Source organism: Micromonospora sp. CA-248212 (genome assembly GCF_050948405.1).
Classification (GTDB): domain Bacteria; phylum Actinomycetota; class Actinomycetes; order Mycobacteriales; family Micromonosporaceae; genus Micromonospora.
Map to the genome: position 1 here is coordinate 6,921,177 of NZ_CP192023.1, position 56,836 is coordinate 6,978,012.

The 56,836-nt window shown below is 72.0% G+C and carries 52 protein-coding genes and 1 tRNA gene (2 of these 53 only partly in view); 24 read left to right on the plus strand and 29 right to left on the minus strand.

Translation table 11 applies throughout. The annotated features are described in order from the left end of the window. The 5 genes in view from ACQP03_RS32575 to ACQP03_RS32595 are tightly spaced (at most 56 nt apart) and all read right to left on the minus strand, a layout consistent with a single transcriptional unit that may run on beyond the window. On the minus strand, positions 1-23 hold the beginning of the coding sequence (locus tag ACQP03_RS32575) for an NUDIX hydrolase (protein WP_355052513.1). It extends 670 nt beyond the left edge of the window; 23 of the gene's 693 nt are visible here — the first part of the coding sequence; its start codon is at positions 21-23; its stop codon lies off the left edge, out of view. Beyond that, positions 20-667 (minus strand): TlpA family protein disulfide reductase, encoded by a 648-nt coding sequence (locus ACQP03_RS32580; protein ID WP_357392956.1) that lies wholly within the window; start codon positions 665-667, stop codon positions 20-22. The genes ACQP03_RS32575 and ACQP03_RS32580 overlap by 4 nt, the downstream gene beginning before the upstream one ends. Before the next feature lie 5 nt (positions 668-672). Continuing rightward, positions 673-1,461 (minus strand): endonuclease III, encoded by a 789-nt coding sequence (gene nth / locus ACQP03_RS32585; RefSeq protein WP_357132816.1) that lies wholly within the window; start codon positions 1,459-1,461, stop codon positions 673-675. A 40-nt stretch (positions 1,462-1,501) separates the two neighbouring features. After that, the gene (locus tag ACQP03_RS32590) at positions 1,502-2,680 is read right to left on the minus strand and encodes a CapA family protein (protein WP_363660815.1); all 1,179 of its coding nucleotides are present in this window, start codon (positions 2,678-2,680) and stop codon (positions 1,502-1,504) included. 56 nt (positions 2,681-2,736) lie between these two features. After that, complete coding sequence (locus ACQP03_RS32595; protein WP_357392921.1) at positions 2,737-3,399, minus strand: adenosylcobinamide amidohydrolase; 663 nt, start codon at positions 3,397-3,399, stop codon at positions 2,737-2,739. Between the two features lie 143 nt (positions 3,400-3,542). Here ACQP03_RS32595 and ACQP03_RS32600 point away from each other — a divergent pair, with 143 nt between their 5' ends. The 9 genes from ACQP03_RS32600 to ACQP03_RS32640 all read left to right on the plus strand — a co-directional run bounded on the left by ACQP03_RS32600 (position 3,543) and on the right by ACQP03_RS32640 (position 14,619). Next, positions 3,543-4,220: a Crp/Fnr family transcriptional regulator gene (locus ACQP03_RS32600; protein WP_007466162.1), complete on the plus strand. Its 678-nt coding sequence runs from the start codon at positions 3,543-3,545 to the stop codon at positions 4,218-4,220. Between the two features lie 122 nt (positions 4,221-4,342). Beyond that, entirely contained in the window at positions 4,343-5,086 is a 744-nt protein-coding gene (locus ACQP03_RS32605; RefSeq protein WP_357172645.1) for a metallophosphoesterase family protein, read from the plus strand. Positions 5,087-5,509: 423 nt separating this feature from the next. Beyond that, positions 5,510-6,115 (plus strand): TetR/AcrR family transcriptional regulator, encoded by a 606-nt coding sequence (locus ACQP03_RS32610; RefSeq protein ID WP_357172648.1) that lies wholly within the window; start codon positions 5,510-5,512, stop codon positions 6,113-6,115. A 36-nt stretch (positions 6,116-6,151) separates the two neighbouring features. Further along, complete coding sequence (locus ACQP03_RS32615; RefSeq protein WP_357172651.1) at positions 6,152-6,949, plus strand: TIGR03084 family metal-binding protein; 798 nt, start codon at positions 6,152-6,154, stop codon at positions 6,947-6,949. Positions 6,950-7,005: 56 nt separating this feature from the next. Continuing rightward, positions 7,006-8,610, plus strand: a complete 1,605-nt coding sequence (locus tag ACQP03_RS32620) for an acyclic terpene utilization AtuA family protein (RefSeq protein ID WP_396832506.1) — start codon at positions 7,006-7,008, stop codon at positions 8,608-8,610. After that, the gene (locus tag ACQP03_RS32625) at positions 8,607-9,803 is read left to right on the plus strand and encodes an acyl-CoA dehydrogenase family protein (protein WP_357392917.1); all 1,197 of its coding nucleotides are present in this window, start codon (positions 8,607-8,609) and stop codon (positions 9,801-9,803) included. The genes ACQP03_RS32620 and ACQP03_RS32625 overlap by 4 nt, the downstream gene beginning before the upstream one ends. Further along, a complete protein-coding gene (locus ACQP03_RS32630) occupies positions 9,800-11,401 on the plus strand; it encodes an acyl-CoA carboxylase subunit beta (protein ID WP_357392915.1) in 1,602 nt (533 codons plus the stop codon). Before ACQP03_RS32625 ends, ACQP03_RS32630 begins: the two co-directional genes overlap by 4 nt. 12 nt (positions 11,402-11,413) lie before the next feature. Then, a complete protein-coding gene (locus tag ACQP03_RS32635; protein WP_357392913.1) occupies positions 11,414-13,456 on the plus strand; it encodes a biotin carboxylase N-terminal domain-containing protein in 2,043 nt (680 codons plus the stop codon). Beyond that, positions 13,456-14,619 carry an acyl-CoA dehydrogenase family protein gene (locus ACQP03_RS32640; RefSeq protein WP_357132837.1) on the plus strand — a complete coding sequence of 388 codons (1,164 nt, stop codon included), beginning with the start codon at positions 13,456-13,458 and terminating at the stop codon, positions 14,617-14,619. The genes ACQP03_RS32635 and ACQP03_RS32640 overlap by 1 nt, the downstream gene beginning before the upstream one ends. Here the strand turns inward: ACQP03_RS32640 and ACQP03_RS32645 are convergent. Next, positions 14,613-15,710 (minus strand): hypothetical protein, encoded by a 1,098-nt coding sequence (locus ACQP03_RS32645; RefSeq protein ID WP_357392912.1) that lies wholly within the window; start codon positions 15,708-15,710, stop codon positions 14,613-14,615. The two genes, ACQP03_RS32640 and ACQP03_RS32645, sit on opposite strands and share 7 nt — an antisense overlap. Next, on the minus strand, positions 15,707-16,648 hold the full coding sequence (locus ACQP03_RS32650) for a transporter substrate-binding domain-containing protein (RefSeq protein WP_357132841.1): 942 nt from the start codon (positions 16,646-16,648) through the stop codon (positions 15,707-15,709). The genes ACQP03_RS32645 and ACQP03_RS32650 overlap by 4 nt, the downstream gene beginning before the upstream one ends. Positions 16,649-16,817: 169 nt before the next feature. On the opposite strand from ACQP03_RS32650, the gene ACQP03_RS32655 reads away from it, so the two are divergent. Then, positions 16,818-17,159 carry a hypothetical protein gene (locus ACQP03_RS32655; protein ID WP_357132843.1) on the plus strand — a complete coding sequence of 114 codons (342 nt, stop codon included), beginning with the start codon at positions 16,818-16,820 and terminating at the stop codon, positions 17,157-17,159. Here the strand turns inward: ACQP03_RS32655 and ACQP03_RS32660 are convergent. The 7 genes from ACQP03_RS32660 to ACQP03_RS32690 all read right to left on the minus strand — a co-directional run bounded on the left by ACQP03_RS32660 (position 17,146) and on the right by ACQP03_RS32690 (position 25,056). Next, complete coding sequence (locus ACQP03_RS32660) at positions 17,146-18,654, minus strand: serine/threonine-protein kinase (protein ID WP_357132845.1); 1,509 nt, start codon at positions 18,652-18,654, stop codon at positions 17,146-17,148. The genes ACQP03_RS32655 and ACQP03_RS32660 overlap by 14 nt on opposite strands. Before the next feature lie 30 nt (positions 18,655-18,684). After that, complete coding sequence (locus tag ACQP03_RS32665) at positions 18,685-19,140, minus strand: hypothetical protein (protein WP_357392910.1); 456 nt, start codon at positions 19,138-19,140, stop codon at positions 18,685-18,687. A gap of 146 nt (positions 19,141-19,286) precedes the next feature. Then, a complete protein-coding gene (locus ACQP03_RS32670) occupies positions 19,287-22,916 on the minus strand; it encodes an adenylate/guanylate cyclase domain-containing protein (protein ID WP_433459584.1) in 3,630 nt (1,209 codons plus the stop codon). Beyond that, entirely contained in the window at positions 22,913-23,740 is an 828-nt protein-coding gene (locus ACQP03_RS32675) for an MBL fold metallo-hydrolase (protein ID WP_433459585.1), read from the minus strand. The genes ACQP03_RS32670 and ACQP03_RS32675 overlap by 4 nt, the downstream gene beginning before the upstream one ends. A gap of 113 nt (positions 23,741-23,853) precedes the next feature. Then, complete coding sequence (locus ACQP03_RS32680) at positions 23,854-24,315, minus strand: RidA family protein (protein ID WP_355052533.1); 462 nt, start codon at positions 24,313-24,315, stop codon at positions 23,854-23,856. A gap of 55 nt (positions 24,316-24,370) precedes the next feature. Continuing rightward, entirely contained in the window at positions 24,371-24,526 is a 156-nt protein-coding gene (locus ACQP03_RS32685) for a DUF4177 domain-containing protein (RefSeq protein ID WP_007466198.1), read from the minus strand. 44 nt (positions 24,527-24,570) lie between these two features. Beyond that, complete coding sequence (locus tag ACQP03_RS32690) at positions 24,571-25,056, minus strand: hypothetical protein (protein ID WP_357132853.1); 486 nt, start codon at positions 25,054-25,056, stop codon at positions 24,571-24,573. Between the two features lie 885 nt (positions 25,057-25,941). On the opposite strand from ACQP03_RS32690, the gene ACQP03_RS32695 reads away from it, so the two are divergent. From ACQP03_RS32695 to ACQP03_RS32705, 3 genes are read left to right on the plus strand one after another with little or no spacing between them, the layout of a single operon-like run. Next, a complete protein-coding gene (locus ACQP03_RS32695) occupies positions 25,942-26,457 on the plus strand; it encodes an Rv0361 family membrane protein (RefSeq protein ID WP_396832507.1) in 516 nt (171 codons plus the stop codon). A gap of 26 nt (positions 26,458-26,483) precedes the next feature. Then, positions 26,484-27,461: an ArsA-related P-loop ATPase gene (locus tag ACQP03_RS32700; protein ID WP_357132855.1), complete on the plus strand. Its 978-nt coding sequence runs from the start codon at positions 26,484-26,486 to the stop codon at positions 27,459-27,461. Positions 27,462-27,518: 57 nt separating this feature from the next. Then, a complete protein-coding gene (locus tag ACQP03_RS32705; RefSeq protein WP_357132857.1) occupies positions 27,519-28,667 on the plus strand; it encodes an ArsA family ATPase in 1,149 nt (382 codons plus the stop codon). 6 nt (positions 28,668-28,673) lie between these two features. On the opposite strand, the gene ACQP03_RS32710 is transcribed toward ACQP03_RS32705, so the two are convergent. Then, complete coding sequence (locus ACQP03_RS32710; RefSeq protein WP_355052537.1) at positions 28,674-28,994, minus strand: WhiB family transcriptional regulator; 321 nt, start codon at positions 28,992-28,994, stop codon at positions 28,674-28,676. Between the two features lie 403 nt (positions 28,995-29,397). Here ACQP03_RS32710 and ACQP03_RS32715 point away from each other — a divergent pair, with 403 nt between their 5' ends. Further along, entirely contained in the window at positions 29,398-31,836 is a 2,439-nt protein-coding gene (locus ACQP03_RS32715) for a penicillin-binding protein (RefSeq protein WP_357132859.1), read from the plus strand. An 87-nt stretch (positions 31,837-31,923) separates the two neighbouring features. Here ACQP03_RS32715 and ACQP03_RS32720 read toward each other — a convergent pair whose 3' ends face one another. Then, positions 31,924-32,379 carry a GatB/YqeY domain-containing protein gene (locus ACQP03_RS32720; RefSeq protein WP_355052539.1) on the minus strand — a complete coding sequence of 152 codons (456 nt, stop codon included), beginning with the start codon at positions 32,377-32,379 and terminating at the stop codon, positions 31,924-31,926. 25 nt (positions 32,380-32,404) lie between these two features. Between ACQP03_RS32720 and ACQP03_RS32725 the strand changes: the two genes are divergently transcribed. Both ACQP03_RS32725 and ACQP03_RS32730 read left to right on the plus strand, forming a co-directional pair. Further along, positions 32,405-33,298: a metallophosphoesterase gene (locus ACQP03_RS32725; protein WP_357132861.1), complete on the plus strand. Its 894-nt coding sequence runs from the start codon at positions 32,405-32,407 to the stop codon at positions 33,296-33,298. A 159-nt stretch (positions 33,299-33,457) separates the two neighbouring features. Continuing rightward, positions 33,458-33,534, plus strand: a tRNA-Pro gene (locus ACQP03_RS32730). Between the two features lie 61 nt (positions 33,535-33,595). Here the strand turns inward: ACQP03_RS32730 and ACQP03_RS32735 are convergent. Both ACQP03_RS32735 and ACQP03_RS32740 read right to left on the minus strand, forming a co-directional pair. Beyond that, complete coding sequence (locus ACQP03_RS32735) at positions 33,596-34,447, minus strand: hypothetical protein (protein ID WP_357132863.1); 852 nt, start codon at positions 34,445-34,447, stop codon at positions 33,596-33,598. Between the two features lie 93 nt (positions 34,448-34,540). After that, entirely contained in the window at positions 34,541-35,014 is a 474-nt protein-coding gene (locus tag ACQP03_RS32740) for a hypothetical protein (protein ID WP_357132865.1), read from the minus strand. A 127-nt stretch (positions 35,015-35,141) separates the two neighbouring features. On the opposite strand from ACQP03_RS32740, the gene ACQP03_RS32745 reads away from it, so the two are divergent. Then, positions 35,142-36,425 carry an MFS transporter gene (locus ACQP03_RS32745; RefSeq protein ID WP_357132867.1) on the plus strand — a complete coding sequence of 428 codons (1,284 nt, stop codon included), beginning with the start codon at positions 35,142-35,144 and terminating at the stop codon, positions 36,423-36,425. 388 nt (positions 36,426-36,813) lie between these two features. Here the strand turns inward: ACQP03_RS32745 and ACQP03_RS32750 are convergent, their stop codons facing one another. The 3 genes from ACQP03_RS32750 to ACQP03_RS32760 form a co-directional block, all read right to left on the minus strand. Continuing rightward, positions 36,814-38,520: a bifunctional metallophosphatase/5'-nucleotidase gene (locus tag ACQP03_RS32750; RefSeq protein ID WP_357132869.1), complete on the minus strand. Its 1,707-nt coding sequence runs from the start codon at positions 38,518-38,520 to the stop codon at positions 36,814-36,816. 283 nt (positions 38,521-38,803) lie between these two features. Continuing rightward, positions 38,804-39,457 (minus strand): histone deacetylase, encoded by a 654-nt coding sequence (locus ACQP03_RS32755; RefSeq protein ID WP_357172679.1) that lies wholly within the window; start codon positions 39,455-39,457, stop codon positions 38,804-38,806. A 10-nt stretch (positions 39,458-39,467) separates the two neighbouring features. Then, complete coding sequence (locus tag ACQP03_RS32760; protein WP_357392902.1) at positions 39,468-40,247, minus strand: phosphodiesterase; 780 nt, start codon at positions 40,245-40,247, stop codon at positions 39,468-39,470. 163 nt (positions 40,248-40,410) lie between these two features. Between ACQP03_RS32760 and ACQP03_RS32765 the strand changes: the two genes are divergently transcribed. Next, positions 40,411-41,820: a diguanylate cyclase gene (locus tag ACQP03_RS32765; RefSeq protein ID WP_396832488.1), complete on the plus strand. Its 1,410-nt coding sequence runs from the start codon at positions 40,411-40,413 to the stop codon at positions 41,818-41,820. Positions 41,821-41,963: 143 nt separating this feature from the next. Here the strand turns inward: ACQP03_RS32765 and ACQP03_RS32770 are convergent, their stop codons facing one another. Further along, complete coding sequence (locus ACQP03_RS32770; RefSeq protein ID WP_357132877.1) at positions 41,964-43,025, minus strand: aspartate-semialdehyde dehydrogenase; 1,062 nt, start codon at positions 43,023-43,025, stop codon at positions 41,964-41,966. Positions 43,026-43,030: 5 nt separating this feature from the next. Then, the gene (locus ACQP03_RS32775) at positions 43,031-44,296 is read right to left on the minus strand and encodes an aspartate kinase (RefSeq protein WP_357132879.1); all 1,266 of its coding nucleotides are present in this window, start codon (positions 44,294-44,296) and stop codon (positions 43,031-43,033) included. A 268-nt stretch (positions 44,297-44,564) separates the two neighbouring features. On the opposite strand from ACQP03_RS32775, the gene ACQP03_RS32780 reads away from it, so the two are divergent. Both ACQP03_RS32780 and ACQP03_RS32785 read left to right on the plus strand, forming a co-directional pair. Then, a complete protein-coding gene (locus ACQP03_RS32780; protein WP_357132881.1) occupies positions 44,565-45,350 on the plus strand; it encodes a hypothetical protein in 786 nt (261 codons plus the stop codon). An 84-nt stretch (positions 45,351-45,434) separates the two neighbouring features. Beyond that, a complete protein-coding gene (locus tag ACQP03_RS32785; protein WP_357132883.1) occupies positions 45,435-45,965 on the plus strand; it encodes a nitroreductase family protein in 531 nt (176 codons plus the stop codon). A gap of 46 nt (positions 45,966-46,011) precedes the next feature. On the opposite strand, the gene ACQP03_RS32790 is transcribed toward ACQP03_RS32785, so the two are convergent. Next, complete coding sequence (locus ACQP03_RS32790; protein ID WP_357132885.1) at positions 46,012-46,998, minus strand: ArsR/SmtB family transcription factor; 987 nt, start codon at positions 46,996-46,998, stop codon at positions 46,012-46,014. A gap of 80 nt (positions 46,999-47,078) precedes the next feature. Here ACQP03_RS32790 and ACQP03_RS32795 point away from each other — a divergent pair, with 80 nt between their 5' ends. Both ACQP03_RS32795 and leuA read left to right on the plus strand, forming a co-directional pair. Further along, complete coding sequence (locus tag ACQP03_RS32795) at positions 47,079-48,350, plus strand: MFS transporter (RefSeq protein ID WP_357132887.1); 1,272 nt, start codon at positions 47,079-47,081, stop codon at positions 48,348-48,350. Between the two features lie 238 nt (positions 48,351-48,588). Then, positions 48,589-50,340 (plus strand): 2-isopropylmalate synthase, encoded by a 1,752-nt coding sequence (gene leuA, locus ACQP03_RS32800; protein WP_357132889.1) that lies wholly within the window; start codon positions 48,589-48,591, stop codon positions 50,338-50,340. A gap of 70 nt (positions 50,341-50,410) precedes the next feature. On the opposite strand, the gene ACQP03_RS32805 is transcribed toward leuA, so the two are convergent. Then, positions 50,411-51,904 carry an MFS transporter gene (locus ACQP03_RS32805; protein ID WP_357132891.1) on the minus strand — a complete coding sequence of 498 codons (1,494 nt, stop codon included), beginning with the start codon at positions 51,902-51,904 and terminating at the stop codon, positions 50,411-50,413. A gap of 137 nt (positions 51,905-52,041) precedes the next feature. Between ACQP03_RS32805 and ACQP03_RS32810 the strand changes: the two genes are divergently transcribed. After that, complete coding sequence (locus ACQP03_RS32810) at positions 52,042-52,653, plus strand: HNH endonuclease family protein (RefSeq protein ID WP_357132971.1); 612 nt, start codon at positions 52,042-52,044, stop codon at positions 52,651-52,653. Further along, positions 52,653-53,045 (plus strand): hypothetical protein, encoded by a 393-nt coding sequence (locus ACQP03_RS32815; RefSeq protein WP_357172694.1) that lies wholly within the window; start codon positions 52,653-52,655, stop codon positions 53,043-53,045. The genes ACQP03_RS32810 and ACQP03_RS32815 overlap by 1 nt, the downstream gene beginning before the upstream one ends. A gap of 51 nt (positions 53,046-53,096) precedes the next feature. On the opposite strand, the gene ACQP03_RS32820 is transcribed toward ACQP03_RS32815, so the two are convergent. The 4 genes in view from ACQP03_RS32820 to ACQP03_RS32835 are tightly spaced (at most 49 nt apart) and all read right to left on the minus strand, a layout consistent with a single transcriptional unit that may run on beyond the window. Continuing rightward, the gene (locus ACQP03_RS32820) at positions 53,097-54,197 is read right to left on the minus strand and encodes an ABC transporter ATP-binding protein (protein WP_357172696.1); all 1,101 of its coding nucleotides are present in this window, start codon (positions 54,195-54,197) and stop codon (positions 53,097-53,099) included. Next, positions 54,194-55,180 carry an ABC transporter ATP-binding protein gene (locus tag ACQP03_RS32825; protein ID WP_357132897.1) on the minus strand — a complete coding sequence of 329 codons (987 nt, stop codon included), beginning with the start codon at positions 55,178-55,180 and terminating at the stop codon, positions 54,194-54,196. The genes ACQP03_RS32820 and ACQP03_RS32825 overlap by 4 nt, the downstream gene beginning before the upstream one ends. 49 nt (positions 55,181-55,229) lie before the next feature. Then, positions 55,230-56,243, minus strand: a complete 1,014-nt coding sequence (locus ACQP03_RS32830) for an ABC transporter permease (protein ID WP_363661497.1) — start codon at positions 56,241-56,243, stop codon at positions 55,230-55,232. Beyond that, on the minus strand, positions 56,240-56,836 hold the 3' portion of the coding sequence (locus ACQP03_RS32835) for an ABC transporter permease (RefSeq protein ID WP_357132901.1). 411 nt of this gene lie beyond the right edge of the window; only the last 597 of its 1,008 coding nucleotides appear in the window; its start codon lies off the right edge, out of view; it ends in the stop codon at positions 56,240-56,242. The genes ACQP03_RS32830 and ACQP03_RS32835 overlap by 4 nt, the downstream gene beginning before the upstream one ends.

Sequence of the window (56,836 nt, forward strand, 5' to 3'; positions counted from 1 at the left end):
CAGCCGGGCGGTCGACGGGTCACGCCGCCACGCCCAGGTGCTGGCGTACCAGCGTGGTGAGCGAGGCGTCGTCGAGGGCTCCGGTGGCGTCGATGTGCCGGATCCGACCCCCCGCGTCGACGAAGAGGGTCAGCGGGAAGGCGTTGCGCCTCAGTTCCCGTTGCAGCGCGTCACCCTGGTCGACGAGGATCGGAAACCGTACGCCGAAGTCCTCGCCGATGGACTGGGCGCCGCTCCGGCTGTCGCGGGTGTTGACCCCGACGACCTGGAGCCGACCGGCGGTCCGCTCGCTGAGCCGCTGGAAGGCCGGCAGTTCCTTGCGGCACGGCCCGCACCAGGAGGCCCACACGTTGATCACGGCTGGCCCGGCCACGTCCCGCAGCGCGACCGGCGCGCCGCCGGTGAAGCAGGCCAGGGTCAGCGCCGGCAACTCCTGCCCGTCCGCAGCCGCAGTGGTCGCGGCCGGCGGGGTGGAGACAGCCCCGGGGCTGGGTGTCGGTGCCGCATTCAACGTGCCGCAGTCCCGGAAGGGCGACGGTCGTTCGGCGGCGGCGGCGGCCGACTTGGGTGCGGGGTCGTCGGCCGGGCTGGCGGTGCAACCGCCGACGAACAGCGCGAGCGGCACGGCGAGCAGCGCGAGCCGCCGGGTGGCCGCGCCCGTGAGCAGGCGGTTCACGGCACCTCCGCGGCGACCGCCTGCGGCGGCACCAGATCCGGGTCGACCCCGGCCGCCACGGCCAGGTCACGCGCCCGGGGGCCCTTGAGCAGCTTGGCGGCGGCGGCCGGCTCGGTCGGGCCGGTGCCGTACGAGGGGCAGAGCTTCGCGAGCGTGCACGCCCCGCAGGCCGGTTTGCGGGCGTGGCAGACCCGCCGCCCGTGGAAGATGATCCGGTGCGACAGCATCGTCCAGTCGCGCTTGGGGTACAGCGCGCCGATCGCGTGCTCGATCTTGACCGGGTCGGTCTCGGTGGTCAGTCGCCACCGATGCACCAGCCGCTGGAAGTGCGTGTCGACGGTGATACCGGGCACGTCGAAGGCGTTGCCGAGGATGACGTTGGCGGTCTTGCGGCCGATCCCGGGGAGCGTCACCAGGTCGGCGAGCCGGCCGGGAACCTGGCCGTCGTACCTGTCGACGAGGGCCTGCCCGAGTTTGAGCAGCGAGTCCGTCTTGTTGCGGTAGAACCCGGTGGGCCGGATCAGCTCCTCCATCTCGCCCCGGTCGGCGCCGGCGTACGCGGCGGCGTCCGGGTAGCGGGCGAAGAGCTTCGGGGTGACCTCGTTGACCTTCTTGTCGGTGCACTGGGCGGACAGGATGGTGGCGACGGACAGCTCCAGCGCGTTGGAGTGGTCCAGCTCGCAGTGCGCGTCGGGGTGCGTCTCGGTCAGCACCCGGCCGATCTTGCGGGCGCGGCGGGTGCGCCCGAGGTCGGTCTCGCTGGCGCCGGGAGGGCTACTGGTCACGACGGTCAGCCTACGTCGCGCCCCGGACGTTCCTCCCGGGTCAACCGCCGGTCGGCGCGGTGATCCTGCCCTGCCCGTCGAGCCGGGCCCCGCTCCTGGGGAAGTCGGTTCGGCTCAGCTCGGTGACGAGCCCCAGGCCCCGGTCGTCCGGGTCCATCGTCGGCTTGCCGGCCGAGTTCATGTACGTGGAGGTGAACGAGCCGCCGCTCCAGCTCCCGTCGGGTTTGAGCGACACCTTCAGCACACCGCCCCAGCCCAGCCGGCCGGCGTTGCTCAGCGAGTTGCCGCCGCCGGCGAAGTTGCCCAGGCTGTACGCGATCAGCCGCCCCTGGTAGAACTCCATGCCCCGCAGCACGTGCGGCCCGTGCCCGACGATCAGGTCCGCGCCCGCGTCGATCATGGCGTGGGAGAATTTGACCGGATCGCCCCGGTTCTCGCCCAGGAACAGCTCGGTGCCCGGCTTGACCCGGGTCTTGTCCGCTCCCTCGCCACCCATGTGCACCTGCACCACGACCAGATCGGCGAGGGTGGCCGCCTTCGCGACCACCGTCTTGGCCTTGGCGATGTCGACCAGGCTGTTGGACCAGACGTACGAGGAGAAGCCGGCCACGGCGACCTTGACGCCCTTGACGTCGACCACGGTGATCTCGTCCGGCGCGCCGGTGTGCTCCAGGTCGTACTTCTCCAGCGCCTGCTGCGTGTTCTGGTAGCCCTTCGGCCCGTAGTCGTAACCGTGGTTGTTGGCCTGGTTGAGCACCCGGAACCCGGCGTCACGCAGGTGCGCCGCGTACTCGGGCGGCGCACGGAACTGGAAGCAGCGGGTGGAGTTGGCCCCGCACTTGCCGGCGCCGGTGTCCACCGTCAGCGGCTCCTCCAGGTTGCCCATGACCAGGTCGGCCTTGAGCGCCCCGGTGACCGAGTCGAAGAATCCCTTGCCACCGGCGGCGGGCAGCCGACCGGGCGCGTTGCCCATGATGATGTCGCCGGTCGCGGAGAGCGAGATGACGCCGCCCCCGTTGGCGGCCGTCGCGCCGCCGCTGGCCTTCGGGCCGGCCGTGTTCAGCGGCGCGCCCGTGCCACCGCCACCGGCGCCGGGCTGCCACACCGGGGCGTCCCCGCTGTCGGCGCAGCCGGCGACGAGCAGGGCGGCCAGCAGCGCCGCGAGGCCGGCGGTGACGCGGCGGAACGGGCGGGACGCGAAAGGGGCGGTAGCGTACATCGCCCGCGACCCTACCGACCTCGGAACGCGCCGACGAGGGCCGATCGGTCGGAAGTTCAGCCGGTCAGCCGGTCTGACCAGGGCACGACCGGCCGTTCGCCGCCCGCGCGCACGGCGGCGTGGACGGCTCGGGCCAACGGGGCGCCCCACGTCGAACGTGGCCCCCCGTACGCGGCCTCCGGCCCGTCCACCGGGCAGAGCACGGTGACCGCGTCGGTGGGGGTACCCGTCCCGGGCAGTCCCAGCTCCCCGATCGCCTGGGTCTTCGCCTCGGTGGCGGTGGCGACGGCGTTGACCAGCGCCGAGTCGGCGAGCCGGGCCGGCACGTACACCACGATGTTGACCGTGCCCACCCGCTGGCTGAGCGCTCCCGTGGCCGGCGCGGCGGCGGGCACCGGTGTGCCGAGCCCGACGGTCGCCCACGCCCGCACCCCGGTGTCCGTCCGGGTCACCACCTCGGTCACGTCGACGCCGGTCAGCAGACCCACCCCGGGCCCGTCCAGGGCCAGGTCCGCGGCGAGTGCGGCCAGGTGCGCGGCGGGGTCTTCCCGGTCGTACGACATGGGCACGGTCGCGTTCAGCACCCACCGCCGGATGCCGACGCCACCACCCAGCGGGCCGCTGCTGACCGCCCGCAGGGGCCCGTCGGCCCGCCAGACGAGCAGCGGTACGTTTCGCCCGCCCTCGACGCGGCTGGTCAGAATCGGGTCCCTCAGCACGTCGGGCAGGTTACGCCCACCGATCAAGATTCCAGGGGCGACCTCTGATTCGTGCTCACGTGCGCCTAGACTTGGCGGCGCGCGAGGGGATCAGCGGACGGCGGCCCCGGCCGACGGACGGCACGCGCAACCGGAGGTGCGCAATGGACGAGGTACTGGCCCGCAGCGGGATCTTCCAGGGTGTCGACCCGGAAGCTGCCGAGGCGCTCGCCAAGGAGATGGAGACGATCGAGGTCCGCAAGGGCGAGATCGTCTTCAATGAGGGCGAGCCCGGTGACAGCCTCTACATCCTGCTGTCCGGGAAGATCAAGGTCGGCCGCCGGGCGGCGGACGGCCGGCAGAACCTGATCGCGGTGATGGGCCCGTCGGACATGGTCGGCGAGCTGTCGCTCTTCGACCCGGGTCCGCGTACGGCGACCGCCACCGCGGTGACCGACACCCGGCTGGTACGGCTGCGCAAGCAGGCGCTGCGGCCGTGGCTCAACAACCGCCCGGAGATCGCCGAGCAGCTGCTCCGGGTGCTCGCCCGGCGGCTGCGCCGGACCAACGACTCGCTCGCCGACCTGATCTTTACGGACGTGCCGGGCCGGGTGGCGAAGAACCTGCTCCAGATGGCCGGCCGCTTCGGCACCCGCGACGGCGGCGTCCTGCGCGTGACCCACGACCTCACCCAGGAGGAGATCGCCCAGCTCGTCGGCGCCTCCCGGGAGACGGTCAACAAGGCGCTGGCCGACTTCGCCTCGCGCGGCTGGCTGCGGCTGGACGGCAAGAGCATCATCATCCTGGACCCGGAGCGTCTGGCCCGCCGCGCCCGCGTCTGAGACATCGGTACGTCCCCGCCTTCCGTCCCCGACGGCAAGGCGGGGACGTATCTGTCTGCCCGTTTGTCTGCCCGGCGCAGAATCGCTGGGTCGGGACGGCTGGCGGGGTGAAGTGTGGGGCCATGCTGAACCGGGTCGCCGTGCTCTCCGACATCCATGGTGTGCTGCCCGCGCTGGAGGCGGTGCTGGCCGAGCCGGACGTCGCCGCCGCCGACCTCATCGTGCTGACCGGCGACATCGCGGCCGGTCCGCAGCCGGTCGAGGTGCTGGACGTGCTCGCCGGGCTCGGTGACCGGGCCTGCTGGGTGGGCGGCAACTGCGAACGTGAGCTGGTCGAGGCGCGTGCGGGCCGCCCCGCCTCGATAGAGGTGTCGAACTGGGCCGCCGGCCAGCTTCGGGACGATCAGGTAGCCCGGCTGGCCGCGCTGCCCGCGACCGTGACGCTGGAGGTCGACGGCCTGGGCCCGACGCTGTTCTGCCACGCGACGCCCCGCGACGACGAGGAGATGGTGCTCGTCGACTCCCGGATGGCGCGCTGGGCGGAGGTGTTCGCCGGTCTGCCGGCCGAGGTCTCCACGGTCGTCTGCGGTCACACCCACATGCCCTTCACCCGGCTGGTCGACCGACGGCTGGTCGTCAACGCGGGCAGCGTCGGCATGCCGTACGGGGGCGCGGGCGCGTGGTGGGCCCTGCTCGGGCCGGGCGTCCAGCTCCGCCGTACCGCGTTCGACGTGGACGCGGCCTGCGCCCGGGTGACGACGGAGTCGGGCTATCCGGACGCCGCCGCGTGGGCCGACGAGTACCTGCGCTCCCGCCACAGCGACGCCGACGCGCTCGCCGTCTTCGGCCCCCGCGACGGCCGCTGAACCGCACGGATCCGCCCGACGCGTACACGTTCGACCAGCCAGCCCTCGCCCCGGCACGGCCGGGTGATCGGTGGCGAGCAGGACCGCGGAGTAGGTGGTTGGGCCCTGTCGAGCTGCCCCGAATCTGGGGCAGGCGATTCGGGAGGCGACGCGACCCGCCTGCCCCATTCCTGGGGCAGCTCGACAGGGCCCAAGGAGAGCGGTGGGGCCGCCCGACAGACCGCGAGAACACCAGGTGAGAGCCGCCCGACAGGGCCCAAGGAGAGCGGTGGGGCCACTCGACAGACCGCAAGAACACCAGGTGAGAGCCGCCCGACAGAGCCCGCAGACACCCGGTGGGAGCCGCCCCGGGCCACCGCTCGTCGCCTGGCGCCACAAAAAGTCAGTCTTGACTGTTTGTTTCCCAGGCCACAGGCTGTTCGCATGCCTCCCGCATCGACACGTGTTCCCCAGCAGGAGCGCAGTCGCGCCACCCGGGCCCGCCTGCTGGAGGCCACAGTCGACTGCCTCATCGAGCACGGCTGGTCCGGCACCACGACCACCGTCGTGGCCGCCCGGGCCGGCGTCTCGCGGGGTGCCCAGTTGCACCACTACCCCACGAAGGCCGCGCTGGTCACGGCCGCCGTGGCGCACCTGGCCGAACGCCGCGCCGACGAGCTGCGCACCGAGGCCGAGGCGTTGCCGGCCGGCCCGCAGCGACTGGACCGGGTGATCGATCTGCTCGGGGTGGCCTTCACCGGGCCGCTCTTCGTCGCCGCGCTCGAACTGTGGGTGGCGGCCCGCACCGACCGCGAGCTTCGCGACGCCCTCGTGCCGCTGGAGGCGACGGTCGGCCGGGAGATGCACCGGCTCACCGTCGCGCTGCTCGGGGTCGACGAGCGCCGACCTGGCGTCCGCGAGGCGGTGCAGGCCACCCTCGACCTGATGCGCGGGCTCGGAGTGGCCAACCTGCTCAGCGACGACTCGGCCCGTCGTACCGCCCTGCTCGTCACCTGGAAACGTCAGCTCGCCACCCTGCTCACGCCCTGACCCCGGCCATCGGGGCCCGCACCGACCGGAGGCACCATGGTCGACCTCAGTGACCTGCTCACGGATCTGACCGACGAGTGCGCCGACCTGGACGCGCTGGTCGCGCCGCTGTCCGTGGCCGGCTGGGCCCGCCCGACCCCGGCGGCAGGCTGGACCATCTCGCACCAGATCGCCCACCTGGCCTGGACCGACCACGTGGCGCTGCTGGCCGCCACCGACGCCGAGGCGTTCTACGCGACGGTGACCGGAGCGCCGGACGTGACCCGGCTGGTGGACGCCGGGGTCGACGAGTTCCTGGCACCCCCCGCCGACCTGCTGGCCCGCTGGCGGGCCGGCCGGGCCGCGCTCGTCGACGCACTGGCCGCCGTTCCGGCCGGCGACAAACTGCCCTGGTACGGCACCCGGATGTCGGCCACCTCGATGGCGACCGCGCGGATCATGGAGACGTGGGCGCACGGTGAGGACGTGGCCGACGCCCTCGGTGTCGTCCGGCCGGCCACCGACCGCCTCCGCCACGTGGCGCACCTCGGTGTGCGTACCCTCGGGCACGGGTTCACCGCCCACGGCCGTGCCGTACCAGCGTCGCCGGTCCGGGTCGAGCTGGCCGCGCCCGGCGGCGACACCTGGGTCTGGGGGCCGGCGGACGCCGCCGACCGGGTGAGCGGTCCGGCCCGGGACTTCTGTCTCCTGGTCACCCAGCGCCGGCACCGGGCGGATCTCGCCCTACGGCCCACCGGCCCGGTCGCCGACGAATGGCTCGACGTGGCCCAGGCCTTCGCCGGACCGCCGGGCGACGGCCGGACGCCAGCCAGCGGAGACGGGGTACGCCCGTGACCCGTATCGGCAACGCCTCCGGCTTCTACGGTGACCGGTTCACCGCCTGGCGGGAGATGCTCGACGGCGGCGAGCTGGACGTGCTGACCGGCGACTACCTGGCCGAGTTGACCATGCTGATCCTCGGTCGGGACCGGCTCCGCGACCCCGACCTCGGCTACGCGAAGACGTTCCTGCGCCAGGCGGAGACGTGCCTCGGCACGGCCCTCGACCGGGGGGTGCGGGTCGTGACCAACGCGGGCGGGTTGAACCCGGCCGGACTGGCCGCCGCCATCGAGGCGCTCGCCGGCCGCCTGGGCCTGGCGGTGCGGGTCGGGTACGTCGAGGGCGACGCCCTCCAACGGGCCGACGCGCTCACCGCGAACGCGTACCTGGGCGCGTTCGGGATCGCCGCCTGCCTCGACGCCGGGGCCGACGTGGTCGTGACGGGTCGGGTCACCGACGCGTCGCTGGTGGTGGGCCCGGCCATCGCGCGGTACGGGTGGAGTCGCGACGATCTCGACGAGCTGGCCGGGGCCACCGTCGCGGGGCACCTCCTCGAATGCGGCGCACAGGTCACCGGCGGCAACTTCAGCTTCTTCACCGAGCTGCCCGACGGCGGGCACCGGCCCGGCTTCCCGATCGCCGAGGTGCGCCCCGACGGTTCCGCTGTGCTCACCAAGCATCCGGGCACCGGTGGCGCGGTCACCGTGGAGACCGTCACCGCCCAACTGTTGTACGAGGTCGGCGGGCCGGCGTACCTGGGGCCGGACGTGGTCACCCGGCTGGACACGGTGACCCTGCACCCCGACGGACCGGACCGGGTGCGCGTCACCGGCGTACGGGGTACCCCGCCGCCGCCCACGCTCAAGGTGGGCGTCAACAACCTCGGCGGCTTCCGGAACTCGATGACGTTCGTCCTGTGCGGCCTCGACATCGAGGCGAAGGCGGCCCTGGTACGGGGGCAGATCGCCGAGGCGGTCGGCAGCGCCGGGCTGGAGTTCACCCTCGCCCGCACCGACCACCCCGACGCCGCCGACACCGAGGCGGCCAGCGCCCTGCTGCACGTACACCTGCGCGACAGTGACCGGACGCGGGCCGGGCGGGTCTTCTCGGCCGCCGCCGTGGAGCTGGCACTGGCCTCGTACCCGGGTTGCACGCTGACCACCCTGCCGGGCGACGCGACCCCGTACGGCGTCTTCACCGCCGACACCGTGCCGCAGGACGAGGTAGCGCAGGTGGCGGTCCTGCCCGGCGGCGAACGGGTGTCGATCGCCCCGCCGGTCCGCACGGCCCCGATCGCGCCGGACGAGGCGGCGTCGGCTGGCGACGCGGCGGTCACCGGCCCGACCCGGCGCGGAGCGCTGGGTGAGCTGGTCGGCGCGCGCTCGGGCGACAAGGGCGGGGACGCCAACCTCGGCGTCTGGGCGCGCTCCGATGCCGGGTACGCGTGGCTGCGCGCCTGGTTGACCGTCGAGCGGCTGGCCGGGCTGCTGCCGGAGACGGCGCCGCTGGCCGTCCGGCGCTACGAGCTGCCGAACCTGCGCGCGGTGAACTTCGTGATCGAGGGCCTGCTCGGGGCCGGGGTCGCCGCGTCCACCCGGTTCGACCCGCAGGCCAAGGCGCTCGGTGAGTTGCTCCGCGCGCGAATCGTCGACCTACCGGCGGAGGTCGCCCGATGAGCATCGTGGACACGCCGGAGCGTCGACAGCTCCGTGAGTTGACCCGGGCGTTCGTCACCCGGGAGGTGCTGCCGCACCTGGACGACTGGGAGCGGGCCGGCGAGGTCCCCCGGGCCCTGCACGCCACGGCCGCGAAGCTGGGCCTGCTCGGCATCGGCTTTCCCGAGTCGGTCGGTGGCAGCGGCGGCGACCTGCTCGACTCGATCATCGTGACCGAGGAGCTGATCCGTTCCGGCGGATCGTCCGGGCTGGTCGCGGCCCTGTTCACGCACGGCATCGCGCTGCCGCACATGGTCGCCGCCGCCGGTGCCCGCACCGGCGGATCGTTTGGCGGTCGCCTCACCGGCGTCCCGTCCCCGGGTGACGACGGCCTAATCGAGCGGTACGTCCGACCCACCCTGGCCGGCACGATGATCGGCGCCCTGGCCATCACCGAGCCGGACGGCGGTTCGGACGTGGCCGGCATCCGCACGACCGCCCGCCGGGACGGCGACCGCTACGTGGTGAACGGGTCGAAGACCTACATCACCAGCGGTCACCGGGCCGACTTCGTGACCACGGCGGTGTGCACGGACTTCCCGGGAAGCGGCAACCTGACCCTGCTCGTGATCGACAAGGATTCGCCCGGGTTCACCGTGGGACGCCGGTTGGAGAAGTTGGGTTGGCACTGCTCGGACACCGCTGAGCTGTCCTTCGTGGATGTACGGGTGCCGGTGACCAACCGGATCGGCGCGGAGAACACCGGCTTCCTGGCGATCATGCAGCACTTCGCGGCGGAGCGGCTCTCGCTGGCGACGCAGGCGTACGCGACCGCGCAACGCTGTGTGGAGCTGGCGGTGCGCTGGTGCCGGGACCGGCAGACCTTCGGGCGTCCGCTGGTCGGCCGGCAGGTGGTCCGGCACCGGTTGGCCGAGATGCACACGCGGGCCGAGGCGGCCCGGTCGTACGTCCACGAGGTGGCCGCCCGGGTGGCTGCGGGCGAGCCCGTGGTGACCGAGGTGGCGATGGCGAAGAACGTGGCCGTGGCCGCCTGCGACCACGTCGTCGACCAGGCGTTGCAACTGCACGGTGGCTTCGGCTACCTGCGCGACGCCGAGGTGGAGCGGCACTACCGCGACGCGCGGATCCTCGGCATCGGCGGCGGCACCACCGAGATCATGAACGAGATCATCGCGAAGGGCATGGGCTTGTGACCATTCTGGACAGCGCGATCGACCCGGCCGCGCCCGGATCCGCGGCGAACCGGGCGGCCCTGGTGGAGCGGCTGGCCGAGTTGGACGCCGCGCTCGACCAGGCGCGCGCGGGCGGCGGCGAGAAGTACGTGTCGCGGCACCACGCACGCGGCAAGCTGCTGCCCCGGGAGCGGATCGAGTTGCTGGTCGACGCCGACAGTCCGTTCCTCGAACTGTCGCCGGTCGCCGCGTACGGCACGGACTTCCCGGTGGGGGCCAGCGTGGTCACCGGCATCGGGGTCGTCGAGGGCGTGGAGTGCCTGATCGTCGCCAACGACCCGACGGTACGCGGCGGCGCGGTCAATCCATGGTCCCTCGCCAAGACCCGGCGGGCCGGTGAGATCGCCCTGGCCAACCGGCTGCCCATGGTCAACCTGGTCGAGTCGGCCGGGGCGGACCTGCCCACGCAGGCGGAGATCTTCATCCCCGGCGGTCGGGTGTTCCGTGACCTGACCCGCCTCTCGGCGGCGGGCATCCCCACGGTCAGCGTGGTGTTCGGCAACGCGACGGCCGGCGGCGCGTACGTGCCGGGGATGTCGGATCACGTGATCATGATTCGGGACCGGTCACAGGTCTACCTGGCCGGGCCACCACTGGTGAAGATGGCGACCGGAGAGGTCACCGACGACGAGTCGCTGGGCGGCGCGGCGATGCACGCCGGCACGTCCGGGTTGGCCGACTACCTGGCCGAGGACGAGCGCGACGGCATCCGCCTGGCCCGCCAGTGCATACGCCGACTGAACTGGCGCAAGCGGGGTCCCGCGCCGCGGACGGCGGTGCCCCGGCCGCCGAAGTACGACCCGGAGGAGCTGCTGGGCATCGTCAGCTCCGATCTGAAGGTGCCGTTCGACCCGCGTGAGGTGCTGGCCCGCATCCTGGACGGCAGTGACTTCGACGAGTTCAAGCCGGCGTACGGGGACTCGCTGGTCACCGGCTGGGGCGAGCTGCACGGATATCCGGTGGGCGTGCTGGCCAACGCGCGAGGGGTGCTGTTCAGCGCGGAGGCGCAGAAGGCGGCCCAGTTCATCCAGCTCGCCAACGCCTCCGACACCCCGTTGATCTTCCTGCAGAACACCACCGGCTACATGGTCGGCACCGAGTACGAGCAGCGCGGGATCATCAAGCACGGCGCATTGATGATCAATGCCGTGTCCAACTCGACGGTGCCGCACCTCACGGTGAACCTCGGGGCCTCGTACGGGGCCGGCAACTACGGCATGTGCGGTCGGGCGTACGAGCCGAGGTTCCTGTTCACCTGGCCGAACGCCAAGTCGGCGGTGATGGGTCCGGCACAGCTCGCCGGCGTGCTGTCGATCGTGGCCCGGCAGGCCGCCGCCGCCCGTGGACGTGACTACGACGAGGAGTCCGACGCGGCGATGCGGATGATGGTCGAGCAGCAGATCGAGTCGCAGTCGGGCGCGCTGTTCCTCTCCGGCCGGCTCTACGACGACGGGGTGATCGACCCTCGGGACACGCGTACCGTCCTCGGCCTCTGTCTATCGGCGATCCACAACGGACCGGTCAGGGGCGCCGACGGCTTCGGCGTCTTCCGGATGTAGAGGGAGTCGCCAATGATCACCAGACTGCTCGTGGCCAACCGGGGCGAGATCGCCCGCCGGGTCTTCGCCACCTGCCGGGCGATGGGCGTGCAGACCGTCGCCGTGCACTCGGACGCGGACGCCGACGCGCCCTTCGTCGCCGAGGCCGACCAGGCGGTCCGGCTGCCGGGCGCCACGCCGGCCGAGACGTACCTGCGGGTGGATCTCATCCTGGACGCGGCGCGGTGCAGCGGCGCGGACGCCGTCCACCCGGGTTACGGGTTCCTCGCCGAGAACGCCGAGTTCGCGGCGGCGGTGGCCGACGCGGGCCTGACCTGGGTCGGTCCGCCGGCCAAGGTCATCGCCGCGATGGGTGACAAGCTGGCGGCGAAGGCGCTGCTCGCCGAGGCGGGCGTGCCGATGCTGCCGAGCTGGACCGACGTCGACCAGGTCACCGACTTCCCGGTGCTGGTGAAGGCGTCCGCCGGTGGCGGTGGCCGGGGCATGCGGATCGTCCGGGACGCCGCCGAGCTGGCCGAGGCCGTCGCCTCCGCGCGGCGCGAGGCGGCTTCGGCGTTCGGTGACGGCACGGTCTTCATCGAGCGGTACGTCGAGCGCGGCCGGCACGTCGAGGTGCAGATCCTCGGCGACACCCACGGGACCGTGCAGGTGCTCGGCGTCCGGGAGTGCTCGATCCAGCGCCGGCACCAGAAGATCATCGAAGAGGCGCCCGGTCTGGTGCCAGCCGAGGTGCGGGAGCGTCTGCACGAGGCCGCCGAGGCCGCCGGACGAGCTGTCGACTACGTGGGCGCGGGCACTGTCGAGTTCCTGCTGACGCCCGACGGGGCGGTCTACTTCCTCGAGATGAACACCCGACTCCAGGTGGAGCATCCGGTCACCGAACTGACCACTGCGGACGGGCTGGACCTGGTCCGGATGCAGGTGCTGGTGGCCGAGGGTGAGCCGCTGCCGGCGCAGCACCACGATCCCGACACCCGTGGCCACGCGATCGAGGTGCGGCTCTGCGCCGAGGAGCCGACGCAGGGTTGGCGGCCCGCCACCGGCACCCTGCACCGCTTCCAGGTGCCGGGCGTGGACCGCGAGTTCGGCTCGATCCAGCGAGCGGGCCTGCGACTTGACTCCGGCGTGGTGGCCGGCTCGGTGGTAAGCGTGCACTACGACTCGCTGCTGGCCAAGGTGATCGCCGTGGCCCCGACCCGGTCCGAGGCCATCCGCGCGCTCGCGGGCGCGCTGGCGCGGGCCGAGATTCACGGCGTCGCCACCAACCGGGATCTGCTGGTCCGGGTGCTGCGCAGCCCGGAGTTCACGGCCGGCGAGATCGACACCGGCTTTCTGGACCGGCACCCGGAGGTCTTCGCGCCGCTGCTCCCCGCCGACCAGCTCCCGGTCACCGCGCTCGCCGCCGCGTTGGCCGGCGCCGCACACCGCCGATCGACCGCACCGGTGCTCGCCGGCCTCCCCTCCGGTTGGCGCAACGTGCCGGCCGTCGGACAGGTCACCCGCTTCACCGGTCCGGACGGCGAGATCGAGGTCCACTACCGGCTCGACCGCACCGGCGGCCTGGTCGATTGGTCCGTCGCGCAGCACGCCGACCCGGACGACCCCGACGGGTGCCGCGCCGCCGGCCAACCGGGCGCCCCTGACGGGAGCGCCGAGCGGCAGGTGGTCGAGCTGGTCGAGGCCAACCCGGACCGCGTGGTCCTCGACGTCGACGGGGTGCGGCGGTCGTACCGCGTACACCGGGTGGGGTCGGAGGTCTTCGTGGACGGCCCGGACGGGGCGGCGAGCCTGGCCGAGCTGCCGCGTCTGCCCCTGCCGACCGCGGAGCTGGCCGCCGGGTCGCTGCTCGCGCCACTGCCCGGCGCGGTGACCCGGGTGCACGTCGAGGTCGGCCAGCGCGTCGCGGCCGGCGACCTTCTGCTCACCCTCGAAGCGATGAAGCTGGAACATCCCGTGCTCGCCCCGACCGACGGCGTGGTCGCCGAACTGCCGGTGTCCGCCGGTGGTCAGGTACGGACGGGCGACGTGCTGGCCGTTATCGGAAAGGACCACTGATGAACTTCGACCTCACTTCCGAACAGGACCAGTTGCGCGACGCGGTACGGGCGCTCGGCCGCCGGTACGGGCACGGCTACTTCGTCGAGAAGGCGAAGGCCGGTGAGCACACCACCGAGCTGTGGGCCGAGGCGGGCCGGCTCGGCTACCTGGGGGTCAACATCCCCACCGAGTACGGCGGTGGGGGCGGCGGCATCACCGAACTGGCAATCGTCTGCGAGGAGTTGGCGGCGGCCGGCTGCCCGCTGCTGCTGTTGGTGGTGTCCCCCGCCATCGCGGCCACCGTGATCGCCCGACATGGCACCGAGGAACAGCGCAAACGGCACCTGCCCGGTCTCGCCGACGGCTCGGCGAAGATCGTCTTCGCGATCACCGAGCCGGAGGCCGGATCCAACTTCCACCGCCTCGGCACGGTGGCCCGCCGCGACGGCGACGACTGGGTGCTCAACGGCCGCAAGTGCTACATCTCCGGGGTCGACGAGGCGGGTCACGTGCTCGTCGTCGCGAGGACGGAGGACTCCGCCACCGGGAAGCTCAAGCCCGCGCTCTTCATCGTGCCGACCGACGCGGCCGGGCTGACCCGGTCCAAGCTGGACATGGAGATCGTGTCCCCGGAGAACCAGTTCCTGCTCTACCTGGACGACGTGCGGGTGCCCGCCGACGCGCTGGTCGGCGAGTCCCTCGACGCCGGGTTGCCGGCCCTGTTCAGCGGGCTCAACCCCGAGCGGATCACGGTGGCCGCGATGGGTGCCGGCACCGGCCGGTACGCCATCGAGCGCGCCAGCGAGTACACCGCCACCCGCAAGGTCTGGGGTGGCCGGAGCATCGGCTCGCACCAGGGGGTGTCGCATCCGCTGGCGCACGCGGCCGTGCAGGTGGAGCTGGCCCGCCTGATGATCCAGAAGGCGGCCACGCTGTACGACGCCGGCCGTGACCTGGAGGCCGGGGTGGCCGGCAACATGGCCAAGTACGCGGCCGGCGAGGCCGCCGCGCTCGCCGTGGACACCGCCGTGCAGGCCCTCGGCGGGGCCGGCATGACCACCGAGTACGGGGTGGCGACGCTGTTGGGCGCGGTGCGGGCGGGTCGGATAGCCCCGGTCAGCCGGGAGATGATCCTCAACTTCGTCGCCCAGCACGTCCTGGGTCAGGAGAAGTCCTACTGAGGCGCGGCGGGCGGCCCGGGGGCGCGGCAGGCGGCGTCGATGCGGTGCACCGGGCGGACGCGGCGGCCCAGCCCTTCCAGCAGCGAGTCCTCGACGTGGAAGTCGTGGATGCGCAGCCGGTGCCGGGGCAACTCCTCCTCGCTCGGGCAGAGCACCTGCGCCCGGACGAGGCCGACGGGCACGTACCGGACCCCACCCCGCTCCTGCAGGATCACCATGTTGACATCGTCGGTGGTCACCACGTGCCCTCGTACGTCCTCGGTCGGGCCGTTCTCGGCGCCCACCGTGGTGACGGTGAGCGGTAGGACCGGTGTGCTGATCACCGGCAGCGCGGCCCAGAGCAGCATGGCCAGCACCGCCACCTCGGTCACCGACGCCAGCGGACGGATGACCACGCCGGGCAGCGGCCCGGCGATGAACAGCGCCAGCACCGGCGGGACCGTCAGCAGCGCCAGCACCAGCAGGTCACCCTCCGCGCCGGCGGCGCGCAGGGTGGGCACCATCAGCCACCCGTACCCGGCGAACAGCGCGATGATCGCCAGGAACCGGGGTACGACCCATTCGTGCAACCGCTCCGGCCGGAGCTGGAACGCGGCCGCGAACGCGGGCAGCAGCAGCGGCAGGTAGAGCAGCGGCCAGGTGAGCAGGGCGAGCAGAAAGCTGGCCAGCACGAACCAGGCCGGGGTGAGGTCCGCCCAGCGGGCGAAGAGTGGACGACGTCGGGTGCCGGGTGGCAGGCGCTCCACGCTCACGGCCAGCACCGCGCCGAGCGCGAAGACGGCGACCAGCCCGGTGGAGAGCAGTCGGGCCGCGGTGGTGAGGAAACCCGCGAGCAGGTTGACCGTCCCGACGTTGGCGACCAGCAACAGGGTGGTCTGTAGCTCGCCGCCCGCCTCCACGCCGAGCCGGAGCACCGAGAAGATCGCCGGCACGCCCACGACCGCGGTCCAGAACGACTGGCTGGCCCGCGCCCGCCGTTCCGACGGGTCCCAGGGCACACGCCCGGGCTCGACCTGGGCGGTCGGCTCGACCGGCACCGCCGCACGGGGCGGTGGAACCGGGCCGTCGGTGGCGGTCGGCGTCGTGCTCACGACGAGGGCGACTTGTCGTCGAAGTCCACCAGTTTCGGCACGTTCAGCGGCTGCGGCTGACGCTTCTCGACGTGCAACCACGGCCCGAGGGTGCTGTTGTACGCGATCTGCCAGGGGCTCGCCTCCCCGTTGCGGCCCATCTGGTAGCTCTTCTGCAGGAAGTACGCGACGAGGTCACGCAGCGCGGGGTCGCCGATGGGCACGCCGATGCCCAGCAGTTCGCTGGTGCCGAACGGCATGTCGACGACCTCGAACTCCCTCGGGTAGATGGACAGGAAGCCGGCGAGGATCGTCTCGTCGGAGCTGACCGCGTCGTACCGGCCGCGCCGGATACCGTCGACGCAGTCCCCCACGTCCTTCACCACGAACGTTCTGACCTGGTGCTTCTCCAGCTCGGCCTCAGTGGTGGACCCACCGCTGGTGCAGACCTTGTAGGCCGGGTCACGCAGGTCCTCAATGGTGCGGATCTTGTCCTTGAGCCGGACCGGCACCATCACCTCCTGGGTGGTGACGAAGTACGGGCCGGCGAAGCTGACCAGCTTCTCGCGCTCCTCGGTCATCGAGAAGCTGGACACCACAAGATCCACCGTGCCGCCCTGCAGCGCCGGGATGCGGTTCTCGGTGGCCACCGACACGAACTCCAGCCGCTGCTCGCCCTGGTAGCCCAGCGAGGCCGCGATGTACTTGCCGATCTCGACGTCGAAGCCGACGTGCTGGCCGTTACGCAGGTCGCCCATCAGCGGCTCCTTGGTGGCGACGCCGATGCGCAGCGTCGACTGACCGAAGGTGTGCGACTCCCGCAGTTTCTGCTGGACCGACGGCAGGTCCGGCTCCTTGCGGCTGTCGCATCCGGCCGCAGCGGCCAGGGTGAGGGTCAAAGCGACCGCCAGCGTCGTCGCGACCGAGCGGAGCCGGGACCGGGGTGGGCGTACGTTCATGGGCGACCTCGCTGACGGAGCAGCCTGCGGAACACCGAGAGTAGCGAGGCGAGTCCACTGCGTACGCGATCCGATCGGTCAGGTCGACCCAACCGTTTGATCGACGCCGCTCGGCGTGGCGGATCGCCTCTGCGGTTGACAGCGAGCCGGGCCACGACATGCTGGAAGGGTGAATCGACTCTCCAGGATCGATGCGCGGATGGTGGCGGCGGTCGCGGCCCCGGGTGCCCTCGCGCTGCTGATCCTGCTGGTCGTCCTGCGCCGGCAGGACCTTGTCGGGGTCGTTCTCGCGCTGTTGTGCGTGCTGCTGGCGACGGTCGCCACCGTCGCCGTGTCGGCCGCCCGCCAGCGTGACGAACCGGAGCCGGCGGAGCAGCCGAACCCCACCGCCCCACCGGACCTGATGCCGTACGGCATCGACGCGGACACCCTCGACGCGCTGGACAGCCGGGACGCGTTGCGTGCGGTGCGTGACCGGGGACGGACGCGCGGCGGGTTCAGCGACCGGTGAGAGTGGGGGCGGTGAGCGCGTCGACGCCCCGGCCGGCCAGGCAGCGGTAGACCCGGTCGACGTTGCCGTCGACGGGCGGCAACACCTCCAGGTGCCAGCCGGCCGGCTCGGTGATCTCGGTGGTCAGCCGGAACGTCGTGGCGCTGCACACCTGTCGTACCTGCTCGGCGGCGACCACCTCGTCGTGGTCCGCGCCCACCAGCGGCACCGGCAGGATGCCCTCGGCGTACGCCTCCCAGGTGTGCCGGCCGTCGCAGGGGACCCGGGCCGCCTCCGCACGTTCGCCGCGGATGCGCACCGGGCCGAAGCACTCCAGTTCGGGCAGACAGCGGGCGCCACTGGGCAGTGCGGTCGGCACGCCGGCGCAACCGGGCAGCGGCCCGGTTGCCGGGGCCGCGACCCGGGTCACCGAGGGGGACGGGCTGGGCGGCCCGTCACTGCTGGCCACCCAGGCGCCGGTGGTGGCGGAGGCGGCGAGCGCCAGCACGCCGGCGCCGCCGAGGAACCAGCGTCGCCGCCAGCGCCGCCCGCCGGGCACGCCGGGGCGGGTGTCCTCGACCGGTGGACGGGGACCGGGCTGGCCCGTGCCGTACAGGCCGGATCGGGGCGAGCCACCGCCGATCGAGGCGCCGCCGCTGAGGGGGGCGCCACTCACCGGGGCGGCCGGCCCGCCGAACGGCAGGGTGGTGAGCAGGTCGTGCAGTTCGAGCGCGGACGGCCGCTCGCCCGGATCGTTGGCCATGCCGAGCCGCAGCACGTCGATCAGCTCGTCCGGCACGCCGGGCAGGGCGGGGATCGGCTGGTTGAACATCTCCAGCACGGTCACCAGACTGGGGTTGCGCTCGGACTGCCACCGCGGCGGTCGGCCGTGCATCACCGCGTAGAGGGTGGCGCAGAGCGCGTACACGTCGACGGCCGGCGATGGCGGGCTGTGGCTGAACATCTCCGGTGGCGCGTACGCCGGGGTGAGCACCTCCAGGGTGACCGAGGCGTCCCGGGCCTCGGCCAGTACGGCCAGCCCGAAGTCGGCAAGCACCGCCGAGTTGAAGTGTGAGTAGAGGATGTTCGCGGGCTTGACGTCCCGGTGCAGCACCCCGGCGCCGTGCGAATGGGCCAACGCGTCGGCGATCTTGATGCCGAGGTCGCGGGCCTCCACCGGCCCGAGCGGCGAGTTGCGCATCCGCTCGGCGTACGACCCGTCGCAGAGTTCCATGATCAGGTACGGGTGCTGGTCGACGGTCACGCCGACGTCGAAGAGATCCACGACGTGCGGGTGCGACGACATCCGTCCGGCCGCCCGCGCCTCGCGCAGGAAGCGGGCCTGGTCGCGTTCGCTGTCCAGCGTGCGATTTTCGACCTTGACGGCGACCTCGCGGTCGACGGAGATCTGGGTGGCCTGGTAGACGGTGGCGTAACCACCTCGGGCAAAGACCCGCAAATCAGTCAGACCGGGCACGATCGGCACCGGCAGGCCGCCGGTCGGGGTGTCGGTCACCGCTCGAAAATACCCAACCCTGCCGGTGGCTCAGCGCACCGCGTCCGCCGAAGCGGCCGGCGCTGAAGCGGCAGAGGCGGGCGGCGTGCCCCGGCGAGCGTCCATCCGCAGGCCGACCGCGGTCGCCACCGCACCGAGCCCTTCCCACGCGGCCACGCCGAAGAACCTGTCGGGAGCGATGTCGGCCAGCACGGCGATGGTGAACACGGTGAAGGTGACCAACCGGAACACCACCGTGAACCGGTAGAACGACCGCCACTCGGTGACCGTCGCGAGCAGGTAGTAGACGCCCATGTTGAACGCCGCCATCGAGGACGCCAGCAGGAAGGTGCCGGTGTAGTCGCCGGCGGAACGCATCGCCGGCACCTCGAACCCGAGCATGCGCAACTGCGCCTCCGGCCAGAGCAGACCGACGCCGCCCATCACGAGCGCCAGGACGCCGAAGACCGCGATGGTCCAGCCGGCGACGGAACGCGGCAGCTTCATGGTGGGCCTCCCCCAGGCACGGCGACGGTCACCACTGTGGAGCACCGCGCGGTGGTGACACGCTAGCCGCTCCCCGGGACAACCACATCCCCAGAACCGCCAAAACCCACCGAACCCCTACCCACCCGCGGGCGACGATCATGACGTTATTGCGTCGACACGCCGGCGTCGGTGGCAACAACTTCATGATCACCGGGCGGGGGGTTCGTGGGGGTCAGGCGTTCCTGGAGGGCTTTGGCGGCCCGTCGTTCGCTGCGCTGTTCCGTCGCGTACGCCAGGCGGACCGCCTCGTCGGCGCAGGACCGGGCCTCCTCCGGGTGGCCGCAGGCCGCCAACGCCTCGGCGAGCACGCTCGCCGCGATCACCTGACTGCGTACGTCCTCGGCGGGTGCGGCGACCGCCCGTCGGGCCCAGTCCAGCGCCTGCTCCCGCTGACCGTGGGCGAGCAGCGCCGACGCGTACCGGGCCATGGTCTGGCGGCGGGACAGGAGCAGGGAGGGCGTGGTGGCGGCGGCCGTCGCCACGGGGGCGAGCAGCCCGACCGCAGTCGCCGGATCGCCGGCCGCCAGTCGGGCGGTGGCCAGCAGCACCCGGGGCGCGACCTGCGCCGGCGCCTGCGGGTTGTGCGGCTCGACGGCCGTCAACACCGCCCGTGCGGCCTGCTCTGCGGTCTCGTGGTCGCCCATGTCCAGCGCCACGGAGCCGCGCAGCGTGCCGGCCATTCCGGTGAGCAGCGGGTGGGAGGTCTGCTCGGCGTACACCAGGGCGTCGGTGAGCAGGTCGGCCGCGTGTTCCGGCTCGCCCAGCCCACGCGCCACGACGGCCCGGACCACCAGCGCGAACCCGCGCCCCCAGTCATCGGAGGCGGCCGCGAACTCGCGGTACGCGCGGCGGGCCTCCCGGTCCGCCTCGGCCAGGTCGCCCAGCTCCGCGGTGGCGTACGCCGCGACCGCGCGCAGCGTACCCACCGCCCACGCCTCGCCCACCCGCTCGCCGAAGGGCAGGAAGACCTGCGCCAGGCGGCACGCCTCCCGCAGCCGACCGGCGAGCAGCCGGGCGAACGCGGTGGTGCCCCGCAGCCACGCCCGACCGTACGGGTCCTTCAGCTCGGCGAAGAGCCGTGCGGCCCGACCGAGCACGGCGTCGGTGCCGGCGAAGTCACCCCGGGTGGTGGTCACCCACGCCAGGTTCTGCAGCGACCAGGCCTGCCCGCGCCGATCCTGCGCGGCGAGGCTGACCTGGTACGCGGCGGCCAGCCGGCTGCTCGCCTGGCTCAGCCGACCGGCCACGAAGTCGGCCATGCCGAGCCGGCGCATGGCGGACGCGCGCAGCGTGGGCAGCCCTTCGGCGGTGGCCACCTGCAACGCCTCCTGCCAGGCGGCCTCCGCCCGGCCCTGCTCACCGAGGGTCTGCTGGGCCTGCCCGGCGAGCAGCAGGGCGCTGGCCCGGGTGGCGTCGTCCCCCGCGTTCGCGGCGATCTTCTCGGCGAAGGCGAGCGCGTCCACCACCCGACCGATCTGCAGCAGCGCGCGGGCGTGCACCACCCGGTCGGTCGCCGGCACCCCGTCGCGAGCCAGTTCGCTGGCGCGTTCGGCGTACTCGACGGCGAGGGCGGGCTCCCCGGCGGACAGTGAGCGGCGGGCGGCCCGGCCGAGTGCGGCGATCCCGAGCGGGACCACGGCGCGGGCCGGCGCGTCCGGTCGCAGTTTCACCGCGTCGGCGAGCGTGGCCGCCCGCTGCACGTGTGCGGCGACGAAGTCGTCGCGGGCCTCCTCCGAGAAGCCGCCCGCGGTGACACCCTCGGCCGGCGCGGCCCAGCGGGCCAACGCGGCGTGCCGCTCGGCCAACTCCGCCTTGCTCACCCCGGCGTACGCGGCCTCCCGCATGAGCGGGGTGGCGAACGCGTACCCGGAGCGGGTGCGGTGCAGCATGCGGCGTTGCAGCAACTCCTCGACGGCGCGGTCGAACTCGACGGCGACCACCGCCGACGGCCTCCCGTCCCGGCGCTGCTCGCGGAGCGCTTCCAGCGCGCCCGTCGCCACGGTGTCGCCGACGACGGCGGCGTCGCGCAGCACGGAACGGGCGTCCGGAGGCAGCGCGTCGATCCGGGCGGCGAGGACGGCCGCGAGGTCCCGCGAGAGCAGCCGGCTGCCCAGCGAGCCGGGCACCAACCGCCAGCCGGACGAGTCCTGGTCCCGCGTGCCGGCGGCGGTGGTCAGCGCACCGCGCTCGATCAGCAGGGTGACCAACTCGGCCAGGTAGAACGGGTTGCCCTGGGCGGTGGCGAGCAGCCGGTCGGCGTCGGCCGGCGGCAACTTCCCGCCGCCGAGATAGCTGGTCAGCAGGCGGGCCGCGTCGGCGCCCCGCAGCGGCGGCAGGGAGTGCACCTCGGCGTCCGCGACACGGGTCAACGCACCGGCGGTACGGACCAGTTCGGGGCGGCCGAGCAGCAGGACGAGCACCGGGCCGGTGAGTCGGGAGAGGGTCGACCCGAGGGCGCTGATGGTCTCGGCGGTCGCGTCGTGCAGGTCGTCCACCACGATCACCAGCGGCGCTTCCGAGGCGAGCCCGCTGAGCAGGTCGGCCACGGCGTTCGGCACCGCCTCGGCGTCGGCGGCCGCCGCACCCGCGGCGCCCCACTCGCCGTTGTCGGTGCCGGAGTGCGCGGGCAGTTCGGCGTAGCCGAGCAGGGCGAGCAGTTGGTCGTTGGCGATCGGAGCCGTCTCACCCGAGCGGGCGAGACGCTGGCCGAGTCGGCGTAGCCGCTCCTCCACGGCCGGCCGGGTCAGCGCGGTGGCGGCGTCGCTGGGGAGACCGACGGCGGCACGGACCAGGTCGGCCAGGGGCGCGAGCCGACGCCGCTCGCCGAAGGCGGCGCAGCGTACCGACAGCACCCGCGCGCCGGTGTGCGCCGCGTACCGGCCGGCGCCCACGTCGTACCCGGCCGCGAGGCGCTCCACCTCGGCGGCGAACCGGGACTTGCCGATGCCCGCCTCGGCGGTCATCAGCAGCACCCGCGGGTCACCCTGGTCGATCACCTCGGCGAGTCGGCCGGCGACCCGCCCGATCTCGGTCTCCCGGCCCACGTAGGGCGCCTCGTCGCCGAGACCCGAGCGGGTGCCCGGCGCGTCCAACAGGCCCAGCAGCTCGTACGCCTCGACCGGTTCCCGCTTGCCCTTGAGCCGCAGCGGGCGCAGCGCCCGCCAGGAGGCGACGTGCCGGGTGGCGGCGGCGGTGCGCCCGCCGGCGTAGACCGCGCCGACGGCAGCGGCGTCGGCCAGCCGGGCGGCGGTGTTCACCGTGTCGCCGATGACCGTGTACTCGATGGCGGCCTGGATACCCGCGATGACGTCGCCCGTGTTCAGGCCGACCCGCAGACCGAGCGGCGCGCCGCCGCCCCGCTCGTCGTCGAGCACCCGGCGCACCGCCCGCTGCATCGACAGGGCGGCCCGGACGGCCCGCTCGGCGTCGTCCTCGTGCGCCACCGGGGCCCCGAAGACCGCCATGATCCCGTCGCCGGTCAGCTTGTCGACGTGCCCGCCGAAGGTCTTGACGGCACCGGCCAGGGCGGCGAGCACGCGGTCGGTGACCGCGCCGACGCGTTCCGGGTCGAGGTCCTCCGACCAGGAGGTGAATTCGGAGAGGTCACCGAAGAGAACGGTGACGACCCGGCGCTCGGCCGCCGGCAACGTGGCGGCCGCCGGTAGCGCGGCGCCGCAGTTGTGGCAGAACCGTGCGCCGGGGACGGCGACAGTTCCGCACACCGGGCAGGTCACGTGTGCTCCAACCCACTGACCCCCGGCGCGGATTCCCCGCTGTCGACGCCCAGATATTCGAGCTGGGCACGGACCGACCATTCCGCCGCCCACCAGAGCGAGCGGTCCACGTCCGCGTAGACCGCCGCGACCACGTCGGCGGGCGTCCGGGCGCCGGCGTCGACCGCCGACCGGACCTGGTCGAGCCGGGCCCGCCGGTGGGCGAGGTAGAACTCGGCGGCGGCGGCGCAGTCGGCCAGTGCCGGGCCGTGGCCCGGCAGCGCCGCGATCCCGGTGTACGCGGACAGCAGCTCGAGGCTGCCCAGGTAGTCGCCGAGGTTCCCGTCCGGGTGGGCCACCACGGTGGTACCCCGGCCCAGGATGGTGTCACCGGTGAGCACCACCCGCTCGTCGCCGCACTCGATGAGGAAGCAGACCGAGTCGGCGGTGTGTCCGGGAGTGTTCAGCAGGCGGATGCCGAGGGTGTCGTCGAGCGTGGTCTCGGCGCTCAGTGGGGTACCGCCGATGGTGTGCGCCGGGTCGGCGGCGAGGACCGGCGCACCGACCAGCTCGCGCAGGCGGGCGGCGCCCTCGGTGTGGTCCGGGTGGCCGTGGGTGATGAGGATCAGGCCGATCGGGCCGTGCTCCGCGATCCGCCTCAGGTGCCCCTCGTCGGCCGGCCCGGGGTCGACCACCACGGCGTGGTCGGCGTCGGGCGCGCGCAGCACCCAGGTGTTGGTCCCGTCGAGGGTCATCGGCCCCGGGTTCGGCGCGCGCAGCAGCGAAACCCACGCCGGCAGCTCGCCAGCCAATGCCGCCACGGCCCCCGTCACGTGCCCGCTCATGGCTGCGATCGTACGACCCCGCCCGACACTCCCCGCGATCTTGCACTTCCTGCTGCTACTTCATGCCTGTTCACGGCATTCGTCGGGACAGGAAGTGCAAGATCGCGGTGGGGTCAGGCGACCTCGACGATCAGTTCGATCTCCACCGGGGCGTCCAGGGGGAGTTCGGCCACGCCTACCGCGCTTCTCGCGTGCCGGCCGGCCTCGCCGAAAACGGTGCCGAACAGGTCGGAGGCACCGTTGATCACGGCGGGCTGGCCGATGAACCCGGGGGCCGAGGCCACGAAACCGGTCACCTTAACCACCTTGACCACGTTCTCCAGGCCGACCAGCGAGTCGACCGCCGCCAGCGCGTTGAGCGCGCACCGCTGGGCCAGATCCTTGGCCTGCTCGGCGGAGATCCCCGCGCCGACCTTGCCGGTCGCCAGGAGCTTGCCCTCGGCGATGGGCAGCTGGCCCGAGACGTACACGTGCTGCCCGGACTGCACGGCCGGCACGTAGCTGGCCACCGGCGGCACCACGTCGGGCAGCTCGAGGCCCAACTCGGCGAGCTTCGCGTGGGGGCCGTTGCTCATCGCGTCACCTCGCCGTTCGCGATCGCGGAGCGTCGCCGCGCCGGAGTCCCGGCGCTCACGCCTTGGGCCGCTTCAGGTACGCCACGAGCTGGTCCGGATTCGGGCCGGGGACCACGGCGACGAGTTCCCACCCGTCCTCACCCCAGTTGTCGAGGATCTGCTTGGTCGCGTGGACCAGCAGAGGGACCGTGGAGTATTCCCACTTCTGCATCGCTGGAGGGCTCCCTCGTGGTGCGGACTTCGTCGAGGCACAGCCTACGGTCCGCTGGCCGGGCGGGGCGCGGGACGTTGCTCCGGCGTGGCCGGCAGCTCTCCACAGGGCCCCTCGTGCCCGTACCCCTGCGGGCAACGCGAGCGGTCGGGCAGCAACAGGTCGCAGAAGACCCGGTGCCGGTTGTTCTGGTCGTCCGCGTTGGACACGGTCGTCTCACCCGCGTCCAGTTCCGGCAGGAAGCCCAGCGACACCGCGACCCGCCCGGCCAGCAGGGTCGCCGCCGCCAGATCGGGCACCCGGATCGGCAGATGGATGACGAAACCCGGCTCGTCGTCGTCCCGCGACCGCTCGACCGGTCGGTTCGACGCTCGGGCGATCTCCGGCGGCTCCGAAACCCGGCGGTACGACCGCTCGTTGATGGGCAGGTTGCCGACCAGCCCGCCGGCCACCTCACCCGTGGACCCGAGCCGCCGTTGCCGATCGTTCGTCGGGAACTGGGTGCGAGGGATGTTGTCCGCGTCGCGCATGAACTGCCTCCGGTCGTACCTCTCGGATCACGCTTCCGGTCGGGTTCAACCAACCGTTCCGGTCCCCCGCACCGGGACGAAGGTAGGTCCAGGGGGGCGGTCTCGCCAACAGGACGCGCACGATCAGTCACCCAGAGTCACATATGTGACAGACCGGGGGCAGGAATCCCGACTGCGTCGGATGTCACCATCCGCTTCTCCGGCTCGAGAAGTGACGTACGGCGCGGTAGGGGCGACACCGAACCGGCGGTCGGCCGCTACCCTCTCGGTCGGACGGTCGCGCAGCGCCCGGCCGCCCGCTCGATCTCGCTCGGCGCCCGGGGTGGCGGCCGGGCGCCGCACCCCCGGGGGAACGAGATGACCCAACCGCCCAGCGGCGACCAGGCCGGCCCGCGCGCTCTTCCGCCGGCCCACCCGGACCCCACCGGCCAGCCCGACGCGGCGACCAGCCCCGGACAGTCCGACCCGACGACCTCCACCGGCGAGTCCGGCTCGCCGACCACACCGGCCCAGCCCGCTATCCCGGCCCAGCCCGGCCCGTCGGCCCAGCCCGGCCAGCCCGCCGGGGCCAGCCCGCCGGCGTTCCCCGCTCAGAGCGCCGGGTCCGGCCCATCCGCCCCCGGCGGGCAGCTCGCCCTCCCCGGCCAGCCACTCTCCGGTCAGCCAGTCCCCGGTCAGCCCCTCTCCGGCCAGCCCGTCTCCGGCCAGCCACTCTCCGGCCAGCCACTCTCCGGCCAGCCACTCTCCGGCCAGCCCGTCTCCGGCCAGCCACTCTCGTCCGGTCAGCTCGGGGCAGGGGCGTTTCCCGCGCAGCCCGGAGCGTCGGCCGCGCCCGCCCCGCCCGGTGGCGTCCCGCAGAACGGGGGCCCGGCCGACACGTCGGCGCTGCCCGTCTCCCCGGGCGCGATTCCGCCGCCCCCGCCCGGCTACCCGCCGTACGCCGGTACCGCCGAGCCGAAGAAGAAGCGCGGTCTGCTGATCGCGGTCATCGCGCTGGCCGTGATCATGGTGCTCTGCGTCGGTGGTGGCGTCGTGACGTTCCTGACCCTGCGCAACGCCGAGTCCGGCGAGGGCGCGAAGGAGCCGGCGGTCGCCGTCGACGAGTTCCTCACCGCCGTCTACAAGGATCGGGACGCCGGCAAGGCCGCCGAGCACGTCTGCGCCGCCTCGCGCGACGACAAGAAGATCGCCGCCAAGGTGGCCGAGGTGGAGAAGTACGCCGCCACGTACCAGAACCCCCGATTCAAGTGGACCACCCCGAAGGTCGACAACCAGACCGGCGACCGGGCCACCGTCTCCACCCGGGTCACCATGACCACGGCCGACGAGAAGGTTGCCGACCAGGACCTGCGCTTCACCGTGGTGCAGAAGACGGGTTGGTGGGTCTGCGAGGTCGCGTGACCCGTCGCCCTGGATAGGCTCGACAGGTGCGTGCACCTGAGCGGCCGTCCGACCCGGCCGGTAGCGGATGGTCGGCCCGCCTCCACGTCGTGACCGGCAAGGGCGGCACCGGCAAGACCAGCGTGGCGGCGGCGCTGGCCCTGGCGCTGGCCGCCGGTGGCCGGCGCACCCTGCTGGTGGAGGTCGAGGGCCGACAGGGCATCGCCCAACTCTTCGGCCTCGACCCGATGCCGTACGAGGAGCGACACCTCGCCGACGCGCCGGACGGCGGTGAGGTGCGCGCGCTCGCGGTGGACGCCGAGGAGGCCCTGCTCGAATACCTCGACATGTTCTACAAGCTGGGCGCGGCGGGGCGGGCGCTGCGCAAGCTGGGGGCCATCGACTTCGCCACCACCATCGCCCCGGGCCTGCGGGACGTGCTGCTCACCGGCAAGGTGAAGGAGGCCACCACCCGTACCTCGGGGCAGCGGCGCGCGTACGACGCCGTGGTGCTGGACGCGCCGCCCACCGGTCGGATCGGTCGTTTCCTCAACGTGACGGCCGAGACGGCCCGGCTCGCCAAGGTCGGCCCGATCAAGACCCAGAGCGAGGGGGTCTCCGCCCTGCTGCGCTCCCCGATGACGGCCGTGCACGTGGTCACGCTCCTGGAGGAGATGCCGGTGCAGGAGACGGTCGACGCCATCGCCGACCTGACCTCCCTCGGCTTCGGCATCGGGAAGGTGATCGTCAACGGCGCCCGGCCCTCGTTGCCGGCCGGACCGGCGGTCACCGCGGCGGACCTGCGCCGGGGTCTGGTCGCCGCTGGACTGCCGGCCGATCAGGACATCGTGGCCGGATTGCACGACGAGGCACGGGACCAGCTCATCCGGCGCGAACTGGAGGATTCCCTCCGCGCCGACCTGGTGGAGCTGGGGCTGCCGATGGTCGAGCTGCCGTTGCTGCCGGACGGGGTGGACCGGACGGGCCTCGCGACCCTGGCCCAGGCCCTCGTCCACGCCGATTGACTCACACCTGAGCGCAGCACGGGCGCATGGACCGACGCGGCCCGATACGCTCGATTGGTGCCTTCCGAAGACGCGGCGCCGCAGCTGGACGTCGACCAGATCCTCGCCGACCCGGGCGTGCGGATCGTCGTGTGCTGCGGTGCCGGCGGGGTGGGAAAGACGACCACGGCCGCCGCGCTGGCGCTGCGGGCCGCCGAGCAGCACGGCCGCCGCACGGTGGTGCTCACCATCGACCCGGCCCGCCGGCTCGCCCAGTCGCTGGGCCTGACCGAGCTGGACAACACGCCCCGGCAGGTCAAGGGCATCGACGTCGAGGCCAGCGGCGGTGAGTTGCACGCCATGATGCTGGACATGAAGCGCACCTTCGACGACGTGGTCCTTGCGCACACCGACCCGACGAAGGCCGCGGAGATCTTCGCGAACCCGTTCTACCAGGCCATGAGCTCGACGTTCGCCGGCACCCAGGAATACATGGCGATGGAGAAGCTGGGCCAGTTGCACGCGCGCGGCGAGTGGGACCTGATCGTGGTGGACACCCCGCCGTCCCGCTCGGCGCTGGACTTCCTGGACGCGCCGGCCCGACTCTCCCGCTTCCTCGACGGTCGGATGCTGCGCCTGCTGCTGGCACCGGCGCGCAGCGGCGGGCGGAGCATGTTCAGCCTGGTCACGGCGTCGTTCGGGATGTTCTCGAAGGTGGTGCAGAAGGTCCTCGGCGCGCAGCTGCTCACCGACCTGTCCGGCTTCGTGGCCGCACTCGACTCGATGTTCGGGGGCTTCCGGCAGCGGGCCGAGCAGACGTACCGGATCCTCCAGGCGGGGGAGACGGCCTTCCTGCTGGTCGCGACGCCGGAGCCGGACGCGGTCCGGGAGGCCGCCTACTTCGCGGGCCGCCTGCGCGAGGAGAAGATGCCGCTCGCCGGCCTGGTGCTCAACCGGGTGCACCGCCCGGTGGTTCCGAAGCTGGACGCCGAGCGGAGTCGCGCCGCCGCGGAGCGGTTGGCGGAGCTGGGTGGACACGAGGGCACCGCCGACGTGCTGCGGGCGCACGCGGCGCTGGCGCGTCAGGCGGTACGCGAGCAGCAGGTCGCCGCGCGGTTCACCGAGGCGTTCCCGGCGGTGCCGGCGGTGTCGGTGACGGCGCAGCCCGCCGACGTGCACGACGTCGACGGGCTACGGACGATCGGCGCGGCGATCAGCCGGTCGTGAGCGGCGTCAGGTTGCCGCGGTGACCAGGATCTTGTCCTTGCCGGCCTGGTCCTTGCTGTTCTTCTTCATCGCTGCCTCGAACATCTTGCGCCAGCTCGTCACCTGCGGGTGACGACGCAGCAACGCTCGGCGTTCCCGTTCGGTCATACCGCCCCACACACCGAACTCGATCCGGTTGTCCAGCGCGTCGGCCAGGCACTCGTACCGAACTGGGCAGCTTCGGCAGATCCGCTTGGCCACGTTCTGTTCGGCGCCCTGTACGAACAACGCGTCCGGGTCCCCGTTCTGACACGCCGCCAGCGACGGCCAGTCAGTGATCATGCCCATGTGTACTCGTCCCCCCTTGCAGTACCTACCGACCTCGTTGCACGGCAGCCGGCAATTTCCCCCCGATCGCCCGGCTCACCTTCCCCAAGGCGGCGCGGACGACATGTGGCGCTGTCGCCGCCATCATCATGCTCTGTAGTCGACTGATTACGCAACGTTGTCGGCGAAATCCATCATTCCGGACACTCCCGGCTTCCCGGGCTCTCGACCGCCGGTTACCCCGCCGAGGTCCACGAAAACGCTGCGCCGCCTTCACCAAACGGAGGAGACTCACGCCGATCACACGCAACCTCGTACCGGGGGTCATGCGTTTAGCACAACGAGGGCAGCGCGCGCAGGAAATGGGGAAAGACGCCCAGGCGCCCCTCGTTCCCTACTCGCGTACCATGCCGAGGTGACCTGGATGCGGAAACGTGACCACAATGTGCTGACCAACGCCGCATCGCTGGCCATCTGCGGCCTGTTGGCCGGCGTGGTGGTCGCTGCGGCGGCCTTCCCCGCGGTGGCGATGTCCGGACTGGCCGCGAAGGCCGGCGCTGAGACATTCGGCAACCTGCCAACGGAGCTGACGGTGGCCCGCGCGCCACAGATCAGCTATCTGTTGGCCTCGGACGGCAAGACACCGCTTGCGACGATGTATGACGAGAACCGCCGCGACGTGAAGCACGCCGACATCTCGCCGTACATGATCAAGGCCATCATCGCGGCCGAGGACCACGACTTCTACAAGCACAACGGCGTCGACATCAACGGTGTCGCCCGCGCGTTCGTCAACAACCAGAACGAGAGCGCCGGCCGCCAGGGCGCCTCGACGCTGACCATGCAGTACGTCCGGCTGGCGATCGCCTACTCGGCCACCCACCCGGCCGACGTGGTGGCGGCGACCGAGGACACCAGCGCCCGCAAGCTCCGCGAGATGCGCCTCGCCCTGCAGGTCGACAAGGAGTTCTCCAAGGACGAGATCCTGACCCGCTACCTCAACCTCGCCTCGTTCGGCAATGGCGCGTACGGCATCTACGCGGCCAGCCAGGTCTACTTCGGCAAGCCGCCGAGCAAGCTGAAGATCGAGGAAGCGGCGCTGCTGGCCGGCATGGTCAAGGCCCCGACGACGAACGACCCGACCACCAAGAGCGGTTACCCGCTGGCGCTGGACCGTCGTAACTACGTCATCCAGAACATGGTCGACACCAAGGCCATCACCCAGCAGGAGGCCGACGCCGCCAAGGCGGTCAAGCTGAAGGTCCAGGACAAGCGCACCCCGAACGGCTGCGTCGCCACCAACGTCAACAGCTGGGGCTTCTTCTGCGACTACTTCTACCGCTGGTGGATGCAGCAGCCGACGTTCGGCTCGACGCCGTACGACCGTGAGCGCCGGCTCAAGAGCGGCGGCTACACCGTCGTGACGTCGATCGACGTGCAGGCGCAGAAGGGCGCGGACAAGGCGGTCCGCAAGTCCAAGAGCGAGAACAGCAAGGAAGCCGCCATGGTCGCCGTGGTCGAGCCGGGCACCGGCCGGGTGCGGGCGCTCGCGGTCAACCGGCAGTTCAAGCTGGACGACCCGAAGCACCCGAAGAACAAGATCTCCAGCGATCCGGCGAAGAGCAAGCGGGGCATCAAGGGCAACTACCCGGCGACGGTCAACCCGCTGCTCACCGGCGGTGACGGCATCGCCGGCTACCAGGCCGGCTCGACGTTCAAGATCTTCACGATCGTGGCGGCCCTGGAGAAGGGCGTCCCGCTCAGCTACTCGATGAACGCGCCGCAGCAGTTCAAGTCGGAATACATCATCGACAGCAGCAGCGAAGCGGCCTGCCCCGGCACCCACTTCTACTGCCCGACCAACTCCGGCAAAAAGGCCGGTGGCGTGCAGAACATGTGGACCGCGTTCGCCCAGTCGGTCAACACGTACTTCGTGCCGCTGCAGCAGCAGGTCGGCGCGGAGAACGTGGTCGACGTCGCCAAGCGGGCCGGCATCCAGTTCCGGGCCAGCAACGACGCCAAGTTCGCCGCCACCAAGGACGCGGCCCACCAGTGGGGCGCATTCACCCTGGGCGTCTCCTCCACCACGCCGCTGGACCTGGCCAACGCGTACGCGACCCTCGCGGCGGACGGCAAGTACTGCGAGCCGATCCCGGTGCAGGAGATCCGCGACCCGGAGGGCAAGAAGCTGGACATCGCCAACCCGCGCTGTGAGAAGCGGTTCAGCACCGAGGTGGCCCGCGCCGCCGTCGACGCCGCCCGCTGCCCGGTCGGCGACAACTCCAAGACCAGCAAGTGCGGCAGCAGCCGTACGGCCGCCGCGGTGAAGGGCATCGTCGACGCGCCGGTGGCCGGCAAGTCCGGCACCACCGACTCGGAGAAGACGGCCGCGCTGGTCGCGATGACCAAGCAGTACGCGGTGGCCGGCATCATGGCCGACCCGGACTGGCCGCAGACGAACGTCAAGATGAAGCACTCCGAGAAGGACGGCATCAACCCGCCGGTGTACGAGACGCTGCGGGACGCCATGAAGGGCAAGCCGCGCATCAACTTCGAACCCCCGGGCCAGAAGATCTCCGAGGGTGACCAGCGCAGCATCCCCGACGTGAAGTGCCAGCCGGTCGACACCGCGAAGTCCCGGATCAAGGGCGCCGGCTTCGAGCCGGTCGTGTCCGAAACGAAGGTGGCGTCGTCCTGCCCGGCGGGCACCGCCGCCGGCACCAGTCCGGACGGGCGCACCATCAAGGGCGGCGTGGTCACCATCCAGATCAGCACCGGCGCCGGCGGCACTCCGCCGGACAGCAACAAGCCCGGGCAGCCCGGCAACCCGCCCGGCCGCCCCGGTAACCGTCCGGGCGGCTGAGGCCCGGCGACACCTGCGAACGGGCGGGCACCCTCTCTCGGGGGTGCCCGCCCGTTGCGTTGGGTCGAACCGGAGCCGCGTGGCGGATCAGAGGCCGAGCTGTCGCCGTACCTCGGCGGCCACCCGACCCCCCTCGGCCTGGCCGGCCACCGCGGCCTGGGCCGCCTTCATGGCCGGGCCCATCTGGGCCTTCCCGGTGAAGCCGCCCGCGGCGAGCGCCCCCGCGACCAGGTCGGTCAGCTCGGCATCCGAGAGCTGCTTGGGCAGGTAGCGGTCCAGCACCTCGCCCTCGGCGGTCTCCTTGGCGGCCTGCTCGGTGCGGCCCGCGTCGGCGAAGGCGGTGGCCGCCTCCCGGCGCTTCTTGGCCTCCTTGGTCAACACCGCGAGCACCTCGTCGTCGGTGAGCTCGCGCTTGGCCTTGCCGGCCACCTCGGCGGTGCCGACGGCGGCCAGGGCCATCCGCAGCGTGGAGGTCGTCAGCTCGTCGCGCGCCTTGAGCGCGGAACGCATGTCGGCGGTGAGGCGGTCCTTCAGCGTGCTCATGGACGGTCAAACTACCCTGAACGCCATGCGAAAGCGCACACTATTCCGCCTCGCCGCCGGAACCGCAGCGGTTGGAGCGACCACCCTCGCGTACGCGTCGCTCGTCGAGCGCAACCTGTTCACCCTGCGGCGGTACGACGTGCCGATGCTCCCGGCCGACGCGGAGCCGCTGCGCGTGCTGCACCTGTCGGATCTGCACATGATGCCCAACCAGGCCCGCAAACAGCGCTGGGTGGCGTCGCTGGCCGCCCTGGACCCCGACCTGGTGGTGGTGACCGGCGACAACATGGCGCACCCCGGGGCGGTGCCGGGCGTGCTGCGGGCGCTACAACCGCTGCTGGACTATCCGGGGGCGTTCGTGTTCGGCTCCAACGACTACACCGGTCCGGTGCTGAAGAACCCCTTCAGCTACTTCCTGCCCGAGCGGGAGTACACCGAGGGCGTCGAGTTGCCCTACGAGGAGCTACGCCAGGTCTTCACCGGCGCCGGCTGGGCAGACCTGAACAACGCCCGGACGAGCCTCAAGGCCGGCGGTCGCGAGCTGGACCTCGTCGGCGTCGACGACCCGCACATCGACCGGGACGACTACCCGGCCGTGTCGGGTCGGGTGGCGTCCTCCGCCGATCTGTCCATCGCCGTGACGCACTCCCCCGAGCCGCGGGTGCTCGACCAGATGGCCGCCGACGGCTTCGGCCTCCTGTTGGCCGGGCACACCCACGGCGGGCAGGTCTGCGTCCCGGGGTACGGGGCGCTGGTCACCAACTGCGGCCTGCCCCGCTCGATGGCGCGCGGTCTGCACCGATGGCCGGGCTCGGACTCGTGGCTGCACGTCTCCGCCGGCCTCGGCACCCACCCGACGGCCCCGGTCCGCTTCGCCTGCCCACCGGAGGCGAGCATCCTGACCCTGATCCCCCGCTAGGCTTGATCGACTCGACTTCCCGCAAACCGGCCCATCCGCCCGGACCGGACACCGCGCTTTCAAAGAAGGCGTGTCGATCACCCTCGTGACCGGGCTGGGGCGGCGGGGGTACCGAGTTTGACCATCGGAGCGGGTGGGCTACTATTTGTCGGCACGCCTCGGGGTGTGGCGCAGCTTGGTAGCGCGCTTCGTTCGGGACGAAGAGGTCGTCGGTTCGAATCCGGCCACCCCGACCAGAGGTAAGAGGGCACATCCGATCGATCGGATGTGCCCTCTGCGTATGTCGTCAGGCCGCGACTATCGACGTATCAACGCCTCGATACCCCGCAGTCGTTCGGCCAGTTCCGCTGCCGCCGACTGCGCGGACGCCAATGGCGGACCGAGTTGGGCGAGCTTTTGCACGTCCCGCAGCACCCGGGACTTCTGAATCGGCCGGTCCCGCGTCAGTTCCCGGACAAGGCGGTGCAGGAAGGCCATGTCGAGGTCGCCCAATGTGAGTTGGTCGAAGGCGGCGGCCGTCCGATCGACCAGTTCGTGTGTCTCGGTCAACATCTGGTCGGCCAGCCCTGGCCTCCGCGCGGCCGGCAGAGCGGTCAGGGCGGTCCCGGCCGTCGCCCAAGCGTCCCGCAGGCCGGACACGGTTGCCGGCAGGTGCCCGAGGACCACCGAGTAGAGCGGCCACGTGGCGGCGAGCAGTTGCAACTGCCCGGCCAGCGCCGTCGCGTGATCGGGCACGAGCGGCAGCATCTGAGCCCCGAGGATCACGTGTTGGAGATTGACGTCGTGCATGCCCTGCACGGCAGGGCCCGCCGCCGGTGCGGTGGCGGTGAGCGCCTCGGCGTACCCACGGGCCTCCCGTACGGCCTCGATCAGCTCCTCGCTGGCCAACCACTCCTGCCGGTACGACTCCTCACCGGCGACCAACTGTTGGATCACGACCAGCGCGATCGGCAACCCGAGTGCGGCGGTCGCCAGCGACGAGGCGACGTTCGTCAGGAACGGCCGGTCGGACCAGAAGCCCTCCCGATCCCCGAGCCATCCCGCGGCCAGCACCACCACGCCGACAGCCCAGGACACGAGCGCGAGCAACCGGACCGTTGGGCTGGCCGCCCGCCACGAGATCGGAGATCGGTTCTGTCGAGGTCGCACGCCCACCCCTGACGGAAACTGTGGTCGTCAGACGGCCGGAGCGTACGGCCAGCACCGTGACCGACAGCACCCCGAGTCGGGAGACGGACACCGTCAGTCGTGTCGCTCAGTGCGCTCGATCTCGCTGAACGCGGCGGCCAGGTAGTCGGCCAGCGGCGCACCCGTCACCGCCAACAGATCGGCCACGAGCAGCGGAGCATGCCGCGCCAGGGCGGACGCGCCGGGAGGCGAGTCGTCGCCCTCGGGGTCGTACACCCCCAACGCGCCAGCCAACAGTACGAGCACCACGTGCGGGTCCACATCCGAACGCCAGCGCGCCGCGTCCTGCACGCAGCGTGCCAGAACCTGGCGGATGTCGTCGCCGTCCAAGCCGTCCGGGTGGCTCTCCTCCAGCAGGAGCCGGACCACCGTGCCGAGCACCAGCCCGGACCGCTCGTCGGCCGCCAGGTCGTCCACCGTCTCGTCGTACGCCTGGTCGTCGCGGGCCTGGGCGGCGGCGACGGCTGCCGTGGCGGTCACCGCGATGGCGCGGGCGGACGCGGGCAGGTGTCGCCAGGTGCCGGTCATCGGGCCAGCATCGCAGACCGGGCCGACACCGGCGGACGTCGTGGCATTGGTCACGCCGCGCCGGGGCAGCGCGACGTTGGTCCAAAACGGTTCGCGTGCGTCACACCCACCGAACAGAATGCCGGACATGTTGCGCCGCGCCCTGCCTCGCCGTCCAGAAGCCCGCCGTATGCTCCTCGGCACCCTGCTGTCGGCGATCGGGCGTGGCCTGACCCTGCCGTTCCTGTTCATCTACCTGACCGACGTGCGGGGGCTCACCGACACCCGCGCCGGACTGGTGATCGGCTGGTACGGCGTCGTCACCCTGGCGCTGTCACCGCTGGGCGGGACGCTGATCGACCGGATCGGGGCGCGCCGGGTGGTGGTGCCGTGCCTGGTGATCGAGGCGATCGGCACCGGTTCGCTGGCGCTGGTCCACTCGACCGGCTCGGCGCTGCTCGTGATGACGGTGATCGCCATCGGCAGCTCGGCGATCTGGTCCGGCGGGAACACGATCCTCGCGTCGCTCACCGACGACGGCGAACGGCAACGCGTCTTCGGGCTGAACTTCGCGCTGCTCAACCTCGGCATCGGCATCGGCGGGATGACCTCCGGGGCGATCGTCGACACGGCGCGACCCGACACCTTCCAGACGATCTATCTGCTGGACGCGGTCAGCTATCTGATGCCGGCCCTGATCCTGCTGACCCTGCCGGGCGTCGGCCACCGACTCGGTCAACGCTCGACCGACGCCGGGCCGTCGAGCGGGGGCTACCTGACGGTGCTGCGGGACCGCCCGTTCCGCCGGCTCGTGATCTTCGGCCTGGTCCTCACCACCTGCGGGTACGCCCAGGTCGAGGTCGGATTCGCCGCGTACGCCATACGGGTCGCCGAGGTGAACCCCCGCGTCGTCGCCTGGGCGCTCGCGGGCAACACGGTGACGATCGTGCTCGCCCAACTGCTGGTCATCCGCCGGATCGAGGGCCGCAGCCGCACCGGCGCGCTCGCCGTGGTCGGGGCGGTGTTCGCCGCCGCCTGGCTGGTCCTCGGTGTCGCCGGCGTCGTCAGCACCGGCAACGCCCTGGTGGCCGCCCTGTGCGTGGTGGCCTGTTCGGCGATCTTCGGTTTCGGCGAGACGCTGCTGTCGCCGGTGATGCCGGCGCTCACCAACGCCCTGGCAACTGACGAACTGCGCGGCAGGTACAACGCCATGAGTTCGATGATCTTCGGCATCAGCGGGGTGATCGGTCCGGTGACCGCCGGCCCGCTCATCGGCGCGGCGAACGGCATGGTCTGGGTGGCGGTCGTCGTCGGCGGCTGCCTGGCCGCTTCACTCATCGCGCTCTCGCTACGCCGGCTGCTCACCGTCGAGCAGGACGGCCGCGTGACGATCGTTCCGCCCACGCCCATCCCGGCACCCGCCTCCGCCTGACCCGCACCCGTGGGCGCCCCGGGCCTCCTCGCCCGGCGGGCCGCGCCGCTCGCCTCCGCAAGCACCCCCCGACCCGGCGAGCAACCCGGAGTCCCCGCGCCCGGTGAGACCCCTTCGGCCGCCCCCGCAGCTTCACCGATGCTGCTGCCTCCGCCGCGTCGGAGACGGCAACATCCCCGATAGTGCGCGGATCTTGGTCGCACTCCGCGCTTGATCGTGCTCGATCCTGGATGTAGTGGCATCCCGGCACTCGCAGGCCACTACCTCCATGATCGAGCGTGATCTTGCGGCACAGGCAGCGCGGGGCCGCACAGGCAGCGCGGGGCCGCCGGGGACGGGTCGGGCCCCGGAGCGTCCGCTCCGGGGCCCGATGTCGCGGGGTCGGCCGTCAGGCGGCGGGGACCTCGGCGGTGGTGCGGATTCGGTCGAGCGCCGGGGCGGAGACCGGCGACTGCGCGGTCAGGTACGCCACCAGCGCGTCCAGGTCAATCAGGCCGGTGACCTGGTTGGTGCCGCCGGTGAGGGCGCTGAAGCCGTCGCCGCCGCCGGCCAGGAAGTTGTTCACCGTCACCCGGTAGGTGGCGGCCGGGTCGACGGCGGTGCCGCCGATGGTGAGGCTGCCCCGGACCACACGGGTGCCGGCGCACGGGTCGGCCGCGGTGCCGGTGGCGCCGGCCGGGTCGACCACGTAGCCGACGGTCGACGACGGGTACAGCGTCCGACCGGTGACGAACTGCTGCTCCAGTACGCAGTAGAGCTGCGCCCCGGTCAGGTCGAGGGTCACCAGGTTGTTGGCGAACGGCTGCACCGTGAACGCCTCCTCGTAGGTGACCGGCCCGGCGTTGAGGTCGGCCCGGACACCACCGGGGTTCATGAAGGCGGCCACCGCGTTCTGTTCGTCGTCGGTGGCGGCGAGCTGCGCGTCGGCGACCAGGTTACCCAGCGGGGATTCGCCCAGGGTCGTACCGAAGAGGGTTTCCTGGGTCTTGGTGATGGCTTCGGTGGTCTCGCCGACCTGGCGGTCCGCGACCGGGCCGAGCACGGTCTTGTAGCGGTCGATCAGGGCGGTCTGCTTCGGGTCCTTGGCGACGTCCCGGGTGACGACCACGTTGTTCGCGGCGGCGGAGATCACGTCACCGCTGCGCCGGTCGATCTTGAGGTCGATGTCGGTGACGAGGCGGCCGAAGGAGCTGGCGCTGGTGACCAGCTTGCCGTTGATGTTGCAGTTGTACGCCTGGTGGGTGTGACCGCTGACCACCACGTCGATCGACGGATCCATCCGGTTGGCGATGTCCACGATGGGCCCGGTCATGCCGACGCAGTCGTTGATGCCACCGGTCGCCGCCTGGGCGCCCCCCTCGTGCAGGAGCACGACGATGGTCTGAACGCCCTTACGGCGCAGCTCACGGGCGTACCGGTTGGCGGTCTCCGCCTCGTCGGCGAAGGTGAGGCCGGCGACGCCCTGCTGGCTGACGATCTGCGGGGTGCCCTCCAGGGTCATCCCGATGAAGCCGACCTTGACGCCCTGCACCTTGTGGATCGCGTACGGCGCCATGAGCGGCTTGCCGGTGGCGGTCTTGAAGGCGTTGGCGGAGAGGTACGTGAAGCCGGCACCCCGGTACGGCGTGCCGTCGGCGCAGCCGTCCACCGGGTGGCAGCCACCGTTCTGGATACGCAGCAGCTCGGCGGCGCCCTCGTCGAACTCGTGGTTGCCGACGCTGGCGTAGTCCAGACCGGCCATGCTCAGCGCCTCGATGGTCGGCTCGTCGTGGAACGCGGCGGAGAGCAGCGGCGACGCGCCGATCAGGTCGCCGGCGGCGACGGTGATGGTGTTCTTCTTCTTCGCGGCGGCGCGCAGGTCGGCCAGGTGGGTCGCGAGGTATTCGACGCCGCCCGCGGTCTGTCCGGCGATGGTGCCGCTGGAGCCGCTCGGGGGTTCGAGGTTGCCGTGGAAGTCGTTGAGGGCCAGCAGGGTGACGTCGACCGGCTTCGGTCGCGCGTCGGCCTGCTCGGGGGTGGTGGCGACCGCGCCGAGCGCTGCCACCGCGAGCGCGGTCAGGCCGACAGCGGCCCGACGCATCCCGGGTACGGACATGGAACTCCTCGTGAGAATCGACGCGTGCGGTACCCGGCCGGTGGGTCGACCGGGCCGCCGACCGACACCGTCGGAGAGGGTCGGTCACGGTTGGGAATCGCCTCCCGCCCGGACAGCCTCTCATCCGGACGCCGGCCGGTCGAGTCGAGCGACGGATCGCGACCGACGCGTCGGGCTGAGCGTGAGAGCTGCGGAAATGCCCATCGTCGGACCAGGCCCACGTGTCGAACAATCGATGACCGGTGGCGGAACAACGTCGGTCGAAGGTCCAGAGGGGACGGGATCAGCCGACCGCGGTGAGCGCTTCGGCGACCACTGTGGCGACCGCCTCGGGCCGCCAGCCGTCGACGACCCCGGGTCGCCGCGCCAGGTAGTCGACGATCCGCTCAGCCGGCCAACCGTGTGACTCGTGCAGCCCTTGGGCGATCATCCGCAGGTAGGCGGGTGCCGGTGGCCGGTGCGGCACGGCGGACGCCGGTTCGGGCGCGGTGAAGGTGAGCATCGGGATGCCGGCACGCCGACCGGGGCAGACGAGGGTTTCGTAGCGCCCCGGACCGAGCGTCGCCTGGCCGTGGGCGACGGCCGCGTCGATGGCCGCGCCGGTCGCCGGGAGCAGGTCGGCGGTGTCGCCCGGCGGGCGGTACATCTCCTGCGCGGCGATGTCGGTGAACTGGTCGATGGTCACCAGGTAGGCCCGCGCGGCAGCCTCGCCCGGCAGCCGCGGGTCGTAGAACGCCATGCCGCCGGTCCACGCGCCGGACTCACCGGCGAAGTAGATCCCGCCGGGCATCCAGACCGGCGCCGACCGGCTCGGAGGACGGGTGTCGCGGCAACCCGGGTACGTCCGTCGGCCGCCGGGTGGACAGCCGCCGCCGATGTACCAGGCCAGCCTGGCGGCGTGCATGTTCGACCCGTACGCGACGTACCAGACGGGCATGGCGGCGACCTCAGAAGCCGCAGGTCTGCCCGGCCGAGTGGCTGACCTGGACGGTGTGCGTCACGCAGCCGTCCGGCTCGATCCGGTGCAGCAGGAAGGCGCTCGGCTCGGCGACCCAGCCGATCACCTCGTCCGTGGCCATGGTGAGGGTGCTCTGCTTCCAGGTGCTGGGCGCCACGGTGAGCACGATGCCCGCGTACCCGGTGGTGACCGTGCGGTGCAGGTGCCCGGCGGCGACCCGCACGACGTGCCGGTGCCGGCCGATCACCTCGGCCAGCGCGGGCCCGTCGGCGAGCCGGATGGCGTCGGCCGCGGGGATGCCGACCGCGACCGGCGGGTGGTGCAGGCAGAGGATGGCGGGCACCTCCGGACGGCCCGCGAGGACCCCGTCGAGCCAGCCGAGCTGCTCCTCGCCGAGCTGGCCGGCGTCGCTGCCGGGGACGAGCGAGTCGAGCACCACGATGGTCACCGCCTCGTGGTCGACGTGGTAGTACGCGGAGAACCCGTTCCCGAGCCAGGGCGTGCCGCCGAACGCGTCGAGCAGCGACTCGCGGTCGTCGTGGTTGCCGGTGGTCAGGTAGATCGGCAGTGGGAACCGCCCGATCAACTCCCGCAGCGCCGCGTACTCGTCGGGTCGGCCGTGGTCGGCCAGGTCGCCGGTGATGACCACGCAGTCCGGTCGCGGGTTCAGGGCGAGCACGCGGCCGAGCGCCCGGTGCAGCCCGGCGGCGGGCTCGGCGGCGAGCAGACCGGTGGTCAGGTGCGGGTCGCTGATGTGCGCGATGAGCATCGGCTCGCCTCCAGGACGTCGGGACCCCCACGCTATCGCCCGGCACCTTACCCACAGGCCCGTCCACAGCCTGTGGATAGCACATGTGTACGAAGCCGGAAGCCCTTCCGGAAAACGTGAGTACGCTTGCTCCAGCCCCTCCCCTACCTGGAACGACGTGCGAGTGGATCATCAGCGAGTCATCCGTGACGTCAGCGTCCGCCTGTCGATGGCGTCCAGCGCGCCGGAAGCCTGTCGGTGGACGGTCAGCGCACTGTCCCACCACACCCCGGCCACCATCTCGGTGCTGCTCGAGGCCCACGACCGGCTGCGGTGCGTGGCGGCGACCGGCGCGTGGCAGGTCTTCGCGACCGTACCGGCGCGCACCGGGATCGTCGGCCGGGTGTACGCCACCGGCACCGCCGCCGCGGTCCCGGACGTCACCGTCGACCCGGACTACCTACCGGTACGCCCCGACGTCACGACCGAGCTGTGCGTTCCGGTACGCGACCCGGGCGGCCGGGTGATCGGCGTACTGGACCTGCAGTGGAGTGACCCGGTCGACCTGCGGCCCTGGCGGGAGACCGCGCAGCGGCTGGCGGCCCGGCTCGGCGCGCGGATCGCCACGCTGGGCGGCCCGCCGTCCGAGAGCCGCAGCGAGAAGCTGCTCCGGCACGCCGCAGCGCTGTCCGCCGCCCCCACCGAGGCGGCCGTGATCAGCGCGGCGACCGAGGCCGCCCGGGAGGTGTCCACCCTCTCCACCGCGGTGCTGGTGATCGGCGGCCAGCTCGGCCCGTCCCCGGCGACCCCGGGTGAACTGGAGACCCGGATCCGTGCCGAGCTGGCCGGCGCGGGCCCGGCCGCCCTGGACCGGATCGTCGAACGGGCACACCGCTACGGCGCCGGATACACGCTGGGCGAGGCCGGGCATCCCCCGACCGAGGACTATCGACCGCTGACCCGGGCGGGGGTACGCACGCTTGTCGCCGTGCCGGTCGGGCCGGCGGACGCCGACGGAGTGCTGCTGGTCGCCGACGGCCGCGCCCTGCACCCGGACCCCACCACGGTCAGCCTCATGGAGCTGCTCGCCGGGCAGGCCTGGACCAGCCTGGACCGCCTGCGTACGCTCGTCCGACTGCGGGAGCAGGCCAGCTCCGACCCGCTCACCGGGCTGCGGCACACCGGCCCGTTCGGGCAACGGATCGCGGCGGCCACCCCGGGGCGTACGGCCCTGCTGGCGATCGACGTGGACGGCTTCAAGACGGTCAACGACACGTACGGGCACCAGGCCGGCGACCAGGTGCTGGTCGGGTTGGCGCGGGCGCTGGAGGGCGCGCTGCGGCACGGCGACGAGCTGTACCGGATCGGCGGTGACGAGTTCGTCGCGGTGATCGAGGTGAGTCGCCCGGAGGAGGCGGTCCGGATCGCCGAGCGGTTGGCCGAGGCGGCCCGCCGTACCGGCCGCACGATCAGTGTGGGCGTCGCGCTCCCCCGCCCCGGCGAAACCCCCGACCGCACCCTGAAAAGAGCCGACCAGGCCCTCTACGCGGTGAAACGCCAAGGCCGAGACGGAGTCCACCTAGCGGCGGCCTAACCCCCACCCCCAGGCCCCGCTGGAGTGCGTCGATCTTGCACTCTCGGTTGCCGTTCTGTCACCTTCACGCCTTATGCGGCGACAGAAAGTGCAAGATCGACGCGGCGGGGAGCGCGGGGCCGGGGCAGCGCGGAGCGCGGGGGTTAGGGGGTGCGGAGTTCTTTGGCTAGGAGTTCGGCTATCTGGGCGGTGTTGAGGGCTGCGCCCTTGCGGAGGTTGTCGCCGGTGACGAAGAAGTCGAGGGCGCGGGGGTCGTCCAGGGCACGGCGGATCCGGCCGACCCAGCTCGGGTCGGTGCCGACCGCGTCGATCGGCATCGGGAACTCGCCCGCTGCGGGGTCGTCGACCACGATCACGCCGGGCGCGTTGCGCAGCGCCTCGCGGGCACCCTCGGCGTCGACCTCGGTGGCGAAGACGGCGTGTACGGCCACCGAGTGGGCGGTGACCACCGGCACCCGGACGCAGGTGGAGCTGACCTTGAGATCGGGCAGGCCGAGGATCTTCCGCGACTCGTTGCGGATCTTCATCTCCTCCGAGGACCAGCCGCCGTCGGCCGACGAGCCCGCCCAGGGCACCACGTTGAGCGCCAGCGGCGCCGGGAACGGGCCGAGGTCGTCGCCGACCGCCTGGCGGACGTCGCCGGTGCGTGAGCCGAGCGCCCGATCGCCGGCGACCTTGGCGAGCTGGTCGTGCAGGATGTCCACACCGGCCTGGCCGGCCCCGGAGACCGCCTGGTAGGAGGCGAGCACCAGCTCCCGCAGGCCGTACTCGCGGTGCAGCGGCGCGATCGCGATGATCATCGCGAGGGTGGTGCAGTTGGCGTTGGCGATGATGCCCCGGGGCCGGTTGCGGACCTGTTCGGGGTTGATCTCCGGGACGACCAGCGGGACGTCCCGGTCCATCCGGAACGCGCCGGAGTTGTCCACCGCGATCGCGCCTCGCTCGACCGCGATCGGGGCCCATTCGGCGGAGACCTCGTCGGGCACGTCGAACATCGCCACGTGGACCCCGTCGAACGCCTCCGGGGTCAGCGCCTGGACGACCATCTCCTCGCCCCGGCAGCGCACCCGCTTGCCGACCGACCGCTCGGAGGCGAGGAGTCGGATCTCGCCCCAGACGTTGCGACGCCCGGTGAGCAGCTCGCACATCACGGTGCCGACGGCACCTGTCGCTCCGACCACGGCGAGGGTGGGCAGCGCCGTCATCGGCGCTACCTACCCGTCCCGGCGTAGACCACGGCTTCGGTGTCGCCACCCAGCTCGAACTGGTCGTGGATGGCGCGGACGGCGGCGTCGAGGTCGGTGTCCCGGCAGACCACGGAGACCCGGATCTCGGAAGTGGAGATCATCTCGATGTTGACCCCGGCGGCGCCGAGCGCGGCGAAGAAACCGGCGGCCACGCCGGGGTGCGAGCGCATGCCGGCGCCGATCAGCGAGACCTTGCCGACGTGGTCGTCGTAGAGCAGGCCCTTGAACTTGACCGGCTCCTGGATCTTGCTGAGGGCGGCCATCGCGGTCGGACCGTCGGCCTTGGGCAGGGTGAACGAGATGTCCGTACGGCCGGTGCCCTCGGTGGAGACGTTCTGCACGATCATGTCGATGTTGATCTCGGCGTCGGCGACGGTGTCGAAGATCCGCGCGGCGGCACCCGGCTCGTCGGGTACGCCGACGATCGTGATCTTGGCCTCGCTGCGGTCGTGCGCGACCCCGGTGATCAGTGCCTGCTCCACGGAAAGGTCCTCCATCGATCCGGTGACCATCGTGCCGGTGTTGGTCGAGTATGACGAACGGACGTGGATCGGCAACCCCGCCCGGCGGGCGTATTCCACGCTACGCAGGTGCAGCACCTTCGCGCCGCACGCGGCCAGCTCCAACATCTCCTCGTAGGTGATGTCCCGGATGTGCCGGGCGTTGGGCACGATCCGCGGGTCGGCGGTGAAGACGCCGTCCACGTCGGTGTAGATCTCGCAGACGTCGGCGTGCAGGGCGGCGGCGAGCGCCACGGCGGTGGTGTCCGAACCGCCCCGGCCCAGCGTGGTGACGTCCTTGGTGTCTTGCGAGACGCCCTGGAAGCCGGCCACGATGACCACCGAGCCCTCGTCGAGCGCGCCCTTGAGCCGCCCCGGCGTGACGTCGATGATCCGGGCGCGGCCGTGCACCGAGGTGGTGATCACGCCGGCCTGCGAGCCGGTGAACGAGCGGGCCTCGTACCCCAGGTTGTGGATGGCCATGGCCAGCAGGGCCATGGAGATCCGCTCCCCGGCGGTGAGCAGCATGTCCAGCTCGCGGCCCGGCGGCAGCGGGCTGACCTGGTTGGCCAGGTCGAGCAGCTCGTCGGTGGTGTCCCCCATCGCGGAGACCACCACCACGACGTCGTCGCCGGCCTTGCGGGCGGCGACGATGCGCTCCGCCACCCGCTTGATCCGCTCGGCGTTGGCGACGGAGGACCCGCCGTACTTCTGCACCACGAGTGCCACGACGGTGCACTCCCTCCCAGCGACCCTGAGCGTGCCGACGCCGCCGGAACCGGGGCCGGCGGCGCGTGTCAGACCCCCTGAGCGTATCCGGCGGGTCACGGCGGCGGGTCGGGTGATCCCACCATCCGGCCCGCGCGGCCGTCCGGCCGACGCGCTTGGCCAGGTCCGCAAGAGGCCAGGGGTACGCGGACAAACTGCTCCGACACGCCGGGAGGCGGCCACTGTGCGCCGTTGCCCGCAGGTGCCCCGCACCCACCAGAATGGGCCGGTGCCCGTCCTCCTCCGCCCGGCCGGCCGCGTGCTCGGACCGCTCGTGCTCGCTCTGCCGGTAGCCCTGGTCGCCTGCGACAGCGCCCAGCCCCCGCCTCCACCGCCGGCCGATCCCGGCCCGGTCCAGGTGGAGGGCACCCGTGACGAGTTGGCCGCCCTGGCCGCCGCCGCCCAGGATCGCCACCTGGTGGCGCGGTACGTGTTCAGCCGGAGTGGTCAGCCCGACCGCACCATCGTGTTCACCAGCGCGAACGACGGCAGTTGGCGGGTCGACGTGCCGGGTGGGGCGCTCGGCGGCACCGCCGACGTCTCGCTCGCCGCCACCTCCGACGGGCTGTTCCAGTGCGCCCTGCCCTCGACGGGCCACCCGGAGCCGGCGCGCTGCGTACGCCTCGGCGACCGCGACGACGCCATCCCACGCCGGTTGGATCCCCGGATCCAGCATCCGCTCACCGACTGGTTGGACGTGTTGACGGACCGACGCGCGCCGCTCGCGGTGGCCGCTGCCACCACGCCGAACGGCCTGACCGGTGCCTGCTACTCGGTCGACTCCACCTCGGCCTCGCTGAACGCGCCGCTGGACGTCGGCATCTACTGCTACGACCCGGACGGCACGCCGACCGGTGCCCGGACCGATGCCGGAACGCTGCGACTGGCCGCCCCGCCGGGCGCGGCACCCGCCACCGTGCAGTTGGCGGGGCCGGTCGTCGACGCGGAACCGTTGGACACCGCGGCCCCGCCGACTCCCGATCCGTCAGTCAGCCCGAGCGCGGGAACGTCCTGATCTTCGTACCGTTACGGGTGCTCTTGCCCACATCTCCGCAGCCCACTTTCCGCCGCTAAACGCCCATACGGGACGATTGCCGGCATGGCTGACCTGACCCCTCTCCTCGCCTTCCGCTGGAGCCCCAGGGCCTTCGACCCGAGCGCCACCCTGACGCCGCAGGAGGCGGCATCGCTGCTGGAGGCCGCGCGGTGGGCACCGTCGACGGACAACGGGCAGCCCTGGCGGTTCGCCCTCGGGCACCGGGACGACGACAACTTCAAGCGCATCCTGATCAACCTCCCGGACGGCGACCAGTGCTGGGCCCGGCACGCCGCGACCCTGGTCGTCGGCGCGCACACCGGCGGCGACACCGAGCGGGCCGCGTACGACCTCGGTCAGGCGATCGCCCACCTGACTCTGCAGGCCACCGCCCTGGGCCTGCACGTACGCCAGCTCACCCGGTTCGACCGGGCCGGCCTCGCCACCGAACTCGACCTGCCCGGCGGCATCCGACCGCTGGTGGTCGCCGCCGTCGGGCGACTCGGCGACCCGTTCGCCCTGCCGGCGGAGCTGCGCGCCAGCGAGACCGGCCTGCGGCACCGCCGCCCGGTCGTCGATCTGTTGCTCGCCTAGCGCTGTTCCCGGAGGGCGGCCGAGCCGAGGCGGGCCGACCCTGACGTCAGCCGCCCCGACTGGCGCGGAGCAGCACCGCAGCCGCGTCGGTGTTGCGGTAGAGGACGTGCCGACCCTGTCGAGCGCGGTCGACCAGGCCGGCGGCGTGCAGCGCGGTCAGGTGCGCCGAGACGTTCCCGGCGGACATCCCGGTACGTCGGGCCAGGTCGGTGGTGGTGGACGCGGTGTCGAGCAGGTACAGCAGCGCGGCCCGGCCGGAGCCGACCACCCGGGCCAACGGGTCGCCGGGCGGCGGCGCGGCCGTCTCCCAGAGCGTCCCGACCGCCCGGACCGGATACGCGGCCGCCGGCAGCGAGTCCTCCAGCAGGTTCCACAGCACCCGCCGCTCGGAGAACACCGTCGGGTTCAGCGCCAACCCCCGGTCCCGCAGGTCGAAGTCGCGCTCGAACGGGTCGTCGCTGACCACCCGGTCGCCGAGCCAACGCAGGCTCGGGTGGAGCTGCTCGAAGAACCGACCGGCGCCGCTCTCGGCGAGCTGGGCGGCGCGGTACGCCACGTCGGCGTCGAGCAGCGCCCGCATCCGCGACCAGTCCGGGGCGATCGCCTCGTCGTACCAGACCCGCATCGCGTCGACGAGCTGCGGCAACAGCCCGCGGGGGTCGGCGAGCAGCGCCTGCCCGAACGAGCTCAGCGGTCGTCGCCCGATGGTCGACAGCAGGTCCTGGACGACCACGGCCGGCGGCGTCGCGGCGATCTGGTCGAGCTGGTCGGCCACCTCCACGTTCGGCCGGGCGGCCGGGGTGATGAAGTCGGGCAACGGGCAACCGCGCCAGGTCAGCTCCGTCAGGGGTCGGACCCGGGCGGCGACCTCGGGACGACGCAGGGTCACCCGAGCACGGTCGATCCAGGGCAGGTGCACCGCATAGCGGACCGGGCTGGCCAGCGCCCACATGCTCATGACCGTCTCGTTGGCCGGCGACACGGCGAGCCGCACGCCCGCCACGTCGGCCAGACTGAACCGCAGCTCGGACACACGCCCTCCCCCGGGAGCAGGATTCGGTTCAGCCTAAAAGGCTCGACCGCCGTTGTGGGCACCCGGTTCACTTCCCGCCCATGGGGGCCAGAGAGAGCATTCGTACCGCCGTCGTGAACGTCGTACCGCCGGCCGGGTTGACCCGCGCGTTGGCCGTGCAGGCCATGGTCTACGCCGTCGGCAGCGGCCTGTTCCACGCCGGCAGCGCCGTCTTCTTCACCCGCGCGCTGGGGCTCAGCGCCGCCCAGGTCGGCCTGGGCCTGTCCATCTCGGCGGGGGTGTCGCTACTCGGCACGGTGCCGCTGGGCGGGCTCACCGACCGGTTCGGGCCGCAGCGGGTCTGGGTGGTCGGGCTGGTGCTGGACGCGGCGCTCTTCGCGTCGTACCCGTTCGTGGGCGGCTTCGCGAGCTTTCTCGCCGTGGTGGTGGCGCTGGCAATGGTGGACGCGTCGACCGGCGTGGCCCGCCAGGTCTACTCAATCAACGCGCTCCCGCCGGCCGAACGGGTCACCGCGATGGCGTACCAGCGGTCGTCGTTGAACGTGGGTTTCGGGCTGGGCGCGGTGATCAGCGGCCTGGTGCTGGCGGTGGACACGATCGAGGCGTACCGGGGGATGGTCTGGTTCATCTCGGCGGTCTTCCTGGTCACGGCCCTGTTCGTGCGGCGACTGCCCAAGCTGCCGCCGGTGGCCCGCCCGACCGAGCCGATGGGTCGGCTGGCGGTGCTGCGGGACCGGCCGTTCATGGCGGTGTCCCTGCTGTCCGGGCTGCTCACCGCGCACGGGGTGCTCTATCTGACCGTGCTGCCGCTCTGGATCCTCACCCACACCGACGCCCCGAAGACGGTGATCGCCGCCCTGGTTCTGCTCAACACGCTCCTGATCGTGCTGCTCCAGGTACGCGTCAGCCGGGGCGCCGACACCGCTGGCGGCGCGGCGCGGGCCTCCCGTCGTGGGGGTCTGCTGATCGCCGTCTCCTGCCTGGTCCTGCCGATCTCCGGGATCACCCGGGGGCTGCTCACCGTCGTGGTGCTGGTGGCCGCCGCGATCCTGCTGATCCTGGCCGAGCTGATCCAGTCGGCGGGCGCCTGGGGGTTCACCGCCACCCTGCCGCCAACCGACCAACGCGGCGCGTACGTGGGGGCGCTGCGGCTCGGCGAGCAGGTGCAGTACCTGATCGCCCCGGCCGGGTTGACCGCGCTCGCGGTCAGCACCGGCGGGTGGGGTTGGTTACCGACGGCAGCGATCTTCGTGCTGCTCGCAGTGGCGATCGTGCCCGCCGTGACCTGGACCGAACGGACGCCCAGGCTGGGTTCCCAGGCCCCGGAGCCGACCATGACATCGATCCCATAGTCCGGACCAGCCTTTGCACCCCCCGTTCCATCACGTAGGGTGACCTGGTCATGTGGCGGGCGCTTCTTCTTCTTAGCCGCCGCGACGAGGCCTGACCGGCCGGCACCTCGTCGCGGAGTCGCATCGCGCCGTCCAGCACATCTGAGTTTCCTCTCGGCACCGCCGCGCACCGCCGCCCGGCAATCCGCCGACACCTTCCGATCTGCTGACGCCACATGTTCCCAGGGAGCACTCCGAGATGGCTCAACCTGTCACCGACGCCGAGACCGATCCGATCGCCCGGCAACGCCCCAGCCGGATGCCGTACCACCGCTACCAGCCGTACCGGGAGCAGTTCCGGGTCGACCTGCCGGACCGCAGCTGGCCCACCCGCACCGTCGACGCCGCGCCGCGCTGGTGCGCGGTGGACCTGCGCGACGGCAACCAGGCGCTGATCGACCCGATGTCGCCCGAGCGCAAGCGGCGGATGTTCCAGCTGCTGGTGCAGATGGGCTACAAGGAGATCGAGGTCGGCTTCCCGTCGGCCAGCCAGACCGACTTCGACTTCGTCCGGCAGCTCATCGAGCAGGACATGATCCCGGACGACGTCACCATCCAGGTGCTCACCCAGTGCCGGGAGCACCTGATCGAACGGACCTTCGAGTCGCTGCGCGGCGCGAAGCGGGCCATCGTGCACTTCTACAACTCGACCTCCACGCTCCAGCGGCGGGTGGTCTTCGGTCTGGACCGCGACGGCATCGCCGACATCGCCACCACTGGCGCGCGGCTCTGCCAGAAGTACGCGGAGATCCACACCCCGGACACCGAGATCTTCTACGAGTACTCGCCGGAGTCGTACACGGGCACCGAGCTGGAGTACGCGCTGGAGGTCTGCAGCAAGGTCATCGACGTGATCGACCCGACGCCCGACCGCCCGCTGATCATCAACCTGCCGGCCACCGTCGAGATGGCCACCCCGAACGTGTACGCGGACTCGATCGAGTGGATGCACCGGCACCTGCCGCGCCGCGACAGCGTCGTGCTGAGCCTGCACCCGCACAACGACCGGGGCACCGGTGTGGCCGCCGCCGAGCTGGGCCTGCTGGCGGGCGCGGACCGCATCGAGGGCTGCCTGTTCGGCAACGGCGAGCGCACCGGCAACGTGGACCTGGTGACGCTGGGGCTCAACCTCTTCTCCCAGGGCATCGACCCGATGATCGACTTCTCGCACATCGACGAGATCCGCCGGGCGGTCGAGTACTGCAACCAACTGCCGGTGCACGAGCGCCACCCGTACGCGGGTGACCTGGTCTACACGGCGTTCTCCGGCTCCCACCAGGACGCCATCAAGAAGGGCTTCGAGGCCCTGGCCGCCGACGCGAAGGCCGCCGGTGTACCGGTCGACGAGCACACCTGGGCGGTCCCGTACCTGCCCATCGACCCGAAGGACCTGGGCCGCACCTACGAGGCGGTCATCCGGGTCAACTCGCAGTCCGGCAAGGGCGGCGTCGCGTACATCATGAAGAGCGAGCACCAGCTCGACCTGCCGCGCCGGCTCCAGATCGAGTTCTCCGGCGTCGTGCAGCAGGTCACCGACCACGACGGCGGCGAGGTCGACCCGGCCGCCATGTGGGAGATCTTCGCGACGCACTACCTGCTCGACCACCAGCCGGATCCGGCGGTCCGGTTCACCGGCTACACGATCGGCACCGCCGACGGCAAGGTCGAGATCGAGGCCCAGGTCGGTGTCGGTGGCGAGCGGCGGTCGCTCACCGCGATCGGCAACGGCCCCATCGACGCGTACGTCAACGCGCTCCAGGCGGTCGGCGTGGGCGTCCGGGTGCTCGACTACCACGAGCACGCGCTGTCCTCCGGCGGTGACGCGCAGGCCGCCGCGTACGTGGAGTGTGAGGTGGACGGTCGGACGGTCTGGGGTGTCGGCACCGATGCCAACATCGTGACGGCCTCGATCAAGGCGGTCACCAGCGCCGTCAACCGCGCCCGCCGCTGAGATGTAAGGAAGGGCCCCTTGTTAGCGCCTAGGCGCTAACAAGGGGCCCTTCCTTACATCGGGGCGTTGCTCATCGCGGGGGCGTGGCGGCGGGCATCGAGTGGCAGGGCTGCGACGGTGGGGCCTCCCGGGGTGGCCGGTGCACCAGCACGAGGGCCAGCACCGCGCCGGCCAGCAGTAGCCCCGCGCACCAGGCCAGCGCCGCCCGGAACGCGTCGGTCAGCTCGGCCTTCTGCTCGTAGCCGCCACCGGACAGGCCCACCAGCAGCGGCAGCGCGGCCACGGCGAGCAGACCACCGGCCCGGGACGCGGCGTTGTTGAAGCCGCTCGCAACCCCGGAGAACCGATCCTGCACGGCCGCGAGCACCGACGCGGTCAGCGGCGCCACCACCAGGGTCAGTCCGAGGCCGAAGAGCAGCACCCCGGGCAGCACGTCGGTCCAGTAGGACGCGCCGGGGCCGACGCCGCGCAGCAGCAGCAGGCCGATGGCGGCGATCACCGGGCCCACGGCCAGTGGCAGCCGGGGACCGATCCGGGCCGACATCGCACCGGCCCGGGCCGAGCCGACGAGCAGCAGCACCGTCATCGGCAGCAGCGCGATCCCGGTCCGGAACGCCGACCACTCGACGACGTTCTGCAGGTAGACGGCGAAGAAGAAGGTGAACCCGCCGAGCGCGGCGTAGACCACCACGGTGAAGACGTTCAGGACGGCGAAGAGCCGGCTGCTGAACAGCCCGGTGGGCAGCATCGCGGTGTCCCCGCGCCGCCGTTCCAGCAGCACGAAGGTCACCGCGGCCACCACACCGACCAGCGCGGCGATCACCACCGGCGCCGAGGCGAAGCCGCGAGCGGGCGCGTCGATCAGGGCGTACGTGACGCCGGCGAGCGCCAGTGCGCCGAGCACCGCCCCGGCCACGTCGAAGCGGCGGCGCGTACGGCCCGGCCCGTGGGTGCGGGAGGCGTTCTCGTCGCGACTCTCCGGCACCCAACGCAGCGCGGCCAGCACGACCAGGACGGCGATCGGCAGGTTGAGGAAGAAGATCCACCGCCACGAGAGGGTGTCGATCAGCCAGCCGCCGATGAACGGCCCCAACGCCGTGGACACTCCGGACAGTCCGGCCCACGCGCCGATCGCCCGACCCCGGTCGTCGGGGTGGAAGCTGGCCTGGAGCACCGAGAGCGAACCGGGCGTGAGGAGCGCTCCGCCCGCGCCCTGCACGATCCGGGCCGCGATGAGGGTGCCGGTGCCCTGGGCGAGCCCGCACAGCACCGACGCGGCGGTGAACCAGAACACGCCAATGAGGAACACCCGCCGCCGACCGAAGCGGTCCCCGAGCGACCCGCCGAGCAGCACGAACGCCGCGAGCGTCAACAGATACCCGTTGATGGTCCACTGAAGATCGGCGACGTTGGCCCCGAGGTCCTGGCCGAGTTTCGGCAACGCCACGTTGACGACCGTGGTGTCCAGGAAGACCATGCCGGAGGCGAGCACCGCGGCGAGCAGGGTTCCCCGGCCGGCGGCGGTGCCCATCCGCAGTGCGGGCGACGGTACGGAGGAGGTCATCCCACCAATCTTGCTTGCACATTGTGGGAGACGCCACGAAACGCCGAAACCGTCCCCGGGTACTGTGCGCAAGCGCCGGGAGCCCGCAAGCTGGAGAGGTGTCGTCTGTGCGTACCAGATCAGGACCGCGTGCGTCGATGGCCGCGCTCGTCGCGGCGCTGGCGCTCGTCATGGCCGGCTGCGTCCCACCCGAGGAGGCGGAGACCACGCCGACGCCGGGTGGCGGCGGTAACGCCGTCGAACAGTTGGGCCAGTTGACCGTCGCCACCGCTGGCTCGATGAAGGGCTACAGCCGGGAGCGCTTCCCACACTGGCGGGACACCGGCAAGAACTGCGACGTGCGGGACTCGATCCTGCAACGCGACGGCAAGGACGTGAAACTCTCCGGCTGCAACGTGGTCGGGGGTCGCTGGGAGAGCGTGTACGACGGCCGCAGCGCGACCGATCCCTCCCAGGTGGACATCGACCACACGGTGCCGTTGGCCAACGCGTGGCGCTCCGGCGCCGACGAGTGGGACAACGCCAAGCGTGGCGACTTCGCCAACGACACCACACGTCCGCAGCTCATCGCGGTTTCCGCGTCCTCCAATCGGGCAAAGGGTGACCAGGATCCGTCCCAGTGGAAGCCGGCGAACCGGTCGTACTGGTGCCAGTACGCCAAGGACTGGGTGACGGTGAAGCACTACTGGAAGCTGACGGTGACCAGTGCCGAGAAATCCGCGCTGACCGACATGCTGGAGGGCTGCTGATGAGCGAGGAACCTGCGACAGAGGCCAAGGCGACCGCGGACACGGCCCCGTCCGCGGCCGGGATGACCGCGGACGGCACCGGCGACACCCCGGCCGCGGTGCCGGGGGCCGGCATGGTCGCGGACTCGACCGGCGCCAGTGCCCCGCAGAGCCGGACCGCCGACATCGTGCCCGGCCCGGGTGGGGTGATGACCGACGAGGTCGGCGTCGTCACCGGGGAGCTGACCCTGCGCACCGAGTACGCGGACGGCAAGGTCACGCTGCGGGTGCAGTACAAGGACGCGGACGAGTGGTACGTGGTGACCGGCGGGCTGGTCGCGCTGCCCGATCCGGCAGGGCTGGACGCGGTGCACGCCGTGGCGGTTGCCCTGCTGAACCGCCCCGAGGGCTGACAGCCCGTACGCCGGTCAGGGGCCGTCCGTCACGGACGGCCCCTGACCGCGTCACGGGGTGGGGATCAGCTCGCCGGGCGGGTCGACCGGGCCGGTGCCGTCGGTCGGGCGGACCAACTCCACCTCGACCTCGTGCGGGCGGATCCGACCGGCGGCGATGTCCTCGGCGAAGTGGCAGGCCACCCGGTGCCCGCCGACCACGTCCCGCAGCTCCGGTCGCTCGCTCGCGCAGCGGGTCGGCTGCGCCCACGGGCACCGGGTGTGGAACCGGCAGCCCGCCGGCGGGTTGCTGGGCGAGGGCAGGTCACCGGCGAGCAGGATGCGCTCGCGGCGGTCCTCGACGACCGGGTCGGGCACCGGCACCGCGGACATCAGCGCCCGGGTGTAAGGGTGCATCGGCTCGCGGTACAGGTCGTCGCTGGACGCCTCCTCGACCAGACCGCCGAGGTACATGACGCCCACGGTGTCGGCGATGTGCCGGACCACCGCCAGGTCGTGCGCGATGATCAGGTACGTCAGGCCGCGCTCGTTCTGCAGATCCTCGAGCAGGTTGAGCACCTGCGCCTGGATCGACACGTCGAGTGCGGAGACCGGCTCGTCGGCGACGATCAGGTCCGGGTTGAGCACCAGGGCCCGAGCGATGCCGATGCGCTGGCGCTGACCGCCGGAGAACTCGTGCGGGTACTTGCTGAGGGCGGACGCGGGCAGGCCCACCGCCTCCAGCGTCTCGCGCAGTCGCCGGTTCGTCTCGGCCTTGTCGCCGGCCAACCCGTGCGCCTTCAGGCCCTCCACCAGCAGCGACTCCACCGACTGCCGGGGGTCGAGGCTGGACAGCGGGTCCTGGAAGATCATCTGCATGCGGCGACGGGCCCGCCGCATGGCCTCGCCCTCGAGGGCGCGTACGTCGGTGCCGTCGAACACGATCTCGCCGTCGGTGGGCTCGACGAGCCGCAGCAGGCCACGGCCGAGGGTCGACTTGCCGCAGCCGGACTCGCCCACCAGCCCGTACGTCTGGCCCTTGCGGATGCTCAGCGACACGCCGTCGACCGCGTAGACGTACCCGACGGTCCGGTCGAAGAGCAGGCCGCTCTTGATCGGGAAGTGGACCTTGACATCGCGCAGCTCGATCAGCGCAGGGGTCTCGTCGGTCATCGGACCGCCACCTCCTCAGAGACGGGGTTGTTGCAGCGCAGGTCGCCGCCGGTGGCGGTGGGTTCGAGCGGCGGGGGCCCTTCCAGGCACGCGTCCACGACGTGGTCGCAGCGCGGCGCGAACGCACACCCCTCGGTCCACGGGATGTTGTCGGCGACCGACCCGCGGATCGCGTGCAGTCGCTCGCCGCGCGGGGAGTCCAGCCGCGGCACCGAGTTGAGCAGCCCGTGGGTGTACGGGTGCCGGGCGTGCGCGAACAGCTCGTGCCGCCGCGCCCGCTCGATCACCTTGCCCCCGTAGAGCACGTTGACCGTGTCGCAGAGCCCGGCCACCACGCCCAGGTCGTGCGTGATCATGATCAGCGCGGTGCCGCTCTCGTCCACCAACTGCTTGAGCAGCGTGAGGATCTGCGCCTGGATGGTCACGTCGAGCGCGGTGGTGGGCTCGTCGGCGATCAGCAACCGGGGCTTGCAGGCCAACGCGATGGCGATCAGGGCGCGCTGGCGCATGCCGCCGGAGATCTGGTGCGGGTACTCGCTGAGCCGCCGCTGCGGGTCGGGGATGCCGACCGCGTCGAGCAGGTCCCGTGCCTCCCGCAGCGCCTGCTTACGGTCCCGGCCCTGGTGGCGTTCCAGCACCTCGGCCACCTGCACACCGATCGGGATGACCGGGTTCAGCGACGACAGCGGGTCCTGGAAGATCATGCCGATGTCCCGGCCGCGCCGGTCACGCATGTCGCCCGGTCGCAGCTTCAGCAGGTCCGCGCCGTCGAACAGCACCTCTCCACTGACCCTGTTGCCGCGCTTGGGCAGCAGACCCATGATGGCGAGGCTGGTCACGCTCTTGCCGCAGCCGGACTCGCCGACCAGGCCGACGGTCTGCCCCGGCTCCACCGTGAAGCTGACCTTGTCGACGGCGTTGAAGGGTCGCTCGCCGCGCCGCTGGAACACGACGCTCAGGTCACGCACGTCGAGCAGGCTCATCGGGTCACTTCCTTACTGCTGTGGTCCTTGCTGATCGGGCACACCGCGATCACCGCCGGTTCTTCGGGTCGATGGCCTCGCGCATCGCCTCACCGAACAGGGTGAAGCCGAGCGCGACCACGATGATCGCCAACGCCGGGTAGTAGGCCAGTTCCGGGCGTACCTCGAAGTAGCGCACACCGGCGTCGCCGAGCATCGCGCCCCACTCGGCCCGGTCCCGATCGGGGTCGCCGAGGCCGAGGAACGAGAGCGACGCGGCCTCGATGATCGCGACGGAGAGCGTCAGCGTCGCCTGCACGATCACCGCGGTCATGGCGTTGGGCAGCATGTGCCGCAGCACGATGCTGCGCTGCTTGACGCCCAACGCCCGCGCGGCCAGCACGTGGTCGCTCTCGCGCTGGGCGAGCATCGAGCCGCGCAGCAGCCGGGCGAAGATCGGCACGTTGACGATGGCCACCGCCATGATGACCGTCCACTGGCTCGACTTGCTGGCCAGGGCGACCAGGGTGATCGCCAGCAGCAGGGCGGGCAGGGCCAGCATCACGTCGGTGATCCGCATGAGGATGTTGTCCACCCAACCGCCGACGGCGCCGGCGATCGCACCGAACAGCACGCCGATGGCGAGCCCGATGAGGGTGGCGAGGACGCCGACGAAGAGGGTCTGCCGGCTGCCGTAGACCAGGCGGGACAGCAGGTCCCGGCCCAGCTCGTCCGAACCGAGGGGGAAGCCGTCCATGGGCCCGGCGATGTTGTTGGGCGTAAGGACGTCGGTCAGCTCATCGAAGCGCTGCACCGGGTCGTGCGGGGCGATCAACGGCGCGAAGATCGCCACCAACACGAAGAGCGCGATGATGGCGGCGCCCACGATGGCCGCCGGGTTGCGGCGCAGCCGACGGAACGCGTCGCGGAGCAGGCTCACGCCGCCGGGGGCGGCGGTGGACTGGGCCAGTTCGTCGAGGCGGGCCTTCTTGCGGTCACTGAGACGGGTGCGGCCCGCGTCGGACGCCTGCTCCTTGTCGCTACGGGGAGCAGGGATGCCGGCCTGCGTGTTTGGTTCGGTCATCGCACACGCACCCTGGGGTCGATGAAGGCGTAGGAGAGGTCCACCAGGAGATTGACCACCACGAAGACCAGCGCGGACAGCAGGATCAGCGCCTGGAGAATCGGGTAGTCGCGGCTGCCGGTGATCGAGTCGGTGATCAGCGTGCCGAGACCACCCCAGTTGTAGACCTTCTCGGTGAGGACCGCGCCGGACAACAGCGCGCCGGTCTGGAGACCGATGGTGGTGACCACCGGCAGGAGCGCGTTGCGCAGGATGTGCCGGCCACGGACGGTGCGGTTCCGCAGGCCCTTGGCTTCCGCCGTGCGTACGTAGTCCTCGTTGAGCACGTCCAGCACGCTGGCCCGGGTCATCCGGACGATGACCGCCAGCGGGATCGTGGCGAGCGTGAACGCCGGGAGGATCAGGTGCCAGAGCGCGTCGGCGGTGGCGTCGAACTCCCGGGTGAGCAGGCTGTCCAGGACGAAGAAGCCGGTGATGTTGGTGTTGTCCAACCCGATGCTGACCCGGCCGGACGGCGGGAACCAGTGGATGTTCTGGGTGAAGACGTCCTTGAGCAGATAGCCCAGGAAGAAGATCGGGATCGAGACGCCGAG

Coding starts and splice junctions, on each gene's coding strand:
- ACQP03_RS32690 (WP_357132853.1), bottom strand. CDS start 25,056: ATGCGCGACGCGGACAACATCCCTCGCACCCAGTTCCCGACGAACGAT.
- ACQP03_RS32740 (WP_357132865.1), bottom strand. CDS start 35,014: ATGACCGGCACCTGGCGACACCTGCCCGCGTCCGCCCGCGCCATCGCG.
- ACQP03_RS32725 (WP_357132861.1), top strand. CDS start 32,405: ATGCGAAAGCGCACACTATTCCGCCTCGCCGCCGGAACCGCAGCGGTT.
- ACQP03_RS32710 (WP_355052537.1), bottom strand. CDS start 28,994: ATGGGCATGATCACTGACTGGCCGTCGCTGGCGGCGTGTCAGAACGGG.
- ACQP03_RS32830 (WP_363661497.1), bottom strand. CDS start 56,243: ATGACCGAACCAAACACGCAGGCCGGCATCCCTGCTCCCCGTAGCGAC.
- ACQP03_RS32825 (WP_357132897.1), bottom strand. CDS start 55,180: ATGAGCCTGCTCGACGTGCGTGACCTGAGCGTCGTGTTCCAGCGGCGC.
- ACQP03_RS32590 (WP_363660815.1), bottom strand. CDS start 2,680: ATGTACGCTACCGCCCCTTTCGCGTCCCGCCCGTTCCGCCGCGTCACC.
- ACQP03_RS32650 (WP_357132841.1), bottom strand. CDS start 16,648: ATGAACGTACGCCCACCCCGGTCCCGGCTCCGCTCGGTCGCGACGACG.
- ACQP03_RS32680 (WP_355052533.1), bottom strand. CDS start 24,315: ATGAGCAACGGCCCCCACGCGAAGCTCGCCGAGTTGGGCCTCGAGCTG.
- ACQP03_RS32635 (WP_357392913.1), top strand. CDS start 11,414: ATGATCACCAGACTGCTCGTGGCCAACCGGGGCGAGATCGCCCGCCGG.
- ACQP03_RS32685 (WP_007466198.1), bottom strand. CDS start 24,526: ATGCAGAAGTGGGAATACTCCACGGTCCCTCTGCTGGTCCACGCGACC.
- ACQP03_RS32625 (WP_357392917.1), top strand. CDS start 8,607: ATGAGCATCGTGGACACGCCGGAGCGTCGACAGCTCCGTGAGTTGACC.
- ACQP03_RS32785 (WP_357132883.1), top strand. CDS start 45,435: ATGGCTGACCTGACCCCTCTCCTCGCCTTCCGCTGGAGCCCCAGGGCC.
- ACQP03_RS32675 (WP_433459585.1), bottom strand. CDS start 23,740: ATGAGCGGGCACGTGACGGGGGCCGTGGCGGCATTGGCTGGCGAGCTG.
- ACQP03_RS32640 (WP_357132837.1), top strand. CDS start 13,456: ATGAACTTCGACCTCACTTCCGAACAGGACCAGTTGCGCGACGCGGTA.
- ACQP03_RS32665 (WP_357392910.1), bottom strand. CDS start 19,140: ATGAAGCTGCCGCGTTCCGTCGCCGGCTGGACCATCGCGGTCTTCGGC.
- ACQP03_RS32820 (WP_357172696.1), bottom strand. CDS start 54,197: ATGACCGACGAGACCCCTGCGCTGATCGAGCTGCGCGATGTCAAGGTC.
- ACQP03_RS32605 (WP_357172645.1), top strand. CDS start 4,343: ATGCTGAACCGGGTCGCCGTGCTCTCCGACATCCATGGTGTGCTGCCC.
- ACQP03_RS32805 (WP_357132891.1), bottom strand. CDS start 51,904: ATGACCTCCTCCGTACCGTCGCCCGCACTGCGGATGGGCACCGCCGCC.
- ACQP03_RS32620 (WP_396832506.1), top strand. CDS start 7,006: ATGCTCGACGGCGGCGAGCTGGACGTGCTGACCGGCGACTACCTGGCC.
- ACQP03_RS32795 (WP_357132887.1), top strand. CDS start 47,079: ATGGGGGCCAGAGAGAGCATTCGTACCGCCGTCGTGAACGTCGTACCG.
- ACQP03_RS32720 (WP_355052539.1), bottom strand. CDS start 32,379: ATGAGCACGCTGAAGGACCGCCTCACCGCCGACATGCGTTCCGCGCTC.
- ACQP03_RS32755 (WP_357172679.1), bottom strand. CDS start 39,457: ATGCCCGTCTGGTACGTCGCGTACGGGTCGAACATGCACGCCGCCAGG.
- ACQP03_RS32810 (WP_357132971.1), top strand. CDS start 52,042: ATGGCCGCGCTCGTCGCGGCGCTGGCGCTCGTCATGGCCGGCTGCGTC.
- ACQP03_RS32750 (WP_357132869.1), bottom strand. CDS start 38,520: ATGTCCGTACCCGGGATGCGTCGGGCCGCTGTCGGCCTGACCGCGCTC.
- ACQP03_RS32615 (WP_357172651.1), top strand. CDS start 6,152: ATGGTCGACCTCAGTGACCTGCTCACGGATCTGACCGACGAGTGCGCC.
- ACQP03_RS32760 (WP_357392902.1), bottom strand. CDS start 40,247: ATGCTCATCGCGCACATCAGCGACCCGCACCTGACCACCGGTCTGCTC.
- ACQP03_RS32610 (WP_357172648.1), top strand. CDS start 5,510: ATGCCTCCCGCATCGACACGTGTTCCCCAGCAGGAGCGCAGTCGCGCC.
- leuA (WP_357132889.1), top strand. CDS start 48,589: ATGGCTCAACCTGTCACCGACGCCGAGACCGATCCGATCGCCCGGCAA.
- ACQP03_RS32770 (WP_357132877.1), bottom strand. CDS start 43,025: ATGACGGCGCTGCCCACCCTCGCCGTGGTCGGAGCGACAGGTGCCGTC.
- ACQP03_RS32600 (WP_007466162.1), top strand. CDS start 3,543: ATGGACGAGGTACTGGCCCGCAGCGGGATCTTCCAGGGTGTCGACCCG.
- ACQP03_RS32745 (WP_357132867.1), top strand. CDS start 35,142: ATGTTGCGCCGCGCCCTGCCTCGCCGTCCAGAAGCCCGCCGTATGCTC.
- ACQP03_RS32815 (WP_357172694.1), top strand. CDS start 52,653: ATGAGCGAGGAACCTGCGACAGAGGCCAAGGCGACCGCGGACACGGCC.
- ACQP03_RS32715 (WP_357132859.1), top strand. CDS start 29,398: ATGCGGAAACGTGACCACAATGTGCTGACCAACGCCGCATCGCTGGCC.